This is a genomic window from Mesorhizobium sp. B2-3-11, assembly GCF_006442215.1.
In the GTDB taxonomy this organism is placed as follows: Bacteria; Pseudomonadota; Alphaproteobacteria; order Rhizobiales; family Rhizobiaceae; genus Mesorhizobium; species Mesorhizobium salmacidum.
In genome coordinates this window covers 1-42,731 of the sequence record NZ_VFVS01000032.1, presented here as the reverse complement: position 1 = coordinate 42,731, position 42,731 = coordinate 1, and the positions used below count along the sequence as shown (strand labels likewise).

51 protein-coding genes and 2 pseudogenes are annotated in these 42,731 nt (G+C 64.6%); 23 read left to right on the top strand and 30 right to left on the bottom strand.

What is annotated here, in order from left to right; translation table 11 throughout:
• Positions 1-103: 103 nt before the first annotated feature.
• The 4 genes from FJ960_RS28525 to FJ960_RS28510 all read right to left on the bottom strand — a co-directional run bounded on the left by FJ960_RS28525 (position 104) and on the right by FJ960_RS28510 (position 4,617).
• Positions 104-1,120, bottom strand: coding sequence for an ABC transporter permease (locus tag FJ960_RS28525; protein WP_140718462.1), 1,017 nt, complete (start codon positions 1,118-1,120; stop codon positions 104-106).
• A complete protein-coding gene (locus FJ960_RS28520; protein ID WP_140718461.1) occupies positions 1,117-2,718 on the bottom strand; it encodes a sugar ABC transporter ATP-binding protein in 1,602 nt (533 codons plus the stop codon). The genes FJ960_RS28525 and FJ960_RS28520 overlap by 4 nt, the downstream gene beginning before the upstream one ends.
• Before the next feature lie 129 nt (positions 2,719-2,847).
• On the bottom strand, positions 2,848-3,795 hold the full coding sequence (locus FJ960_RS28515) for a substrate-binding domain-containing protein (protein WP_140508520.1): 948 nt from the start codon (positions 3,793-3,795) through the stop codon (positions 2,848-2,850).
• A gap of 261 nt (positions 3,796-4,056) precedes the next feature.
• Positions 4,057-4,617 (bottom strand): dienelactone hydrolase family protein, encoded by a 561-nt coding sequence (locus FJ960_RS28510; protein WP_140718460.1) that lies wholly within the window; start codon positions 4,615-4,617, stop codon positions 4,057-4,059.
• 137 nt (positions 4,618-4,754) lie between these two features.
• Between FJ960_RS28510 and FJ960_RS28505 the strand changes: the two genes are divergently transcribed.
• On the top strand, positions 4,755-5,453 hold the full coding sequence (locus FJ960_RS28505) for a RibD family protein (protein ID WP_140718459.1): 699 nt from the start codon (positions 4,755-4,757) through the stop codon (positions 5,451-5,453).
• 18 nt (positions 5,454-5,471) lie between these two features.
• Here the strand turns inward: FJ960_RS28505 and FJ960_RS28500 are convergent, their stop codons facing one another.
• Positions 5,472-6,356, bottom strand: coding sequence for an SDR family oxidoreductase (locus FJ960_RS28500; protein WP_140718458.1), 885 nt, complete (start codon positions 6,354-6,356; stop codon positions 5,472-5,474).
• Positions 6,357-6,446: 90 nt separating this feature from the next.
• On the opposite strand from FJ960_RS28500, the gene FJ960_RS28495 reads away from it, so the two are divergent.
• Positions 6,447-7,292 (top strand): helix-turn-helix transcriptional regulator, encoded by an 846-nt coding sequence (locus tag FJ960_RS28495; RefSeq protein WP_140772427.1) that lies wholly within the window; start codon positions 6,447-6,449, stop codon positions 7,290-7,292.
• A gap of 113 nt (positions 7,293-7,405) precedes the next feature.
• On the opposite strand, the gene FJ960_RS28490 is transcribed toward FJ960_RS28495, so the two are convergent.
• Positions 7,406-7,702, bottom strand: coding sequence for a DUF1236 domain-containing protein (locus FJ960_RS28490; protein WP_140508514.1), 297 nt, complete (start codon positions 7,700-7,702; stop codon positions 7,406-7,408).
• An 896-nt stretch (positions 7,703-8,598) separates the two neighbouring features.
• Between FJ960_RS28490 and FJ960_RS28485 the strand changes: the two genes are divergently transcribed.
• Together FJ960_RS28485 and FJ960_RS28480 are read left to right on the top strand one after the other, a co-directional pair.
• Entirely contained in the window at positions 8,599-8,826 is a 228-nt protein-coding gene (locus tag FJ960_RS28485; RefSeq protein WP_140508513.1) for a polymerase, read from the top strand.
• Between the two features lie 113 nt (positions 8,827-8,939).
• Entirely contained in the window at positions 8,940-9,161 is a 222-nt protein-coding gene (locus FJ960_RS28480) for a hypothetical protein (RefSeq protein ID WP_027146292.1), read from the top strand.
• A gap of 18 nt (positions 9,162-9,179) precedes the next feature.
• Here the strand turns inward: FJ960_RS28480 and FJ960_RS30240 are convergent, their stop codons facing one another.
• From FJ960_RS30240 to FJ960_RS28470, 3 genes and pseudogenes are all read right to left on the bottom strand, one after another.
• Positions 9,180-9,623 (bottom strand): diguanylate cyclase, encoded by a 444-nt coding sequence (locus FJ960_RS30240; RefSeq protein ID WP_281406158.1) that lies wholly within the window; start codon positions 9,621-9,623, stop codon positions 9,180-9,182.
• Between the two features lie 105 nt (positions 9,624-9,728).
• Positions 9,729-10,069, bottom strand: a pseudogene (locus tag FJ960_RS30235) (PAS-domain containing protein); the annotation flags it as partial.
• 15 nt (positions 10,070-10,084) lie between these two features.
• Positions 10,085-10,990, bottom strand: coding sequence for a LysR family transcriptional regulator (locus FJ960_RS28470; RefSeq protein WP_140718456.1), 906 nt, complete (start codon positions 10,988-10,990; stop codon positions 10,085-10,087).
• A gap of 93 nt (positions 10,991-11,083) precedes the next feature.
• Between FJ960_RS28470 and FJ960_RS28465 the strand changes: the two genes are divergently transcribed.
• From FJ960_RS28465 to FJ960_RS28445, 5 genes are all read left to right on the top strand, one after another.
• The gene (locus FJ960_RS28465) at positions 11,084-11,965 is read left to right on the top strand and encodes an aldo/keto reductase family oxidoreductase (RefSeq protein ID WP_140718455.1); all 882 of its coding nucleotides are present in this window, start codon (positions 11,084-11,086) and stop codon (positions 11,963-11,965) included.
• Between the two features lie 261 nt (positions 11,966-12,226).
• On the top strand, positions 12,227-12,979 hold the full coding sequence (locus tag FJ960_RS28460) for a pseudouridine synthase (RefSeq protein WP_140718465.1): 753 nt from the start codon (positions 12,227-12,229) through the stop codon (positions 12,977-12,979).
• 147 nt (positions 12,980-13,126) lie between these two features.
• A complete protein-coding gene (locus FJ960_RS28455; RefSeq protein ID WP_140718454.1) occupies positions 13,127-13,873 on the top strand; it encodes an SDR family oxidoreductase in 747 nt (248 codons plus the stop codon).
• A gap of 37 nt (positions 13,874-13,910) precedes the next feature.
• On the top strand, positions 13,911-14,969 hold the full coding sequence (locus FJ960_RS28450; RefSeq protein ID WP_140718453.1) for an RNA polymerase subunit sigma-70: 1,059 nt from the start codon (positions 13,911-13,913) through the stop codon (positions 14,967-14,969).
• A gap of 76 nt (positions 14,970-15,045) precedes the next feature.
• Positions 15,046-15,447, top strand: coding sequence for a VOC family protein (locus tag FJ960_RS28445; RefSeq protein WP_140508505.1), 402 nt, complete (start codon positions 15,046-15,048; stop codon positions 15,445-15,447).
• A 285-nt stretch (positions 15,448-15,732) separates the two neighbouring features.
• Here the strand turns inward: FJ960_RS28445 and FJ960_RS28440 are convergent, their stop codons facing one another.
• The gene (locus tag FJ960_RS28440; protein WP_140718452.1) at positions 15,733-16,314 is read right to left on the bottom strand and encodes a histidine phosphatase family protein; all 582 of its coding nucleotides are present in this window, start codon (positions 16,312-16,314) and stop codon (positions 15,733-15,735) included.
• Positions 16,315-16,575: 261 nt separating this feature from the next.
• On the opposite strand from FJ960_RS28440, the gene FJ960_RS28435 reads away from it, so the two are divergent.
• A complete protein-coding gene (locus FJ960_RS28435; protein ID WP_027146284.1) occupies positions 16,576-17,025 on the top strand; it encodes a universal stress protein in 450 nt (149 codons plus the stop codon).
• Between the two features lie 37 nt (positions 17,026-17,062).
• Here the strand turns inward: FJ960_RS28435 and FJ960_RS28430 are convergent, their stop codons facing one another.
• The gene (locus FJ960_RS28430; protein WP_140718451.1) at positions 17,063-17,962 is read right to left on the bottom strand and encodes an AraC family transcriptional regulator; all 900 of its coding nucleotides are present in this window, start codon (positions 17,960-17,962) and stop codon (positions 17,063-17,065) included.
• 216 nt (positions 17,963-18,178) lie between these two features.
• On the opposite strand from FJ960_RS28430, the gene FJ960_RS28425 reads away from it, so the two are divergent.
• Positions 18,179-18,748 (top strand): DUF308 domain-containing protein, encoded by a 570-nt coding sequence (locus tag FJ960_RS28425; RefSeq protein ID WP_140718450.1) that lies wholly within the window; start codon positions 18,179-18,181, stop codon positions 18,746-18,748.
• 55 nt (positions 18,749-18,803) lie between these two features.
• Here FJ960_RS28425 and FJ960_RS28420 read toward each other — a convergent pair whose 3' ends face one another.
• The gene (locus FJ960_RS28420) at positions 18,804-19,556 is read right to left on the bottom strand and encodes a sulfite exporter TauE/SafE family protein (protein WP_140718449.1); all 753 of its coding nucleotides are present in this window, start codon (positions 19,554-19,556) and stop codon (positions 18,804-18,806) included.
• A 28-nt stretch (positions 19,557-19,584) separates the two neighbouring features.
• Positions 19,585-19,788 (bottom strand): hypothetical protein, encoded by a 204-nt coding sequence (locus tag FJ960_RS28415; protein ID WP_140718448.1) that lies wholly within the window; start codon positions 19,786-19,788, stop codon positions 19,585-19,587.
• A 124-nt stretch (positions 19,789-19,912) separates the two neighbouring features.
• Between FJ960_RS28415 and FJ960_RS28410 the strand changes: the two genes are divergently transcribed.
• On the top strand, positions 19,913-20,785 hold the full coding sequence (locus tag FJ960_RS28410; protein ID WP_140718447.1) for a LysR substrate-binding domain-containing protein: 873 nt from the start codon (positions 19,913-19,915) through the stop codon (positions 20,783-20,785).
• A gap of 21 nt (positions 20,786-20,806) precedes the next feature.
• Here the strand turns inward: FJ960_RS28410 and FJ960_RS28405 are convergent, their stop codons facing one another.
• The 5 genes and pseudogenes from FJ960_RS28405 to FJ960_RS28385 all read right to left on the bottom strand — a co-directional run bounded on the left by FJ960_RS28405 (position 20,807) and on the right by FJ960_RS28385 (position 24,472).
• Complete coding sequence (locus FJ960_RS28405) at positions 20,807-21,505, bottom strand: RES family NAD+ phosphorylase (protein ID WP_140508497.1); 699 nt, start codon at positions 21,503-21,505, stop codon at positions 20,807-20,809.
• Complete coding sequence (locus FJ960_RS28400) at positions 21,499-21,909, bottom strand: MbcA/ParS/Xre antitoxin family protein (RefSeq protein ID WP_140508495.1); 411 nt, start codon at positions 21,907-21,909, stop codon at positions 21,499-21,501. The genes FJ960_RS28405 and FJ960_RS28400 overlap by 7 nt, the downstream gene beginning before the upstream one ends.
• Positions 21,910-22,014: 105 nt before the next feature.
• Positions 22,015-23,447 (bottom strand): annotated as a pseudogene (locus tag FJ960_RS28395) (aldehyde dehydrogenase family protein).
• A 153-nt stretch (positions 23,448-23,600) separates the two neighbouring features.
• Positions 23,601-23,984: an ACT domain-containing protein gene (locus FJ960_RS28390; RefSeq protein WP_140718446.1), complete on the bottom strand. Its 384-nt coding sequence runs from the start codon at positions 23,982-23,984 to the stop codon at positions 23,601-23,603.
• 2 nt (positions 23,985-23,986) lie between these two features.
• The gene (locus FJ960_RS28385; RefSeq protein WP_140718445.1) at positions 23,987-24,472 is read right to left on the bottom strand and encodes a GNAT family N-acetyltransferase; all 486 of its coding nucleotides are present in this window, start codon (positions 24,470-24,472) and stop codon (positions 23,987-23,989) included.
• 350 nt (positions 24,473-24,822) lie between these two features.
• On the opposite strand from FJ960_RS28385, the gene FJ960_RS28380 reads away from it, so the two are divergent.
• The 4 genes from FJ960_RS28380 (at position 24,823) to FJ960_RS28365 (ending at position 28,806) form a co-directional block, all read left to right on the top strand.
• Positions 24,823-25,200, top strand: a complete 378-nt coding sequence (locus FJ960_RS28380) for an ester cyclase (RefSeq protein WP_181174349.1) — start codon at positions 24,823-24,825, stop codon at positions 25,198-25,200.
• A 151-nt stretch (positions 25,201-25,351) separates the two neighbouring features.
• Positions 25,352-26,413, top strand: coding sequence for a YeiH family protein (locus tag FJ960_RS28375; protein ID WP_140718444.1), 1,062 nt, complete (start codon positions 25,352-25,354; stop codon positions 26,411-26,413).
• A gap of 124 nt (positions 26,414-26,537) precedes the next feature.
• Positions 26,538-27,581, top strand: a complete 1,044-nt coding sequence (locus FJ960_RS28370) for an AraC family transcriptional regulator (protein ID WP_140718443.1) — start codon at positions 26,538-26,540, stop codon at positions 27,579-27,581.
• 175 nt (positions 27,582-27,756) lie between these two features.
• Positions 27,757-28,806 (top strand): alpha/beta fold hydrolase, encoded by a 1,050-nt coding sequence (locus tag FJ960_RS28365; protein WP_140718442.1) that lies wholly within the window; start codon positions 27,757-27,759, stop codon positions 28,804-28,806.
• A gap of 16 nt (positions 28,807-28,822) precedes the next feature.
• Here FJ960_RS28365 and FJ960_RS28360 read toward each other — a convergent pair whose 3' ends face one another.
• The 3 genes from FJ960_RS28360 to FJ960_RS28350 all read right to left on the bottom strand — a co-directional run bounded on the left by FJ960_RS28360 (position 28,823) and on the right by FJ960_RS28350 (position 31,536).
• Complete coding sequence (locus FJ960_RS28360; protein ID WP_140718441.1) at positions 28,823-29,320, bottom strand: GAF domain-containing protein; 498 nt, start codon at positions 29,318-29,320, stop codon at positions 28,823-28,825.
• A 226-nt stretch (positions 29,321-29,546) separates the two neighbouring features.
• Positions 29,547-31,163, bottom strand: coding sequence for a chaperonin GroEL (gene groL, locus FJ960_RS28355; protein ID WP_140718440.1), 1,617 nt, complete (start codon positions 31,161-31,163; stop codon positions 29,547-29,549).
• 58 nt (positions 31,164-31,221) lie between these two features.
• Positions 31,222-31,536, bottom strand: a complete 315-nt coding sequence (locus tag FJ960_RS28350; protein WP_140718439.1) for a co-chaperone GroES — start codon at positions 31,534-31,536, stop codon at positions 31,222-31,224.
• 246 nt (positions 31,537-31,782) lie between these two features.
• Here FJ960_RS28350 and FJ960_RS28345 point away from each other — a divergent pair, with 246 nt between their 5' ends.
• Positions 31,783-32,037: a hypothetical protein gene (locus tag FJ960_RS28345; RefSeq protein ID WP_140718438.1), complete on the top strand. Its 255-nt coding sequence runs from the start codon at positions 31,783-31,785 to the stop codon at positions 32,035-32,037.
• Positions 32,034-32,300, top strand: coding sequence for a DUF1488 domain-containing protein (locus FJ960_RS28340; protein ID WP_140718437.1), 267 nt, complete (start codon positions 32,034-32,036; stop codon positions 32,298-32,300). The genes FJ960_RS28345 and FJ960_RS28340 overlap by 4 nt, the downstream gene beginning before the upstream one ends.
• Here FJ960_RS28340 and FJ960_RS28335 read toward each other — a convergent pair whose 3' ends face one another.
• The 3 genes from FJ960_RS28335 to FJ960_RS28325 all read right to left on the bottom strand — a co-directional run bounded on the left by FJ960_RS28335 (position 32,301) and on the right by FJ960_RS28325 (position 32,986).
• Complete coding sequence (locus FJ960_RS28335) at positions 32,301-32,519, bottom strand: DUF6500 family protein (RefSeq protein ID WP_140718436.1); 219 nt, start codon at positions 32,517-32,519, stop codon at positions 32,301-32,303.
• Positions 32,520-32,592: 73 nt separating this feature from the next.
• The gene (locus FJ960_RS28330) at positions 32,593-32,784 is read right to left on the bottom strand and encodes a hypothetical protein (RefSeq protein WP_140718435.1); all 192 of its coding nucleotides are present in this window, start codon (positions 32,782-32,784) and stop codon (positions 32,593-32,595) included.
• 4 nt (positions 32,785-32,788) lie between these two features.
• Positions 32,789-32,986, bottom strand: a complete 198-nt coding sequence (locus FJ960_RS28325) for a hypothetical protein (protein WP_140718463.1) — start codon at positions 32,984-32,986, stop codon at positions 32,789-32,791.
• A gap of 363 nt (positions 32,987-33,349) precedes the next feature.
• On the opposite strand from FJ960_RS28325, the gene FJ960_RS28320 reads away from it, so the two are divergent.
• The 5 genes from FJ960_RS28320 to FJ960_RS28300 all read left to right on the top strand — a co-directional run bounded on the left by FJ960_RS28320 (position 33,350) and on the right by FJ960_RS28300 (position 39,878).
• Positions 33,350-34,405 carry a LacI family DNA-binding transcriptional regulator gene (locus FJ960_RS28320; RefSeq protein WP_140718434.1) on the top strand — a complete coding sequence of 352 codons (1,056 nt, stop codon included), beginning with the start codon at positions 33,350-33,352 and terminating at the stop codon, positions 34,403-34,405.
• Positions 34,406-34,467: 62 nt separating this feature from the next.
• Positions 34,468-35,715 carry a sugar ABC transporter substrate-binding protein gene (locus FJ960_RS28315; RefSeq protein WP_140718433.1) on the top strand — a complete coding sequence of 416 codons (1,248 nt, stop codon included), beginning with the start codon at positions 34,468-34,470 and terminating at the stop codon, positions 35,713-35,715.
• A 375-nt stretch (positions 35,716-36,090) separates the two neighbouring features.
• Positions 36,091-37,017 carry a sugar ABC transporter permease gene (locus FJ960_RS28310; RefSeq protein ID WP_140718432.1) on the top strand — a complete coding sequence of 309 codons (927 nt, stop codon included), beginning with the start codon at positions 36,091-36,093 and terminating at the stop codon, positions 37,015-37,017.
• Positions 37,017-37,874, top strand: a complete 858-nt coding sequence (locus FJ960_RS28305; RefSeq protein WP_140718431.1) for a carbohydrate ABC transporter permease — start codon at positions 37,017-37,019, stop codon at positions 37,872-37,874. The genes FJ960_RS28310 and FJ960_RS28305 overlap by 1 nt, the downstream gene beginning before the upstream one ends.
• A gap of 21 nt (positions 37,875-37,895) precedes the next feature.
• Entirely contained in the window at positions 37,896-39,878 is a 1,983-nt protein-coding gene (locus FJ960_RS28300) for a glycoside hydrolase family 127 protein (RefSeq protein WP_140718430.1), read from the top strand.
• A gap of 176 nt (positions 39,879-40,054) precedes the next feature.
• On the opposite strand, the gene FJ960_RS28295 is transcribed toward FJ960_RS28300, so the two are convergent.
• The 6 genes from FJ960_RS28295 to FJ960_RS28270 form a co-directional block, all read right to left on the bottom strand.
• Complete coding sequence (locus FJ960_RS28295) at positions 40,055-40,453, bottom strand: DUF1801 domain-containing protein (RefSeq protein ID WP_140718429.1); 399 nt, start codon at positions 40,451-40,453, stop codon at positions 40,055-40,057.
• 34 nt (positions 40,454-40,487) lie between these two features.
• Entirely contained in the window at positions 40,488-40,931 is a 444-nt protein-coding gene (locus FJ960_RS28290; protein ID WP_140718428.1) for a DUF1801 domain-containing protein, read from the bottom strand.
• A 12-nt stretch (positions 40,932-40,943) separates the two neighbouring features.
• Positions 40,944-41,165: a hypothetical protein gene (locus FJ960_RS28285; RefSeq protein ID WP_181174347.1), complete on the bottom strand. Its 222-nt coding sequence runs from the start codon at positions 41,163-41,165 to the stop codon at positions 40,944-40,946.
• A 38-nt stretch (positions 41,166-41,203) separates the two neighbouring features.
• A complete protein-coding gene (locus FJ960_RS28280) occupies positions 41,204-41,596 on the bottom strand; it encodes a VOC family protein (protein ID WP_140718426.1) in 393 nt (130 codons plus the stop codon).
• 78 nt (positions 41,597-41,674) lie between these two features.
• Positions 41,675-42,106 carry an SRPBCC domain-containing protein gene (locus tag FJ960_RS28275; RefSeq protein ID WP_140508446.1) on the bottom strand — a complete coding sequence of 144 codons (432 nt, stop codon included), beginning with the start codon at positions 42,104-42,106 and terminating at the stop codon, positions 41,675-41,677.
• On the bottom strand, positions 42,103-42,426 hold the full coding sequence (locus FJ960_RS28270; protein ID WP_027146469.1) for a metalloregulator ArsR/SmtB family transcription factor: 324 nt from the start codon (positions 42,424-42,426) through the stop codon (positions 42,103-42,105). The genes FJ960_RS28275 and FJ960_RS28270 overlap by 4 nt, the downstream gene beginning before the upstream one ends.
• Between the last annotated feature and the right edge of the window lie 305 nt (positions 42,427-42,731).

The window sequence follows — 42,731 nt, the reverse complement described above, 5'->3', positions numbered from 1 at the left end:
AAAAGCCTCCAAAGCAACGAAAATGGCCGCCCTCAATCCTCACAACAAGCCTCCCGCAATATTGCGCAACGGGCCCAACAAGGGGAGAAGGAAAAAACTCCCCTCACCGCCTCACCCGTGATTTCAGCCACCGGTCGAACGCCACCGCCAGGATCAGGATGAGCCCGATGACGATGCTTTGCGTGTAGGAAGAGACGTTGTTGAACTGCAGCCCGTTCTGCAGCACGCCGATCAGCGCCGCGCCCACCACCGTGCCACCGACCGAGCCGATGCCGCCGAACAGCGAGGTGCCGCCGATGACGACGGCGGAGATCACCGTCAGCTCGTAGCCGATGCCGGCGACCGCTTCGGAAGAATTCAGCCTCGCCGACAGCACGAAGGCGGCGAGCCCGGCGAAGAAGCCGACGATGACATAGACAGAGACCAGGATGCGGTCGACGCGCAGGCCCGACAGTCGTGCCGCTTCGGCATTGCCGCCGACGGCATAGACGGCACGGCCATAGCGGGTGTAGCGCAGCACGATGTGGCACAGGATGGCGGCGACGGCGAAGATCAGCGCCGGCACCGGCACCGGGCCGATCAGGCCGGTGCCGAACCAGCGCATCGAGGCGTCGAAGCCGGAGATCGGACCGCCATTGGAAATGGTCAGCGTCAGCCCGCGGAACACCGTCAGCCCGCCCAGCGTGACGACGAAGGGCGGCACTTTCAGCCTTGTGATCGCGACCCCCTGCACGCCGCCAGCGAGCGCACCGACCACGACGGCGGCCAGCAGCGCCGCGAACCAGCCATAGCCCTGCGTGCCTGACGTCGACAGCGACAGCGTGTTGGCGGTGCCGCCCTTGGCCACCACGGCCGCCACCATGCCGCAGAAGGCGAGCAGCGAGCCGACCGACAGATCGATGCCGGCGGTGAGGATGACGAAGGTCATGCCCAGCGCGATCAACCCGGTGATCGATATCTGCCTGGTGATGTTGAACAGGTTGATCGGGTCCATGAAGCTCGGCTTCAGCACGGTGAAGACGACGACCAGCGCCGCCAGGAACAGCAGCGGCCCGAAGCTCATCAAAAGCCGGGCGATCGTCACGCCGCCACGCTGGTTCTGTTCCTCGGCGATGCTCATCGTGCCTGCCCTTCCGCATCCTGTGCCGGCGCGTCCTGTCGCGGCGTATCCTGCCTGTCGAGCGCCATCAATTCCATCAGCTTTTCCTCGTTTGCCTCGACGCCCGGCATCTGCCCGGTGATGCGCCCCTTGCGCATGGTGACGATGCGGTCCGACACGGCCAGCACTTCGGGCAGTTCGGACGAGATCATCATCACCGCGATGCCGCGCGCCGCCAGTTGCACCAGGATCTGGTGCACTTCCGCCTTGGCGCCGACATCGACGCCGCGCGTCGGCTCGTCGACGATCAGCACTTTCGGGTCGCGCGCCAGCCAGCGCGCCAGGATCACCTTCTGCTGGTTGCCGCCCGACAGGCCTTCGATCGCCTGTTCGGCCGACGCCATGCGAATCGACAGCATCTTCCTGAACCCCGACAGCGCGTCGCGCTCGCGCCGCTCGGCCATGAAGCCGAAGCCGTTGCTGAAACGCCCAAGCGAGGCGACCGAGAAGTTCGGCAGGATACCAAGCGCGGCAAAGATCGCCTGGTGCTTGCGGTCCTCCGGCACCAGGCCGATGCCGAGCGCGATGGCGTCGGCCGGCGAAGCAGGCGCGATTTCCCTGCCGTCGAGCGTGATCGTTCCCGCAGCTATCCGGTCGGCGCCGAAAATGGCGCGTGCCAGCTCGGTGCGGCCTGAGCCGACGAGGCCGGCAACGCCGAGGATCTCGCCGGCCTTGAGGTCTATGTCGACGCCGTCGAGCACGATGGCATGCGGCGCCTCGGGGTCGCGCACGGTGCGCAAGCCGCGCACGGAAAGCACGACATCGCCGGCCACCGCGCGTTGCGCCGGCCGCGCGTAAAGCTCGGAGGCGGCGCGGCCGACCATCTTCTCGATGATGGCGGGCAGCTTGATCGGCCCGCCCTGACGGTCGAGATGCCCCGCCAGCCTGCCGTCGCGCAGCACGGTCATGCGATCGCAGATGGCGGATGCCTCTTCCAGCCGGTGGGTGACGAACATGATCGCGACATGGTCCTTGCGCAGCCGGTCCATGATCGACAGCAGGCGCTGCACCTCTGTCTCGGTCAGCGCCGAAGTCGGCTCGTCCATGATGATCAGGCGGCTTTTCAAAGACAATGCACGGGCGATCTCGACCAGCTGCTGTTCGGCCACTGACAGCGCCGACACCGGCGTCATCGGGTCGATGGAGAGACCGACGCGGGCAATGATGGCGCGGGAATCCTGCTCCATCTTGCGCCAGCTCACCAGTCCGAGCGGGCCGGTCGGCGCGCGGCCAATGAAAATGTTCTCCGCCACCGTCAGCGTCGGGATCAGGCTGAGCTCCTGGTAGATGGTGACGATGCCGTGCCGCTTGGCATCCTGCGGGCTCGCCGGCTGGTAGTCGGCGCCGTCGAAGGTGATGCGGCCGCCGGAAGGCGGCATGACACCGGACAGGATTTTCAAGAGCGTCGATTTTCCCGCGCCGTTCTCCCCAAGCAGGCCGAGGATTTCGCCACGGCGGACATCGAGCGAGACATCGCTCAGCGCGGTGACGCCGGCGAAATGCTTGGTGACGCCCTCGACGGCAAGCAGGACCGGGGATGCGGCCTCAACTAAAGGCAAAGACTTCTCCTTGTTGTCACCCCTAGATTAGCCAGGTTGCGCTTGAACGCCCCCCTCTGTCCCGCCGGACAGTCCGGCAGGACAGAGGGGGGCGCTGTCCCGCCGGCTTATCAATCGAAGCTGACTGCCCTACTTCGTCTCGTTCAGCCTCTCCGCCTTGTCGAGATTGTCCTTGCCGATGACGATGGGCGTCAGCAGCACCAGCTTCTCCTTCGGCTCAGTCTTGTCCTTGGCGTAGGCGACCGCGATCTGCACGGCGGTGCGCGACTGCTTGCCGGGGAACTGTTCGACCGTGCCGGCGAGCTTGCCGTCGCGGACGGCGACCAGCGCTTCCGGCAGCGCATCGAAGCCGTAGATCTTGACGTCGCTGAAGTTGCGCGCGGCACACGCTTCGAGCGCGCCCAGCGCCATATCGTCATTGGCGCAGATGATGGCGTCCGGCTTGCCGTTGGCGGCAAGGCCGGCTTCCGTCACCGTCAGCGCCTCGGCGCGGGCGAAGTTGGCGGTTTGCTCATAGATGATCTGGTACTTGTCCTTCAGCGGATCGAGCACATTGTGCACGCCCTTGTTGCGGTCGATCGCGGGACCCGCGCCCGGCTGGCCCTGCAGGTGGAACAGCTTGGCGCCATTGGGGAATGCCGCAACCACGGCCTGGGCTTCCGCCTCGCCGCCCTTGACGTTGTCGGCGCCGACATGGGCAAGGATGCCCTGGACACCGTCGACGCGGCGGTCGATCGTCACCACGGGAACCCCGGCCTTGACCGCTTCCTCGATGGCTGGCGCCAGCGCGTTGACGTCGAGCGGCGAGATGACGATCGCGTTGACCTTCTGCACCAGGGCCGCCTCGATGTCGGCGGTCTGCTTGGTGGCCGAGTTCTGGCCGTCGCTCTCGGTCAGGTTGACGCCTTGCGCCTGCGCTTCGGCCTTGATCTCGTTCAGCATGTGCACGAAGAACGGAAAGCCGAGACTGGGCACCGAGCCGAGAATGGTCAGTTTGTCCGCGGCGAAAGCCGAGCGTGCGGCCAGCATCATGGCGCCCGCGGCCACGGACGTCATCAGGAATTCGCGTCTGTTCATGGGTTCCTCCTCCACAGAAGCGCACGTCCCTAAAAACCGGGACCGGTTTCAGGAAGGATCACGCGCCGGTTAAAGTGTTGGAGCATCCTCCTTGCGCCAAGAACGCATGCCGCTCCAGCTGACCGCCTAAATTCCTCCGATCGGCGTCAACAAGAGGATGCTAACCCAGGGTCAACCGTTTGTGCAACATCGATATAACAGAGCCGGACAGCGACTTGTCGGAATTGTCGGAAACTTTGGACTCTTCGGTCCGAAGGCCTTCTACGTCAGGAACGCCAAGGAGCGGCTCCAGAGCTGCGCGGCCGCCGTTGCATCGTAGTCGGGCAGTGCCGGGTCGGAAAAATAATGTCCCGCGTTTGGATAGCGGAAAACCTGCACATCCGCTTTCGCTGCCTCCGCGCTTTCCTGCCAGGCGCTGACGTCGGGCTCAGGGAACAGTGGATCGGTGTCCGCGACATGCAGTTGGATCGGCAAGCCGGGTCGTGTGTTGGCAGGCACGGTCGCCAACCCATGCAACAGCAGAACACCCGCTGCCAGCGGCCGCGACGCCCAGAATTCTGCCACCACGCCGGCGCCCATCGAGATGCCCGCCAGCACCGCATCGCCCGGCGTCGAGGCCAGAGCCTCTCGCGCCTTCAGGCATATGGCATCCCAACCGATCCGCGCCTTGATCGCGAACCCTTCGTCGAGATCGTCCGTCGCCGCACCCTGATAAAGGTCTGGCAGTGCGACCGCATGGCCGCAGGCGCGAAGGCGTTCCGCAAGATGACGCTCGATCGGGCGAAGGCCAAGAACCGAGTGAAACAGGATCATGTTCGCCATGCGCCGGCCCATAGTCACGTAGATCCAGTCATTTTACCTGCCGGGGCTTGCAGCCTCAAGGCACACCGCATCGGCTTCCATTTTCCCGGTACGGCACTACCTTTGGGGCGGCCAAGCCGACGAAATGGAGACAGCATATGAAGCCGCGCATCATCTGCCATATGCTTGCCTCGCTCGATGGCAGCCTTCATCCGAGCCGCTATACCGAAAGCCCCGACGGCAGCCGGGCGGAGTGGTCGGGCCTCTATGAGCAGATCCACAACGACCTCGAAGGTGATGCCTGGATCGTCGGCCGCGTCACCATGGCCGAGATGAGCAAGGCCGCCGCGCATCCGCCCGCGCATGTGGGCAAGGTCGAGCGGCCGCATCATTTCGCGCGGCGCGAAGCGGGCAGCTTTGCCGTGGCGCTCGATGCCTCGGGCAAGCTGCACTTCGCCAAACCCGACATCGGCGGCGACCATGTCGTGGTGCTGCTCGGGCATGATGTCGAGGACAGCCATCTGGCCGAGCTCGCCGGCGACGGCGTGTCATATATCGTGTCGCGAACGCCCGGCATCGATCTCGCCGCCATGCTGGACGTGCTTGCCCGTGAGCTCGGCATTCGCCGCCTGCTGCTCGAAGGCGGCGCCGGCATCAACGGCTCCTTCCTGGCGGCGGGGCTGGTCGATGAGCTCAGCCTACTGATTGCCCCCGCGCTCGACGCGCGGGCGGCAAACCAGGGCTTTGTCGAGTTCGGTGAAAGCGGCCTTGCCGGCAAGATGCGGTTGTCGCTCACGGATTGCAAAGCCCTCGCGCATGGGCTCGTCCATTTGCGCTACGCCGTCACCCCTGGCTAAGGCCGCCTCTTACGCGCGTCAGTGTCGCATGGCGTCGAGATCGGCGATCAGCGTCGGCCCGGTCGGACGCCAGCCGAGTCGTGCCTGGGCCAGCGCGCTGGAGGCCGGCAGGTCCATGGGGGCGAACATCGCCATCCAGCCGAAATGCTCCGCCGCCTTTTCAGGCGCGATCGAAACGGCCGGCAGGTTCAGCCCCCGGCCAAGCGCCTCGGCGATCGCGCGGACCTCGACGCCTTCCTCGCCGACCGCGTGATAACGCGCGCCCGGCTGCCGCTTTTCCACTGCAAGACGGTAGAGGCGCGCCGCGTCGAGGAGATGGCCCGCCGCAAAGCGATTGCGGCCTTCACCGACATAGGCCGAGACGCCTTTCTGGCGCGCGATTTCGATGAGCGGCGAGATCAGCCCCTGCTTGACCGTGTTATGGACCTGCGGCAGCCGCATCACCGACACGTTGATGCCCGCCTCCAGCAGAGCATTCCCGGCGAGTTCGGAGGCGACGCGCGGATTGGGATGGCTGGGGTTGAAGACGTCCTCGACCGCCAACTGGCCATGGCCGGGGGCGCCCATTCCGGTGCCCGACGTGATCACCAGCGGCCGGTCGGAGCCGGCGAGTGCCTGGCCGAGTGCCGCGATGACGCGCCTGTCCTTTTCGCAATTCTCGGCGAACCTCGAAAAATCATGGTCGAAGGCCGTGTGGATCACCGCTTCCGCCTTCGCCGCGCCGTCGCGCAGGCCCTCGGGATCCTCGAGGGTTCCGCGATACACCTCCACGCCCGCGGCGGCCAACGCCTCGGCGCCGGCATCCGAACGAGTGACGCCGATTACCTGATGGCCGGCCTGAAGAAGTTCGGGGACAATCGCCGAACCGATGAAGCCGGTGGCGCCGGTAAGAAAGATACGCATGCAAAATCTCCCGCACAGTTGCCCGCGCAGTATCGCTGGTCTATTATTCCATTAAAGTAGTGACCTTATCATGGTATAATGACTAACAGGATGCCCAACAATTCCGCCGGTTCGCTCGCAGCTTTTCTGAAGGACCGGCGCACCCGGCTGGACCCCTCGTCGTTCGGCTTCTCGGGGCGCAGGCGCACGCCGGGACTGCGCAGGGAAGAGGTCGCCCAGCGCGCCAACATCAGCCCGACCTGGTACACATGGCTTGAACAGGGCCGCGGCGGCGCGCCTTCGGCGGACGTGCTGAACCGGATCGCCAAGGGACTGCTGCTGACCGAGGCCGAGCGCGAACATCTTTTCATGCTGGGGCTGGGCCGTCCGCCCGAGGTCCGCTACATCGGCGCCGACGGCGTCAGCCCCAGGCTGCAGCGCCTTATCGACACGCTCGAGGCAAGCCCGGCCTTGATCAAGACGGCGACCTGGGATGTCGTCGCCTGGAACCGCGCCGCGCAAATCGTGATGACCGACTACAGCACCTTGCCCCCGGGTCAGCGCAACATCCTGCGTTTCATGTTCCTGAGCCCCACTATCCGCGCCAAGCAGCACGATTGGGAGAACCTCGCCCGCTTCGTGGTCGGCGCGTTCCGGGCCGACGCGGCACGCGCCGGCGCGGTGTCCGAAGTCGCCCAGCTCGTGGACGAGCTTTGCAGCGCCAGTCCCGAGTTTGCCGCCCTGTGGCGGGAAAACGACGTGCTCAGCCATGGCGACGGGACAAAGCGCCTGAAGCATCCCGAGCTCGGCGACATCGAGCTCGAATATTCGGCCTTCGCGGTCGACGGCCGGCCGGATCTGAGCCTGACCGTCTACAACCCGGTGGACGGCAAGGTCGCCGACCGAATTCGCGCGCTGGCCCGGCGCCGCGAACTGCAGGAGGCGGACCCATCGTAATGATGCAGGATTAGCAGGCGCGAGATCGGCAACGACCCGCGCGAATTTTGATTGCTCGGGCAACGCATTTTGCGTAGCCGGCCCGCCACCAGCCGGGCGGCGGGCCGGCGCGGCTACTCGATGATCTTGACGATCTTGCGGGTGCCCGGATCCACGACCACCGTCCGGTTGTCAATCACGGTGTAGCGATATTTGACGTTGGGAACTTCGTGGAGTTCAACGGTATCTGGCAAGGCCGTGCCGACATTGAGTTCCACGCCGGGAACCTTGACCGAAGCCAGCGGCTGCTTCTTCACATATTCCTTGATCACAGTTTCCTGCTCGGGCTGGATGACGACGTCCTCGGCGGCGGCCGCGCCGACACCTGCGAGCAACAGAACCGCGGCTACGGCGGCAAGATTCTTTTTCATCAGTTCCTCCATATGAAATCCACGCAGCTACAACATTGTCACCGCGCTGCCGATCGAACTTCAGGCGGGATTGAATGTTCCAGGATTGGGCTTCGGTCCGGCCTGCCCCAGACTTAGGTCCCATCTCAAAACGCAATGGTCCTGCCGGAGCCGCCGCCGGGAACGACCATCCTTTCACGCTCGTTGTTCGCTGCAAGGTCACCGGCAGGTAGCCGGCGAAAGTCGGACTGCGACCGCGCGTGTTTTTCGAATTGGCGCAGCTAACGTCCCTTCCTGCGCCAATAGGGTTCGCCCGCTGCTTCCATGCGGTGGGCGAACCCTGAATTCCCCGGTTTCGGGCCGAGATGTGAGGAGATCCTGATGTTCAGCGACAAGGAAGCCCGACTTATGGAGGCGGCGCTGTTGATGGCGGTCCCGTTATCGGCCCTGATCGCCGTCCTGCTCGTCAGCTTTACCGTGAGCTGGTAGCGGCCCTTGTCGTTTTTCACTGGCAATCGTGGCGCCGAGTTGAGGCGATGGGACAGCGGATGCGTCCATACAATCCCTGTCTAACGGATCTCGGCGTGCTTTCCGTCACCCCGCGGATCGGGCTTAACCGTTGCCGAGGAATCAACGCTCGCCGCTGCCCGCGGAAATCGCGGTCCGTTCATGATGCTTCAGGAGAGGCAGCCCGGCCTGCCTTGGCGGAGGGCTCGGTACGTTGCAAGCAGGCCGGGCCATGCTCCGGCTGCCACCATTGGTGGGGGCTCGGCCGGTGCGCAGGCAGGTTGTGCCTTTATCGTTCGACCCGCAACTCGGACTGAAGTCCGAAGTATCAGGCGCATTGGTCCCACACGTTGAACCTAGTCCGCTGGTGCTCGTTGCCCATTGCAGGTGCGTGATTTGGAGGAGAGATAATGCAGCTTGGTGAGATCATCGCCAATACCTTGGCCATCCTCTTGCTGGTTTGTTTTCTCGCCAGCACGTTCTTCCTTTTCGGAAAGCCATTGTGGCCGGAGCAGCATGCCCGCATGGTCATCATCCCGGCGGTCGACAGGATGACGACAGCCTCGACTGCGCCCAATGGCACACCTGTCCTGCCGGACACTTTCGACACCAGCCTTGCCCATCCAAGGCCGTCCTGAAGGCCGTCAAGGGCGCGCGCGGCAGCGAATGCAGCTGCGCGCGAACAGCCGGAACCAAAACGACCGGCAACGGTTTCCCACCTGAAGGGACCGTAACCACGGAAACAGCAGTAATGGAACTTCTGACCTTGGAACTGGCCAGGGCAAGGCAGCGACTTAACCGAGCGGAACTCGCCCTCGAACGTGCAAACGCGATGCTGGACGAGGACTGTGGCGTTGGTATCAATCTGAGGCTTTGTGACAGGATACGATCGGCGCAACAACGCGTCGGCGAGGCGAAGGCTCGTCTTGTGAAGCTCGATCCCGCCAGCGCAGATTCAGTTCACAGCGGTTGAAGGTGCCTGGCCTGATCCTCATTCAGGCAATCGCCAGCTCAGCCTCGATCCAAACTCTACCGGCAACCCGGCCCCCAGGATTTGGGAAGGCTCAAGTCTTGCGCCGCGAACCGGTCGAGCGTTGGCCGCTGAGGTGCGGACGCCAGCCATGCACCCGGTCCCGCCCCGCGGCTTGGCGCCGTAGAGCGCCTCGTCGGCGCGGCTCAGAAGATCGGCGATCTCGATGGCGGCGGCGGCCTCGAAGGTGCTGACACCGATGCTGACGGTGACGATGCCTTTTTCGCTGCCGGCATGCCCGATAGCGAGGCCGCGCACCTTGCTCCTGAGGTTTTCGGCGATGACGAAGGCCCCATGCGCGTCGGTCTCGGGCAGGATGAGCCCGAACTCCTCGCCGCCATAGGGGGCGGCGGCGTCTGCCGGCCGGCGGGCTGCCGCCTCGATGCAGTGGCTGACGACGCGCACGCACTCGCCTGCCGGATGGCCGTAATGGTCGTTGAACCGCTTGAACAGTCAACGTCGATGATGAGCAGGCTGAGCGGCATTGCGTTGCGGCTGGCGCGGGCGAATTGGCGCGCCAGCGCTTCGTCGAAGGCGCGCCGCGTCAACAGTTCGGTCAGGCCGTCGCGGTGCGCCAGGAGGTTCAGCTTCTCATTGGCGGCCATCAGTTCGGCCTCGACCTGCTTGGCCTCGGCGATGTCGGAAAACATGCTGAGGCTTCCGCCATCGCCGGTCGGCCGGGTGCGCACATCGAGCCAGCGCCCGTCGGCAAGCCGGACCTGACGGTGACTGACAAGTTTCTGCGAGGCCATGATGCCGGCGATCCACTCCTCGAGAGCGTCCGGCGGCGTGACGCCTTCGCCGCGCGCCGCCGAAGCGCGCAAGATGTCGCGGTAGTCGGCACCCGGCACGATATCGGTCCGGGATCACCCCCACCGCATCCCACCGACAAAATCGATGAAAGCCCGCAGCGGCGCTGGCGTCAGGCGGCGGCCGGGATAGTAGAGGAACGGGCCTGAAAATTCCTGCCACCAGGGCTCCAGCACCGGCTCCAGCCGGCCGTCGTCGAAATAGGGGCGCAGCCAGTCCTCGAACAGCGAGACGATGCCGCCGCCGGCGACCGCCACCTCGAGCGCAAGCGCCATTGCCGTACCGGTGCTGACCAGCAGCGGGCCGGTTGGGTCGACGCTCACCACCTCACCGTCGCGTTCGAACTCCCAGGGCGGCGTGAAGCCGCTGGCGAAGCGACCGCGCAGGCAGGCATGATCGAGCAGGTCGCGTGGATGGCCGGGCCGGCCGTGCCGGTCGAGATAGGCCGTAGCGGCGGCGGCGGCGAAGCGCTGCCGGCGCGGGCCGATCGGCACGGCGATCATGTCCTGCTCCAGCCGCTCGCCATAGCGGATGCCGGCGTCGCAACCGCTCGCCAGTATGTCGACGAAACTGTCCTCGGCGGTCACTTCCAGCCGGATGTCGGGATAGGCGGCGAGGAAAGGCGGCAAAAGGCGCGGCAGCACCAGTTTCGCCGCGACGACCGGCACGTTGAGCCGCAGCGTGCCGGTCGGGCGGCCGCGAAAACCGTTGACCACGTCGAGCGCCGCATCGACTTCGCCGAGCGCGGGGCCGAGCCGCTCGAGCAGGCGCGCGCCGGCTTCGGTCGGCGCCACGCTGCGCGTGGTGCGGTTGAGGAGCCGCACGCCGAGCGCGCTCTCCAGCCGCCGCACCGTCTCGCTGAGGCTGGAGGCACTGACGCTGCCAACCCGGGCTGCCTCGCGGAAGCCGCCGGCGCGCGCCACCGCCATGAACGCCTGGAGGTCGCCCAGATCCGCCGCCATTGTTCGCCTTTCCGCACAGGCCGTGCTGATTGCACCATATTATCGTTCAAGTGCGCGTTGTCTATATCTGGCTGACCCAAAGGAGATGACACCATGACCGACATCAGCAAGGCCGGAACTTTCAAACTCGGCGACCGCACCGTGAAGCGCCTCGGCTACGGCGCCATGCAACTGGCCGGACCGGGCGTCTTCGGCCCGCCAAAGGACCGCGACGCCGCGCTCGCCGTGCTGCGCGAGGCCATTGCCAGCGGCGTCGACCACATCGACACCAGCGATTTCTACGGCCCGCACATCACCAACCAGATCATCCGCGAGGCGCTGCACCCCTACCCCGCCAACCTCACCATCGTGACCAAGATCAGTGCCAAGCGCGGGGCGGATGCATCGTGGATACCCGCAATGTCACCGCAGGAGCTGACGCAGGCCGTACACGACAATCTGCGCAATCTCGGGCTGGATGTGCTCGAGGTCGTCAACCTGCGCTCCATGCATGGGATACATGGACCCGCCGAAGGATCGCTCGAGCCGCAGCTCGACACGCTCGCGGAACTGCAGCGCCAGGGCCTTGTGCGCCATATCGGCCTGAGCAATGTCACGCGCAAACAGATCGCGCAGGGGCGCGGCATGGTCGACATCGTCTGCGTGCAGAACCAATACAACATCGCGCATCGTCAGGATGACGCGCTGATCGACGAGCTTGCCGCCGACGGCATCGCCTATGTGCCGTTCTTCCCGCTCGGCGGTTTCACGCCGCTGCAGTCGAGCACGCTTGCCAACGTCGCGCAAAAACTTGGCGCGACACCCATGCAGGTGGCGCTCGCCTGGCTGTTGCAGCGCTCCCCCAACATCCTGCTCATCCCGGGCACCTCGTCGGTCGGGCATCTCAGGGAGAATCTGGCGGCGGCCGAGCTGAAGCTGCCGGTCGATGTGATCCAGGTCTTGAACGGCATCGCGGCCGAGAAGGCAGCCGCCTGAGGCGGTCGCGGCAGAGAGAGCCGACATTCGAGCTTCCGATCTACCCCCTCGTGGGGGGAGGAGTGGTCCGCGAAGCGGACGGGAAGCCAATTGCTTGGCTTTCCGAACGACGAATGCCCGGAGCGATAGCGTAGGGTCGGGTCCGGCAGGACAGAGGGGGGCGCCGTGGAGCGCGGCGGTGCCGAAACCCACCTCGCCCGGCTTGCGAAGCCGGCGCCGCCCGTGCCATCAGTCGGCCTGAGCGACACCGGCATTACGGCCATGACACCAAGGCACACACACCACACCGGCAGGCCGGCGAGCGCTGGCGTCAGCCTGAACCGCGCACTGTCAAAACTCGGCCTGTGTTCGCGCACGCAGGCGCAGGTGCTGATCGCGGCCGGCCGCGTGCGCGTCGGCGGCAAGGTGGTGCGCGATGCCTCGCTGCGCGTCGACATGAGCCGCGACCGCATCGTCGTCGATGGCGATGCTGTCGTTGCCGAGCGCAAGGTCTATCTGATGCTGAACAAGCCGCGCGGAGTGGTCACCACCCGTGACGATCCACAACAGCGCGACACCGTCTATGCCTGTCTCGAAGGGCTCGATTTGCCTTATGTCTCGCCGGTCGGCCGCCTCGACAAGGCGAGCGAAGGCCTGCTGTTGATGACCAACGACACACGCTTCGCCAACCGGCTGATGGATCCGGCCTCGCATCTGCCCAAGACCTATCACGTGCAGGTCGCCACGGTGCCGGATGAAACGACGCTGGACGGGTTGAGCGCCGGCGTCACCGTCGACGGCGAGACGCTGGCGGCAAACTCGATCGAACTTTTGCGCAGCGGCGGCCGCACCGCCTGGCTGGAGATCGTGCTCGACGAAGGCAAGAACCGCCACATCCGCCGCCTGCTTGCTGCTCACGGCATCGAGGTCAAGCGCCTCATCCGTATCGCCATCGGCAGCCTGCCGCTCGGCAACCTCGCCAAGGGCACGGCGCGGCATTTGACGGCGGAGGAACTGGCGTTGCTGGGGGCGTGAGCGTTCCTTTGCGTTGCTGGCCTTTTCGGCGGGTGGCGGCCGGACAATGCCTCAAAAAATCCTCGCCACCACCGATGATTTCCACCCGCCTCCGCTGTCCTGATCATTAGGCGCCGGAATCCTCCGGGCCGGAAAGCGAGGTGATCCATGGGATCGTTGAAAGGTCAAAATGTCGTCGTGGTCGGAGGCAGCCGGGGCGTCGGCCGCTCCATCGTGGAAGCCGCGCTGAGCGAGGGAGCAACCGTGCTCGCCGTCGCCCGGGGCGCGGACGCTTTGAAGGAACTTTCCTGGGAGGCGTCGGGCGTAAGGACGCTGGCGGCGGACGCCACGCGGGAGGCCGCGCCAGAGGCAGTGTTCGCGGCGCTCGAACCGGACGTGCTGGTGATCTGCGCCGGTGCCTTCGCCCCGTCGGCACCGCTTCAGGACCAGAGCTGGGACGAGTTCTCGGCCAATTGGGAAATGGACGTCAAGGCGTCCTTCCTGTTCTGCCGGGCGGCGCTGCGCGGCGGGCTGAAGCCCGGCAGCCGCGTGGTGCTGATCTCCAGCGGCGCTGCATTCAGCGGCGGCCCACCGAATTCCGGTGGCTACTCCGGCGCCAAGCGCATGCAGTTGTTCCTCGCCGCCCATAGCCAGAAGGAAGCCGACCGGCTTGGCCTTGGCCTGCGCTTCATGGCGCTGGCGCCGATGCGCATCATGGCCGGCACCGGCGTCGGCCAGCGCGGCATATCGAGCGTTTCGGCCTATCTCGGCATCAGCCCGGCGGATTTCCTGGCCAGCATGACCGATATGCAGACGCCCGCCGATGTCGCCAGTGCCGTGGTCGCGCTCGCTGCCGGCAAGATGCAGGGCACCGCCTTCACGGTGAGCGGCAGCGGCCTTGCGGCGGTGGCGTGAGGCGCGCAGGATGGCCCGAAATCATGGCGAGCTCGAAATGACAGACGCTCCTGCCGGGCCATCGGGCCGGCCGGTCCTCGACCGGCCCGCTTTCGAGCGCCTGACCATCGCCCACCGCCGCGAACTCAAGCTGCACTGCTACCGCATGATGGGCTCGCTCCACGAGGCCGACGACCTCGTCCAGGACACTTTCCTGAAAGCATGGCGCGGCCGCTCGCAATTCGGCGGCCACGGCTCGCCGCGTGGCTGGCTCTACGCCATTGCCACCAACAGCTGCCTCAACGCGATCAAGGCAAGGTCGTCGACGCGCCGCATTCTCGAAGAGCCGGCACGGCCGCCGACCGAAGGCCGCGCCGCCGCTGGCCCAGCCGCCGAACTGACCTGGCTGGAGCCCTATCCCGACGCCGAGCTGCCGAATCTCGCCGACGGCGAACCGGGCCCCGAAGCGCGTTACGAAACCCGCGAGGCCGTCCGGCTTGCCTTCGTCGCGGCGATCCAGCTTCTGCCGCCCAGGCAGCGCGCCGCGCTCCTGCTTTGCGACGTGCTCGGCTGGTCGGCGCTGGAGGCGGCGCAATTGCTGGGCGGCTCTACGGCGTCGATCAACAGCGCCCTGCAGCGGGCGCGCGCCACACTCGGCGAACGCTTTCCCAAGGGGCGGCCACTGCAGCGCGCGCGGCCGAGCGCCGACGAGGACCTGCTGCTCGAACGATATATCAGGACCTGGGATGCCGCCAATCTCGACGGCTTCATCGAACTCCTGCGCGAGGATGCCACCTACCACATGCCGCCCTGGCACGACTGGTACCAGGGCCGCCAGGCGATCCACGGTTTCTTCGACACCGTGTGGAACAATTTCGCCGGTTACCGCGCGGTGGCGACAAGGGCCAATGGCCAGCCCGCTGTGGCGATCTATGCGCAGCGCCATCAGGATGCCGCGTGGCGCGCGCAATCGCTGCACGTCATCGAGCCGGCCGACGGCCAGATCGCCGCGCTGACGGTCTATGTCCGCCCGCTCGGACCCGATTTGTTCGCAGCCTTCGGCCTGCCGCCGGTCTGGTCCGAGCCGCAAGCGCGGCCATCGCAACCCATCTCCTGACAGAAAGCTGGCAGGAGACCTGGTCTATGGATCGGTCGGGAGCCGGTCGCGGCTTCGAGATCAAGGAGCCAATGCGATGAATTTCGTCTCTGTCCGCATCATCACATCAGATGTCCAGCGCCTCGTGCGCTTCTACGGCGAGATCACCGGCATGCCGGTGACGGTATACACGGAAGACTTCGCCGAACTGGCGACACCGGCCTGCACGCTGGCGATCGGCAGCACGCGCACTTTGATGCTGTTCGGCGGCGACATCGCCCGTCCCGCCGACAACCACACGGCCATCCTCGAATTCCGCGTCGGCGACGTCGATGCCGAATTCGCCCGGCTGTCGGACCTTATCAAGAACACGATCGTGCAGCAGCCCACCACCATGCCCTGGGGCAACCGCTCGCTGCTGTTCCGCGACCCAGACGGCAATCTGGTGAATTTCTTCCAGCCCGTCACCGCCGAGGCAATCAGGAAGTTCGAGAGGTAGAGAGCAGCCCAGCATCCGGAATTAGCCGAGGCTCTCCGCGTTCGTCATACCAGTGCGAAGCAGCCGCGAAGCGGCGTCGCGGAGACCCTGGTATCCATGCCGTGACAGCAATCGGGGGATGCAGCGGAACAGGATCGGCACCGTGGAGACGCCTTGAGTTCGCGGCATGGATCCCTTGGGCTGCGGAGCAGCTCCAGGGGTCTGCGCCGCGTCGCTACGCTCCTTGCTCCGCTCAGGATGACGAAGTGACGGGCGCTTCCGCGCTGAGCAGGCACCGCTGCACCCCTATTTCAGGTTCCATTTGCGCACGACCGGCTCGCCGAGGTCATGCTCGTAGCCGAGCACGCTGATGCTGGCCGTGTCGAGCACGAACAGCGCGCCGCCTTCCGGCGGCAGGCCGAGCCAGCGGGCGGCGAGCACGCGCAGGAAATGCGCGCTGGAAAAGATCAGTATGTCGGCGTTGGCCCTGCGCAGGCGCTCGATGATCCTGTCGGCACGGCCGCCGACATCGGCCGCCATCTCGCCTTGCGGGCAGCCATCGCGAAACACGTTCCAGCCCGGCCGCTCGGCCAGGATTTCTTTCGTCGTGCGCCCTTCATAGGCGCCGTAATCCCACTCCTGCAGGTCGTCCACCTTGACGCTTGTCGCGCCAAAGCCGGCAAGCACGCTGGTGTTGTAGGCGCGTTGCGAAGGGCTTGACCAAACCGCGGAAAACGACAAGCCTTTGAGCCGCTCCGCGACGCCGCGCGCGGCCGCCTCGCCGGCCGGCGTCAGCGGCATGTCGGTGCGCCCGGTATGCTGCCCCGAAAGGCTCCATGCCGTCTCGCCATGCCGGACCAGATGGATCTGCGGAAACGCGTTGCTCATGGGATGCCCTTCGATGTCGGCGGCACCTTAGAGGACGGTTTCGCAAAGGGGAATCCGGCCGGCGAAATTGTGCCATGCCTCTTCTCGATAGATTGGCGCTGAGGGGCGGCGCCGAGGCCGACGGTCGGCCGCTCCCGACGACAAGCACCGATATTGGGCCACATCCCTGGCCCGGATCCCCGCCGCATTGGCTCAATGAATGAGCGCGGGGGCATAACTATCTCTGTTGGATAGTCATCAGGCATCACAGGTCGGATCGTCATGTACAAACATCTGCTCATCGCCACCGACGGCTCGGAACTGGCCGACAAGGGCGTTGCCCATGGCCTCACGCTGGCCAAGGGCATCGGCGCCGCCGTCACCTTCATCACCGTTTCGGAACAATTCCCGATCTTCGCCTGGGGCGGCGCCATGGCCGGCTACGTCGCCGGCGATGAGCTGGCCGTCTACCAGGAAGAAGCGCGCCGCTACGGCAAGGAAGTGCTCGACAAGTGCAAGGCATCGGCCGACGCCGCCGGCGTGTCCGCCAAGCTGGTCCATGTCGAGGACAACCGACCCGCCGAAGCGATCCTGGACCTGTCCAAGGCGCAAGGTTGCGACCTGATCGTCATGGCCTCGCATGGCCGCCGCGGGCTGGGCAGGCTGCTTCTGGGCAGCCAGACGGCGGAAGTGCTGTCCTACACCGAGATCCCGGTGCTCGTGGTGCGGTAGCGGCCGCAACTCGATATCTTCAAAATGGCGCCGTCGGTCAGCGCTGCTTGGCGGGTTCATTCGCCAGGGCATATTCAACCCGTGGCGGATGCCCGAAAAGCTGTTTGTAGGCGCGACTGAAGGCGGCCTCGGACTCGTAGCCGATGCGCAAGCCGATCTCGCCCACGCGCGCGTCTCGCCTGGCCAGCAGGTCCCGGGCCAGGCCTAGGCGCCATTCATTCTGATAGCGCAGCGGCGAGCGCCCGACGAGCGCGGCGAAGCGCTCGCAGAAGCTCGAACGCGACATGCCGGCCTTGTCGGCCAGTTCATTGATGCTCCACCGCTGCAGCGGCCTTTCGTGGATGGCTTTCAGTGATCGGGCGATGCGTGCATCCGAAAGCCCGCCGAGCCAGCCCGTGGCATGTCCTTCATGGACCCAACTGCGCAAGGTGCGGATGACCATGAGGTCGATGATGCGGGAAATCATCAAGGCCGCGCCGGGCTGGGCGTCGCTGGTTTCGATCATCAGGAAGGGCAGCATTCCGTCTATCCATCCTGCCCCCTGGGCACGTCCGATATGGATGGATTGCGGCAAGGCAAAGATCATCCCCCGAAGACTATCCGGATCGAACCAGAAGCGGCAGGTGACGATCGCCACCTGCGCAAGCGACGCCACCAGCCGCGACCCACCGGGACCGCGAGGCAGGAGCACGAGGTCGCCGGCCTCGATGACGACAGGAGCCTGATCCTCGCTCTCCATGTGCAGCGCGCCGGCTGTCACCACGACGATATGGGCTTGCCCTTCGTCGAGATCGAGTTGTTCCGCCTTTGCCAGCGAACGCGAAAAAACCTGGTCCCCGGTAAGCCTGATCTGCGCCAGCACATGCGACAGGAGATCGCCGGTAACGTGGGATGCTCCATCCGGAAGAATGGTCAAATTTTCAGGCGATTCCGTCATGGATGCGGTCAGCCGGTTCCCCTACATTCCTAACGACGATAGCGCATTTCGTGCTGATTATGCGCTGTTTTTGCCTTGGATTAAAGCCATTCCCGCAAGCAAAGCCGCGAGCATGAGCTGTTCCAATCATCCACCTGAGGACATGATCCCAAGTCGATCAAGCGGGTCAACTCGCCGCCCCCGGGGCCATTCCAACCAGCAAGACAGGACGTTCCAATGAGCACTCAAACACTCCAGGCACCCGACGCCGCATCGCAATGGCTGAAGTCATATTATTTCCTGCGGGCAGGCTTTTCGGTGGCCTGGGTAGCGGCCGCCTTTACCCTTGGCAAAAGCGCGCCGCCGGTCGCGGCGGTACTGCTGGTCGCCTACCCCGCATGGGACGCGATCGCCAATAGTCTGGATGCGCAGCGCAGCGGTGGACTGAAGGCCAATTCCAGCCAGGCGCTCAACGCGGCGGCCAGCACGATCACGGCCATCGCGGTCTTCATCGCTCTTGGACAGGGCCCGCACGCGGTCCTGGCGGTGTTCGGGGCGTGGGCCGTTCTCTCCGGCCTGTTCCAGCTTGCGACCGGTGTGCGCCGTTGGCGGGCCGGCGCGCAATGGGCGATGGTGCTGAGCGGTGCGCAGTCGGCGCTTGCCGGCGGCTTCTTCATCAAACAGGCAATCGGCACCGCGACGCCGGACATCACCGATATCGCGCCCTATGCCGCGTTCGGCGCCTTCTATTTTCTCGTCTCGGCGATATGGCTGAGCGTCATGCAGGCACGCAAGCCCACCGCTTGATCCCGTGCTGGGCCTGGCCGAAACACTCGCAAGACCGTTTGCGGCCCGGCCCTTTTTAGCCCCGCAGCACAGCCTCCAGCGCGAGATAGGCACCCAGCACCAGCAAGCCGGCGAAGAACACCGTGCGAAAGGTCCCGACGCTCATCCTCTGGCGCAGCGCTTGGCCGATGAACATGCCGGCCAGCGCCGGTGCCAGGGCCAGGACCGACCCCGCCAGTTGCGCCGTCGGCGATACCAGTGCGCCGGTCGTGAATAGTCCGAAGCCAAGGGCCAAGGTCGATACGGTGAAGGACAGGCCGAGCCCCTGAATGAGGTCCTCTTTCTCCAGCCGCAACGATTGCAGATAAGGCACCGCGGGAATGACGAAGACGCCGGTGGCGCCGGTGACCAGTCCGGTCGCCACACCGACCAGCGGCGATATCCAAGCCTCATGGCGCGGCGGCGTGGTGAAGCCGGCCTTGGCCAGGCCGACCAGTGCATAGAGCACCAGCGCGGCGCCAAGCCCGGCCGAGGCCATCATCGTGTGCGCGCCGGTCAGCAGGCCGGCGCCGGTCACGGTGCCGATGACGACGCCGGCCATCATCATCCACAGGCGTTTGCACAAGCCGCCGAAGGACGGACCGGTGAACAACTGCCAGAGATTGGTGACCAGCGACGGGATCAACAGCAGAGCGGCGGCCTGCGCCGGCGGCATGGTCACCGCCAGCAGGCCCATCGCCATGGTCGGCAACCCCATGCCGACAACGCCCTTGACGAAGCCGGCAGCGAGGAAGACGGCGCCGATGAAGGCTATGGCCCCGCTCAGCATGGATGGACTTTGGGCACGCCGGGTTCCTTCAGTCGTGCAGCAACATGTCCGTCGCCTCGGCTTCCGGTTTTGCCGTTACGGCATCGCGGCTGACGGAAGCCGCTGTCACCGCGCATCCCCGCACGCCAGACTGCATTTGCGCAGTGGCAAGCGAGGCCACCGCGAGCGCCAGCACGATCGCCGCGCATTCAAGAATCCCGAGGCCTTGCCGGCCTGATGTTTTTTCACGCATCACACATCTCCACCGCAAATGATTTGACTGAGATGCACGCCGCCCACAATGTGGAAGTTGCGCTGCCAGCCTTCGGCCAGCACGAAGGCTGAAACGACGCGATACGATTTGCAGGAGCGAAAAAATGCGCTTCGACCTCACCGATCTCCGGCTGTTCCTGCTGGTGGCCGAACGCGGCAGCATCACGCGTGGCGCCGAACTCGCCGGCCTCGCCCTCGCCTCGGCCAGCGCGCGCATCAAGGGCATGGAGGAAAGCCTGGGCGCGCCGCTTCTGGAGCGGCGGCGCCGCGGCGTGGTGCCGACGGCGGCCGGACAGGCGCTGCTCCACCATGCGCGCGCGGTGCAGAACCAGATCGAGGCCATGGCCGGCGACCTCTGCGCTTATGCCACTGGCCTGCGCGCCCGCGTGCGGCTGATGGCCAATACGGCGGCGACCAGTGAACTGCTGCGCGACACACTGCCGGCCTTCCTGGCCGCGCATCCCCGGATCGACGTCGACCTCGACGAACGCCCCAGCCATGAGATCGCCGAGGCGGTGGCGAACGGTGCGGCCGATCTCGGCATCGCCGCCAGCTGGGCCGGCCTTTCGCATCTCGAGCAAAAACCGTTTTTCGTCGACCGGCTCGTGGTGATCATCGCGCGGACCCAGCCCAGCCTCGAAAGCCGTACCGCCGCCCTTGCCGACATTCTCGGTGAAGCCTTCGTCGGCTTGAGCGCCGGCCATCCCTTGCAGGAGCACATAGCCCGCCAGGCCGCCAGGCTCGGCGGCCACCTGCACTTCCGCATCCGCGTGCCAGGCCTCGACAATGTCTGCCGGCTGGTCTCGCAAGGCGCCGGCATCGCCATCGTGCCCGAAAGTGCCGCGCGCCGTGCCGCCCGCACGCTGCGCAGCCTGCGGCTCACCGATGACTGGGCCACGCGCCAGCTCAATCTGTGCGCCCGCAGCTTCGAAGCGCTGACGCCGCAGGCGAAGCTGCTGGCGGCGGCGCTGGTGTGAGGCCAAGCCGCACCGGCCTGGTCATACCACTTCCAACACCTTGCCCGTGTCGTGCTGGCGCACGAAATCGACGCGGGCGCCGTCCCAGTGATAACTGTAGTGGCGGCCCTGGACCGGGACACCGATGACGTCGGGCCAGAAGATGCCGATGCACTCTCCTTCCGCCATGCGCACGCTGTTCCACACCAGCCCATCGCTGCCGGCGGCCCGCAACGCCCGCCCTTCCGCCTGCGACGCGGCGTAGTCGTCCGGGTCGAGCACGCCGGGCACGGCGTTGACGTCGTCGAGGTCGCGGTCGACGCTGCCGATCAGCACGCGGAAATCGGCTGTCCAGCCGGGCGCCTCATTGGTGGCGCGCATGAATTTCTGGTGATGGTGGATGGTTTCGGCCAGCGCCACGTCCTCGCTGTCGCCGGCATAATAGATACCGTAGCTGCCGTCCGAGAAGCGGCCGGGCCGCAAGGTCGAACAATGCACGAAAGGCGCCATGACGAAACTGGCGCCGGGACCCGAAACACGCCTTGCGGCCGGCACCTTGCCGAGATCACCGAGCTCGAGCCGGATGCGCGGATTGGTCTTCTCCTCGACGGCGGCCAGCGCCTCCCAGTCGCGCGGGTCTGCGATGTCCTCGAACAGGTCGATCGGCGGATGGATGGAGCGGATGATGCGATAGGTCTGGGGCCAGTGGACGCGGCGCCGGACCGCAAGTCCACTCACCATGCACCACGCTCCGCGTCGAGCCATTCGCGCATCGCCGCGAGATCGGCGATGTCGCCGCGCATCATCAGGTCGAGCGCGGATTGCCCGCCGAAGGCGGCATTGGGCTTGCGAATCCAGGCATAGCCGCGTGCCGGCTCGGTGAAGAGATAACGCAGCCCCTTATGGATGCCCATCAGATGGGCCATGCGGGTGCGCAGGTCGCGGTCGATCCGGCCGATGCCGCCTTCCTTCCACCGTGCCCAGGTGCGCGCCGAGATGCCGCCAAGCAGGACGCAGGCCTCGAAATCGGTGAGATTCCAGGCCTTGAACAGATTGATCGTGGTCCGCGCCAAGGCGCCCGCCTCTTCATCCGAAATTGCGCTGCCAACCGTGGCCGGTGTGGTGACGATGGACTGAAGCTGCATGTTTAGACCTCGCTAATGGCAGATATATAGCACGTATCTGCCAATTGGCAAGGACTTCGGTTCCTCCCCATGAAATGGGGGAGAGCGACTGTCTGGCGCAGTGCCTTACTCCGCCGCCTCATACCCCGCGATGCCCTTGATCTCGAGGAAATCCTCCAGCCCGTATTCGGCGTATTCGCGGCCTTACCGGACTGCTTGTAGCCCCCGAAGGGCAGGCCGGCATCCCATTGGGGATAGTTGATGTAGACGTTGCCCGAGCGCATGCGCGCGGCCACGTCACGGGCCTTCTGCAGGTCCTTGGCCTGGATGTAGGAGGCAAGGCCATAGACCGTGTCGTTGGCCTGTTCGACTGCCTGTTCGACCGTGTCGTAGGGCAGGATCGCCAGCACCGGCCCAAAAACCTCTTCGCGCGCGATGCGCATGTCGTGGGTGACGTCGGCGAAAACGGTCGGCCTGACATAGTAGCCGCGGTTGAGTTCGGCAGGGCGTCCGGGGCCGCCGGCGACCAGCGTCGCACCCTCGTCGATGCCGCTCTGGATCAGGTCCTGGATCTTGTCGAACTGGACCTGGCTGACGACAGGGCCGAGCTTGGTGTTGGCGCCATCGGCCGGGCCGACGGTGAACTTTTCAGCCGCCACCCTGGCATATCCGGCGGCCTCGTCGTGGCGGTCGCGCGGCACGAACATGCGCGTCGGCGCGTTGCAGGACTGGCCGCTGTTGCTGAAGCAGCCGGCGACGCCCTTGCTGACGGCGGTGGCGAGATCGACATCCGGGAACAGGATGTTGGCCGACTTGCCGCCAAGCTCCTGATGCACGCGCTTGACCGTGTCGGCCGCGGCCTTGGCCACCAATATGCCAGCCCGCGTCGAACCGGTGAACGACATCATGTCGATGTCGGGGTGGCTGGACAGCGCCTGGCCGACGCCGGGGCCATCGCCATTGACGAGGTTGAACACGCCCTTCGGCACGCCGGCCTCGTCGATGATCTCGGCGAAGATGATCGCGTTGAGCGGCGCGATTTCAGACGGCTTCAGCACCATGGTGCAGCCGGCCGCGAGTGCCGGACCGACCTTGCAGGTGATCTGGTTCAGCGGCCAGTTCCAGGGCGTGATCAGGCCGACGACGCCGATCGGCTCCTTGACCACGAGGTGGTTGCCCTTGACGTGGCGGAATTGGAAATTCTTCAGCGTCTCGGTCATCTTGGTCAGATGCGCCAGGCCGATGCCGACCTGGCTGTCGAGCGCCATCTGGCGCGGCGCGCCCATCTCGCGCGACACGGCCAGCGCCAGGTCCTTGCTGCGCTTCTTGTAGACCTCGATGACGCGGCTGAGGACGTCGAGGCGCTCCTCGACCGAGGTGAAGCCATAAGTGTCGAAGGCGCGCTTGGCAGCGGCCACCGCCTTGTCGACATCGGCCTTGGAGCCGAGCGAGATCTGCGCGAAGACATCCTCATTCGACGGATCGACGACGTCGAGCGTGTTAGGCACGACGGGATCGACCCATGCGCCATCGATATAGAACTGCAGATTGTGTGACATGGGTTTCTCCTGGAGTGTGCCGCATAGCCGGGCGGGCCGTCATATCGGGCGCGAAATAACGATGCACAAACGGCGCTGTCAAACGCAACCCCCGAAGTGGTTGAGCCAGCGCGCCACTGGTTGAGCCAGAGGGCTGGACCAGCGATGAGCGGACTATAGCAGCGTATGCCCGGCTTCGCGCAGAAAGCCTCTCGCCGCGGGCTCGTCCGCCGCTTTCACCAGCAGGTGGTCGCCATCGAATGTCGATACCAGGAAGATGCCCAAACCGTTTTCCGACAGCGGCTTTATGACCGACAGCACGATGCCGGTTTCGTCGAACGCAAACGGCCCCTGCAATTTGAAGGCGACCCAGTCGCGATCATGCTTGACGGCATCCGGCACGCGATCCTGGAGGCAGGTGATCGAGAGCTCGTCATCGGTTCTGGTGATGCTGACGAAGCCCGGTCCGTCCGCCCAGGCGGGAATGCCGTCATCGGCTTGAAGCCGCGAAATCGCATGGAGGCCAGTGAGTTGCTTAAGCTTGATCCTGGCAGTCATCCTCACGCTCCGATTGGCGGGCATCCAACTGGCCGCTTGCTCATATAGACCGTCGTTCCGTTCATAAACGGCTCCTCCCGATCGATCGTATAGCCAAGCTTGCGATAGAGCGACACATTGGCTTCGAAGGCACCGTTGGTTAACAGGCGGAGCTCCGGGCGTCCGGCCTCGCGTGCCTTGGTTTCCGCACGCTCCAGCAGCAGCCGGCCGATGCCCCTGCCCTGCGCCTCCGGCGCGACGCAGACATTCTCGATCCACAGGTGATCGTCGGCCAGCATGGTCTCGACCATGCCGACAATGCGGTCCTCCGCGACGGCGAGCTCGAACTGGTGTTCGGCAATGGCCTTGTCGTAATCGGCACGCATCGGCAGCGGCTCGCGGCCGATCACCGGCACCCATCTGGCATAGGCGGCGCGCACGATGTCGCGGATCGTGGCGGCGTCGGCAGGCTCGGCTGGACGAAACCGGATGGAAGAATTGGCAATCATCACAAGGCTCCAGGCATGAAAAAGCCCGCCGGCGTTTTTCGCGGGCGGGCTGTGGGAAACGAAGCGGATCTATAAAGCCGGTCTTCCTCGTCGCGCAATCAGCGTGCCCTTCCGCACGGTGCGGGGGCGGCGTCGCTTGGTGTCGGCGGGAGCGAGAACGAACATGGCGGCAAGCTGGAGCAGCAACCGTGATGCGTCAAGGCACCGTCTGGCCCGGTCGTTGTGCCAGCCGCCGCCGGGCGTCGCCGGCTTTCCCGCCGCGGGTCGATGCCTTCGCGGGTAAAGCGCTGGATTGTATCCGTGGCCGTTCTATCTTCCCGATCGGGCGTTCTAGCAATGGAGCCATCGCCGTGAGCGAAACCGATCTCTATCGAGGCTATATCGACTGTCTCAACAACCAGGATTGGCAAAGGCTGCATCGCTTCGTCCATGACGAGGTGCATTACAATGGCGACCGGGTTGGACTGTCAGGCTACCGCGACATGCTGGAGCGGGATTTTCGCGAAATCCCGGACCTCTTTTTCGACGTCCAGCTGTTGATCTCCGACCCGCCATTCATAGCCAGCCGCCTCCAGTTCAACTGCACGCCCAAGGGAACTTTCCTCGGCCTGCCCATCAACGGCAGGAAAATCTCCTTCAGCGAGAACGTCTTCTATGAATTCCTGAACGACAGGATCAGGAACGTCTGGTCGGTAATCGACAAGGTGGCGATCGAAGCGCAACTGTAGTCTCGGCCTCTTCGCTGCTCGATCCGGGTGCGGCAGCCTTTCGGCACAAGCAAAATCGTTCGGAAAACTCGATCATTCTAACGAAAATAATTCGTTGGAATGATTGGTCCTGAAATGGCATTTCTCCGTTGTAGTCGCTTGGAGAATTGCATTGCCCTCCCTGACCCGCGTCGCGAATGATATTCCGAAAAGCACGATCTCCGCCGATCTGGCGCAGGGTCGCAAGCGCCTCGATTCCCTGGCGAACGGCATCATTCCCGGCATCGTGCTGGTGGCGATGATCACGGCCGTCGCCTTCTCGGCCCGCAATGTCTCCGGTTTCGCCCTGTTCAGCCCGATGATCCTGGCCGTCGTCGCCGGCATGGTCTATTCCAACGTGCTCGGCACACCGGCGCACGCCAAGGCCGGCATCGCCTTCTCGCAAAAGCGCCTTTTGCGCTTCGCCATCGTGCTGCTCGGTTTCCAGCTGACGCTCGGCCAGGTCGCCTCGATCGGCGCCGGCGGCGTCGGCATCGTGGCGCTGACCCTTGGCGCCACCTTCGTCTTCACCATCACGCTCGGCCGGCTGATCGGCGTCGATGCCAGGCTGGCGCAGCTGATCGCCGCCGGCACCTCGATCTGCGGCGCCTCGGCGATCGTCGCCACCAACATCGTCACCGACGCGCGCGACGAGGACGTCACCTACGCCGTCGCCTCGATCACCTTGTTCGGCACCGTCGCCATGCTCGGCTTTCCCCTGCTGGCGCCGCTGCTCGGTCTCGACCAGCATGCTTTCGGCCTGTGGGCGGGCGCCTCGATCCATGAGGTGGCGCAGGTCATCGGCGCCGGTTTCCAGAACGGCACCCAGTCCGGCGAGATCGCCACCGTGGCCAAGCTGACCCGCGTCGCCATGCTGGCGCCGATGGTCATCGCGCTCGGCTTGATGGCGCGCCGCGGGAGCAGCGACCACTCGGCGGCGCGACCGCCCATGCCATGGTTCGTCGCCGCCTTCGTCGCCGCCGTGGCATTGAACAGCCTGGTTACGATACCAGCCGAAGTGAAGCAGGCGGTAGTGCTGGCCACCACCATCATGCTGACCATGGGCCTTGCCGCCATGGGCCTGCAGGCCGACATTTCGCAACTGCGCTCGCGCGGCCTGCGCCCGCTGGCGCTCGCCTTCTGCGCCTTCCTGTTCATCGGCTGCTTCAGCCTGATGCTGGTGAAATTGGTCTGAGACGGGCTCAGCCCTATCGCTGGAGTAGTTCCAGAAAAAGTGCGGACCGGTTTTCGAACGGCTCTAATTGGGAATCGAGACCACTTCGGCTAGGGTCCGTCTGTCAGCACAGAGCCCCCGACCCATGCCGTTCGTCCCCCTGCCCTTCGTCGTCGCGCTGTTGCTGTTCATCCTGCTCTGGGTCGTCGCCAGGCGCGAGGATGACGCCGCGCCCAACCTGCCGCTTCTTAGCCTGATCCTGCTTGCCGCGTTGCAATCCGTATTGACCGGCCTGCGCTGGGGCTATGACCTCCGCGCGGTCGGCTACATCGCTCCCGTCTCCGCCGCCATCATGCCCTCGCTGCTCTACGCCGGTGTCTCGAGGCTGGTCCGCACCGGACACCGCCGGTGGCCGGCCTTGCTGATGCTCCACGCGGCGCCGGCGGCAATCGTCATGCTGCTGGTCATCGTGCGGCGCGACGCGGTTGACGTGGCGCTCGTCGCAATCGACTTCATCTACGCCGCGGCCATCCTCTGGCTGTTGCGGTCCGGCGCGGATGGGCTTCGGCTGGCGCCTTTCGACGGCGCGGTGCCTGCCTATAGGGCCATCATCGCGGCGGCATCGGCACTGTGCCTGTCGGCCCTGGTCGACATGCTGGTATCCTTCGAGCTGGCATCCGGCCATGACGACCGTGCCGCGACGATCATCGGCATCGCCAATCTGTTTATCCTCGTCATTGTCGGCGTAGCGGCGGCGGCGGCCAGCCAAAGCCATATTCCCGGCACCCTCGCCGATCCGATAGGCCAATTATCGCCGCCCGATGACGGCGAAGACGCCGACACGATCGCCAGGGTGAACGAGCTGATGCAGGAGAAGAAGCTCTATCGCGACGCCAACCTCAACCTTAACCGGCTTGCCAGGCGGGCCGGAATTCCGGCGCGGCAGATCTCGGCGGCCATCAATCGGGCGATGGCCAGGAACGTCTCGCAATATGTCAACGAACACCGCATCGCCGAGGCCTGTCGGCTGCTCGGCGAAACCGGGCAGTCCGTCACCGAAATCATGTTCGCCGCCGGCTTCCAGACCAAATCGAACTTCAACCGTGAGTTCCGCCGCGTGACCGGCACGACCCCGCTCGCCTGGCGCGAGAAGAACACGCGGGCGCCATCGAGCCCCGTGAGCAGCTGAGCACACCGTTCCGCGGCGGCCGTACCAGATCGCGATTGTGGACGTCCTCGATCGCAATCGAGGTCGCGGGCGCCCCCAGACCCGGCGATACCGCGTCATCGAGACTGCGACCGAAGCTGCTGCCCGGAGACTTCGGGAGTTGCGGCGATGGCGCTGTCGGAAAACGGAGACTTCAATGAGATTTCGAACCATGCTTTGCGCCATCATCATTTCCACGCTTGCGCTGCAACACCAGGCCAATGCCGGCGATGCCGTCGGTGTTCGCCATGTTGCCGCCCGATCGCTGGAGCGCGGCAGCGATCTCGACGTCACCGTCTGGTATCCGGCAGAACCGGGCGGCGTGGCTGTCATGCTCGGCGACAGCGAGTTCTTCACCGGAACGTCGGCCGAGCGTGATGCGCCGGTATCTCCCGGCAAATTCCCTCTCATCCTGCTCTCGCATGGCGCCGGCCTGGCCGGCACCCCGCAAGCCCTGAGCTGGATAGCGGCGCCTCTGGCGAGGCAAGGCTTCATCGTCGCCGCGCCCACCCATCCGGGAAACGGCGGGAAAAATAGGTCCGCCGCCGAGACGATGAAACTGTGGTTGCGACCCACCGATCTCACGGCAACCCTGGACGCGATGGAAAACGAGGCCTCCTTCCGGGACCACATCGAGCAAGGCAAAGTGGGCGCCCTGGGCCTGTCTATGGGCGGAGGCACGGCGCTCGCCATTGCCGGCGCACGCGTCGACCCGAAGCTGCTGGCGGCCTATTGCGACACCGACCTGCTCAACGCATCGCTTTGCGGCTGGGTGAGGCAAAGCGGCGTCGACCTCCACGCCATGGATATGCGGCTCGCCGGCCGCGACAACAGTGACCGGCGCGTCCGCTTCGTCATGGCGGTCGACCCCGCGCCATCGGATGTCTTTGACGCCGGGAGCATTTCCGGCATCAAAATCCCGGTCGATATCGTCAATCTTGGCCAGCCGGGAAAAATCCCCGCGACCACCGATGCGTCGGGCATCGCCAACGCGATTCCCAATGCCAGCTACGCAACGATCGGAGATGCCAGCCACTACAGCATGTTCGGCGAGTGCAAACCCGGCGCGTCGGCGCTCATCATATCTCAAGAGATCGGCGACCCCGTATGCGACGACGGCGCGGGCCGGTCACGCGCGCAAATCCATGCGCAACTGATCGACATGGCGACCACGGCCTTCAGGCGCGCGCTGAAGGCAGCGCCTTGATTGCGCTGCCGGAAGGTCAGTCCTGGAACGAGCTCGCCGCGACATAGATCGCGGCCAGCGCCTCGATGCCGGCCTGGTCGGCACTGTCGAAACGGCCGGGCGTCGGGCTGTCGAGATCGAGCACGCCGAAGACGCCCTCCTCGTCTTCCAAAAGCACCACCAGCTCGGAGCGCGAGGCGGCGTCGCAGGCGATGTGGCCGGGGAAATCATGCACGTCCTTGATCAGCATCGAGGTGCCGAGCTCGACCGCCGTTCCGCATACGCCCTTGCCCACCGCGATGCGCACGCAGGCCGGCTTGCCCTGGAAGGGGCCGAGCACCAGTTCTTCGTCCGATGCCAGAAAGTAGAAGCCGGCCCAGTTGAGGTCGGGCACCATCTGGAAGATCAGCGCCGAGGTGTTGGCGGCGTTGGCGATCGAATCGTGCTCCCCCTCGAGCAGCGCCTTCAATTGCTTGGCGAGGTCACGATAGAACGCGGCCTTGTCTGAGGTATCGATGGCCTGGGCCGCAAACATGACTTGTCTCCGAACTGAGGATCGCGGTTCCGTTCGATCGGTTGCCAAATCGGGCAAAGCCGAAATCGGCCAAAGCTTTGCACCAACGGCCCACGGAAATAGTCTAGCGTGAATCCCAACTCCGGCGAAAGCCTCAAGATGAGGATAGCCGCCGCCGTCCTAGCTCAACAGGTCGGGCCTGAAAAGGTGGCCTCCATGAACCACCTTTCGCAGTCCGGGCTGGATCTTAGTAGCCGCCGCCGCCCGCCGGTGCCGCATCCTTCGGCGGGACGTCGGTGATCATCGCTTCGGCGGTGATCAGCAAGGCCGCGATCGAGCCGGCGTCCTGCAATGCCGTGCGCACCACCTTCGCCGGGTCGACGATCCCGGCCTTGATCATGTCGACATAGACCTCGTTCTGGGCGTCGAAGCCCTGATCGTGATCCTTGCTGTCGGCGAGCTTGCCGACAACGATCGAGCCCTCGACGCCGGAATTCTCGGCGATCTGGCGGATCGGCGCCTCAAGCGCGCGAAGCACGATGGAGATGCCGGCGGTGACATCGGCATTGGCGCCATTCAGGCCTGATAGCGCCGACCGGGCGCGAAGCAGGGCGACGCCGCCGCCTGGCACGATGCCTTCTTCCACGGCCGCGCGCGTGGCGTTCAGCGCGTCGTCGATACGGTCTTTCTTTTCCTTCACTTCCGATTCGGTGGCGCCGCCGACGCGGATGACGGCAACGCCCCCTGACAGCTTTGCCAGCCGCTCCTGCAGCTTTTCCTTGTCGTAGTCCGACGTTGTCTCCTCGATCTGGCCCTTGATCTGGGCGACGCGCGCCTGGATGGTCGCGTTGGTGCCGGCGCCGTCGATGATCGTGGTGGTGTCCTTGTCGATCAGCACGCGCTTGGCGCGGCCGAGCATCTCGATGGTGACGTTTTCAAGCTTGATGCCGAGATCCTCGGAAATCATCTGGCCCGATGTGAGCACCGCGATGTCTTCCAGCATCGCCTTGCGACGGTCGCCGAAGCCCGGCGCCTTGACGGCCGCGACCTTGAGGCCGCCGCGCAGCTTGTTCACGACCAGGGTGGCGAGGGCCTCGCCTTCGACATCCTCGGAAATGATCAGCAGCGGCCTGCCGCCCTGCACCACCGCTTCGAGGATGGGCAGCATCGCCTGCAGATTGCCGAGTTTTTTCTCATGAATGAGGATATAGGGGTCCTCAAGCTCGGCGCGCATCTTGTCGGCATTGGTGACGAAGTAGGGGCTGAGATAGCCGCGGTCGAACTGCATGCCTTCGACGACGTCGAGTTCGGTCTCGGCGGTCTTGGCTTCCTCGACGGTGATGACGCCGTCATTGCCGACCTTGTTCATCGCCTTGGCGATTATTTCGCCGACGCTGGCGTCGCCATTGGCGGCAATGGTGCCGACCTGCGCGATCTCGGCCGACGACTTGACCTTCTTGGCCTTCGCCTTGATTTCCCCGACGACGGCGGCGACGGCCTGGTCGATGCCGCGTTTCAAATCCATCGGGTTCATGCCGGCGGCGACCAGCTTGGCGCCTTCGCGCAGGATCGAAGCGGCCAGCAGCGTGGCTGTCGTGGTGCCGTCACCGGCGAGGTCGTTGGTCTTCGAGGCCACTTCGCGCACCATCTGCGCGCCCATGTTCTCGAACTTGTCGGCAAGCTCGATTTCCTTGGCGACGGTGACGCCGTCCTTGGTGATGCGCGGGGCGCCGTAAGCCTTGTCGATGATGACGTTGCGGCCCTTGGGGCCCAGCGTCACCTTCACCGCATCGGTGAGAATTTCGACGCCGCGCAGCATGCGGTCACGCGCATCGGTGGAGAATTTGATTTCCTTGGCGGACATGATTTTTTCCGTTCGAGTTTGAGGGGCCAGTCGCCGCGCCGAACGCGCGGCGCTCCAGTCAGGCGGCCTTCTTGGCTTCGGCAGCCTTTTCGATGACGCCCATAATGTCGGCTTCCTTCATGATCAGCAGGTCTTCGCCGTCGATCTTGACCTCCGTCCCCGACCATTTGCCGAACAGGATCAAGTCGCCGGTCTTGACGTCGAGCGGAACGAGCGCGCCCTTTTCGTCGCGCGCGCCCGGACCGACGGCAATGACTTCGCCTTCCTGCGGCTTTTCCTTGGCATTGTCGGGAATGATGATGCCGCCCCTGGATTTTGTATCGCCTTCGGCGCGCCGGATGACGACGCGGTCGTGGAGTGGACGGAACTTCATGAGAACTTCTTTCTGGGGCCGGCATAGGCGGCCGCGCCCTCTCTATAGGCGATTTGGCACTCGATAGATAGGAGTGCCAAAATTTATCGTGGGACGGAATTAGATATTGGAAGTATTATTTTCGCACCCGGTTTCCTGATATCCGAAACCAGCCAAATATTTCAAAAAGTTGAATTTTGCCGGTCGAGCGCCTATTTATCCGACAAGTTCGTTTTCACGATTTCATGCGCAAAGGAGATTTCTTCGATGGCCGACGGCAATCAGACGATCATGGAAAAAGCTGAAGCCCGCTTTGTCGACAAGCAGAAGAAGAACGCGGAGCGCAACAAGGCAACCGCCGAATACATGTCCGAGGCGAAAGCCAGGGCGATCAAGACGGCAAGGCTGAGGGAGTTGCGGCTGGCCAAGGAAGAAGCCGACCGCGTGGCGGAAGCGCTGAATCCGACGCCTAAGACGAAACGGGTGGCCAAGAAGGCCGCCGCAACGGGGGTCAAGACATGAGCCTGACCTTTCCCAATCGCAGCCGCAGCTATGATGTGGCCGGCCAACGCATTCGTTTCGTCGGCCATGACGGCATGCTCCAGATTTCCTTCTCGGTGGCCGCCGACGCCATGACCAGGATACAGCCGGACACCGCCGCCGACGAGGCCGGCTATCTTGCCGCCTTCGACAGGTCGAGTTCCACTATCCACGACGTCGCCGCCAAGGCCTACGGCCGCACCCACAAGAGCCTGTATGTGCTGACATCGGATGATTTCCGCTGATCAGCCGAGGTCCGCGACCATCGTGCGTATCTTCGCAGCCTTTTCAAAATGGTCGAGGCGGTGGGTTCTGATCCACCATTCGGCGACTTCCATCAGCAACTCGGGGTCGTCGTTCCTGTTGGCGAAGAACGCATAGAACGACACGCCGACGCTGGGCCCTTTTTCGGAAATCCTGCGGTCACAGACCCTCAGTATCTTCTGCTTCAGGCTGGCTCTCACGGGAATCCTCTGATTTGCGGTGCGGCGGGATCTTGCCCGCGCCAAGTGCCGCCCTGGGCAAACGTTGGACAGGTCAGGATTTACGTTCGGCCCTCTCCCTCCGCTTGACGTCGCGGATATTCATCTGATCGACCAGCGCGTTGGCATCCTGCGGGCTCATGCCGACCATCACCCTTTGCCTGACCACCGCGGGCTGGCCGGTAAAGACATCGATGATGGCCCAGCTTTGGGGCAAGTCCATGCGCAGTGCATAACGGTCGGCCATGCGGCTACCCTCGCGCGAAGAGAAATGCGGCGCCGAGGATAGCGACCGTCCAGACGACGACCGACAGTTGCAACGCCGTGGCGCCGTAAGAGGCGAGGGCCCGCCGCAATCGCGCCGCAAGACCTGCCGGCCGGACCGGCATAGGAATGACGGTGACCGGTGCCTTGGCGCCAAGTTTTCCAAAGACGGGCAAGAGCGGCACGAAACTGACCTCGAATGTCGCGGGATGGGCTCCCGGCAAAGGGATGCCCAGCCCTCCATAGCACCCTTTTCGCGAACTCCTTGCATACCAAATCGGCGCCACCTGCCGATCGGTCCGGGAGATGTCGGATCCTTTCAGCTGGCGCACGCGGCCAACAGTGATCCCCGCTCCGATTGGCGGCACCCGTCGCGAAATCCGGTCGCGAGCGACTGCAACTTTTCCCCTTGATCAGTCCTTCGATCTGGCCTAGCCTTGAGTTGAGAAAAGGTTTTTCCAGATGTCCCCGATCGGGCTCGGTCATTGGCCGGGCCTTGTTCCGGCCGGTAAGGGAAAACCTTTTCCCAACTAAGGATTCTTGCCGCGATGGCATCGGACGACCCGCCAGTTCCGGTCTTTCCCAAGCCCGTCACCTTGCGTGACGTGGCCGCGCAGGCCGGCGTCAGCGTCGCCACCGCCTCGAAGGCGCTCAACGACCAGGGGCGCATGACGGCCGAGACCCGCGAGCGCATCCGTGAGACGGCGCGCAGCCTGGGTTTCCGGCCCAACAGCCTGGCGCAGAGCCTGCTCAGACGCCGCTCCTTCACCGTCGGCCTGCTCACCAACGATACCTATGGCCGTTTCTCGCTGCCGCTGATGTCGGGCATATCGGACGCGCTGGTCGATGCCGGCGTTTCGGTGTTCCTATGCAATGTCGAGGAGGATCCGCGCCTCGGCCAGCTCCATGTCGAGGCCATGCTCGACAAGCGCGTCGACGGCATCATCGCCACCGGCAAACGCATCGACCGCCATTTGCCGGTCGACCTCTCCAATCTGCGCGTCCCGGTGATCTACGCCTTCACCCAGCCCGATCCCGACGCCGTCGCCTTCGTCTCCGACGACGGCGACGGCGCGCGGCTCGCGATCGAGCATTTCTGCCGGCTCGGCCGCAAGCGCATCGCCCATGTCAGCGGGCCGGCGAGCTTTGCCGTGGTGCACGAACGGGCGCAGGCTTACCGCGCCGTGCTGACGGAAAACGGCCTGCCGGTGATCGAGCCGCTGCTCGGCTCCTGGTCGGAAGCCTGGGGACATGATGCCGTGGCAAAACTGTTCGACACCAAAGGCGAAAAACCGGACGCCGTCTTCTGTGGCAACGATCAGATCGCGCGCGGCGTCATCGACGCGTTGCGCGAACGAGGCCTCGGCGTGCCTAATGATGTCGGCGTCATCGGCTTCGACAATTGGGAGATCGTGGCGGAGGCGATCCGCCCGCCGCTGACCTCGGTCGACATGAACCTGGCAGCACTCGGCCGCGAGGCCGGGCTGACCTTGCTTTCCCTGGTCGGCGGCAAACCCGCCACGCCAGGTATCAGAAAACTGCCGTGCCGGCTGGTGGTGCGGCAGTCCTGCGGCCGCCTGCCGGATAGTGAGAAAGACGGCTGAAGAACGAAGCGCCGCAATCGGCGGCAAGCCGCGCATCGCGGCCAAATGTGGAGGAGGAGAACATGAGGACTTTGATTGCCAAACTGGGCCTTACGGCCGCCGTTCTGGGCTGCGGCCTGCAATTTGCCGCCGCCGATACCGCCAACATCTGGGTACGCGCCGACGGCTCGAACTTCATGCCAAGGATCGTCGACGCCTTCAACAAGGCGAACAAGGACCAGGTCAAGCTCGACATCATCCCCAATGCCGAGATCATCCCGAAATATGGCGCGGCGGCCGCCGGCGGTACGGCGCCCGACGCGCTGTCGCTCGACCTGATCTACACGCCCTCCTTCGCCGCCGCCGGCCAGCTGGAGGACATCACCGACTGGGCGAAGTCCCTGCCCTATTTTTCCAGCCTGTCGCCGGCGCATGTGAAGACCGGCACTTACAAGGACCATATTTACGGCTTGCCCTTCTCGGCCGACGCCTCGGTGCTGATCTGGAACAAGAAGCTGTTCAAGCAGGCAGGCCTCGACCCCGAGAAAGGTCCCGCCAACTGGGCCGAGATCGAAGCCGACGCCGAGAAGGTCAATGCGCTTGGCGGCAACATCAAGGGCTTTTACTTCTCCGGCAATTGCGGCGGCTGCAACATCTTCACCTTCACGCCGCTGATCTGGGCCTCGGGCGGCGACATCCTGTCGGAGGACGGCTCGAAGGCGACGCTGGACAGCCCGCAGCTGCGCGGCGCCATCGATCTCTACCGCTCCATGGTCAAGAAGGACCTGGTGCCGGCGGGCGCGCAGACCGACACCGGCGCCAATTTCTTTGCCGCCTTCGCCGCCGGCAATATCGGCATCTCGCCGTCCGGCGCCTTCGCCATCGGCGCGCTCAACACGCAATATCCCAATGTCGACTACGGCGTCACCTTCCTGCCGGGTAAGGATGGCAACTGGTCGTCCTTTGCCGGCGGCGACAATTTCGTCGTCACCAAGGGCACCAAGAAACTAGCCGTGGTGAAAGAGTTCCTGGACTTCGCCTATTCGCTCGAAGGCCAGACGATCCTCGCCAAATACGGCAGCCTGCCGGTGCGCGGCGACATCGCCAAGGACGCGCTGAAGGATCTCGATCCGCGCTATCAGATCGCCGCCGAGGCGATGGCCAAGGGCAAGACGCCCTATTCGGTGGTCTTCAACGACCTGATCAACTCCGCCAACGGCCCGTGGACGCAGATGATCAACGAGGTCTTCTTCGGCGACGACGTCGACGGCGCGATCGCCAACGCCCAGGAGACCATGCAGTCGATCATCGACCAGGCGCCGCAGAAGTAGGCGGACGCCTGCCGGCCGCCCGCCTGTCTCCCTGGGCGGGCGGCCGGAAATTGTTCCATTCAAATAGCAGGCTATCGCGTTGAAAGAATTCATGTCCATCACGAGTTCGGGGCGTATCAAGCTTCGCTCCCCCTTCTCCCCTTGTGGGGTGAGAAGCGGTCCGCACAGCGGGCGAAAAGCCAACTGCTTGGCTTTTCGAGCTTTCAACGCCCTGAGCCTGCGAAGGGCCGGGGGGTGGCCGATCCACCCTGCCGGGTCCCCGCTGCTTCGCAGCGTCCCGGCGTTCGCTGGCCTTTCATCGTGGCACTGGCACGATGAATTCGCCTTCGGCGAACCGGCCGCTCACCTCACAAGGGGAGAAGGAAAGGGCAACCCATGACCGCCATCGCCACAACCACCGCCCCGCCTCGCGCCCGAAAACTCGTCGGTGCCGGGCGCCGGCAATGGATCGGCCTGCTTTATGTCGCGCCGGCGGTGGCGCTGGTCATGCTGTTCTTCGTCATCCCGCTCGGCATGACGGCCTGGATGTCGCTGCACAACTGGCCGCTGATGGGCGAGCACTCCTTCATCGGCCTCGGCAATTACTGGGCGATCCTGCGCGACACCAGGTTCTGGAACGCGCTGAGATTCACCGGCTACTACACGCTGGTCGTCACCATTGCGATCTTCGCCGTCGCCTTTCCGCTGGCGATCTTCATCGAGCGGCCGCGCCCGTTCACCAACCTCTACCGCACCATGTTCTTCATGCCGGCGGTGGTCGGCTTTGCCTCGGCGAGCCTGCTCTGGTCATGGCTCCTCAACGTCGATTCCGGCCTGTTCAGCCCGGCCGCCTACGACCTCGGCCTGATCGACAGAAAATTCAACCTGCTCGCCACCTTCCAGCCGGCCTTCTGGTCGATCATCGCCATGGTGGTGTGGAAGGTCGCCGGCTTTACCATGATCATCCTGATGACCGGCCTGCAATCGATCCCGCAGGACCTGCAGGAGGCAGCCGTTATCGACGGCGCCGGACCGTTCGCACGGTTCCGGGCGATCACCCTGCCGCTGATGCGCCGCACGCTGGCGCTAGCTCTGATCCTGTCGGTGGCCGGTTCGATCCTTGCCTTCGACCAGTTCTACATCATCCTGCGCGGCGGCCCGCGCAACCAGACGCTGACGGCGGTGTACTGGATCTTCAACCAGTCCTTCGTCTCGTTCAAGCTCGGCTATGGCGCCGCACTTTCCATGGTGCTGCTGGTCATCCTTGTGGCGCTCAGCCTCGTCCAGCTCTGGTTGCTGCGCAAGCCCGAGGGGCTCGACTGATGGCGCAGGCGATGTCAGGCAGAGGCAAGCTCGCCGCGCGCTTGGCCAGGCACTCCACCGGCATCGTCGCCTCGGCGCTGTTCGTGGCGCCGATCGTGTGGACGGTGCTGTCGGCCTTCAAGCCGGCGCAGGAGGCCCGCCTGCCGCCGCTGCCGCCCTGGCCGACGTCCGGCTTCTCGCTCGAGAACTATCAAACACTGAACAGTTTCGGCGATGGCCTGTGGGCCTCGGCGCAGAACAGCATCTATGTCTCGGTGATGACGGTCATATTGTCGGTCATCGTCAGCGTGCTCGCCGGCTACGGTTTTTCGCGGTTTCGGTTTCCCCTGAAGGATCTGTTCTTCGTCCTCATCCTGTCGACGATCATGATCCCGTTCCAGTCGATCCTGACGCCGATCTTCCTGGTGCTGACCAAGCTTGGCCTGCACAATACGCTGACCGGGCTGGTCGGCGTCTATGTGACGCTGCAGCTGCCGTTCTCGATCTTCATGATGCGCAACGCCTTCGACGCGGTGCCGCGCGAGATCGAGGAGGCCGCGCGCATGGATGGCGCCGGCAACGCCACCATGCTCATAAAGGTGATGCTGCCGCTGGTCTGGCCGGGCGTCGTGACCATCGCGCTGTTTGCCTTCCTCGGCGCCTGGAACGAGTTCCTCGCCGCCCTGGTGCTGATGACCGACCAATCCAAATTCACGCTGCCCGTGATGATGACCGCGCTTCAATCGGGCCGCTTCGGCGCCATCGACTGGGGCGCCGTGCAGGCGGGCGTCACCGTGATGATGGTGCCGTGCCTGATCCTGTTCCTCGCTTTGCAGCGCTTCTACATCCGCGGCCTGATGGCCGGAGCCGTCAAATAATCGATCGAATGGAGTGAGTTCATGACCGCATCGCAAACCGCCAAAATGGCTAAGACGGGCAAGCCGAAGCTCGCCTTCCGCCCGCTGCCGGTGCCGCAGGTCGATGTGCGCGGCTTCTGGGGCGACCGCGCCGAGGCGGTCGCCACGCGCACCGCCGACATCCTCTACGACCGCTGCGTGGAGGCGCGCATGCTGGAGCAGATCGACCCCGACCGCCCCTCGCCCGGAATTGTCATCCCCTTCCACTCGCCGTCTCCCGACGAGGCCGCCTCCCCCGGCTTCACCGGTTCGACGGTGACCACGCAGATGTTCTGGGATTCCGATCTCGGCAAGACGATCGAGACCGCGGCCTATTCGCTCTACCGGCGCAAGAACCCCGAACTGGAGAGGAAGATCGACGCCGTCATCGACATGTACGGCAGGCTGCAGCAGGAGGACGGCTATCTCTCCAGCTGGTATCAGCGCATCCAGCCCGGCAAGCGCTGGACCAATCTGCGCGATTGCCACGAGCTCTATTGTGCCGGCCACCTGATCGAGGGTGCGGTCGCCTACTACCAGGCGACGGGCAAGCGCAAGCTGCTCGACATCATGTGCCGCTACGCCGACCACATCGCTTCGGTGCTCGGGCCCGAGCCCGGCAAGAAGAAGGGCTACTGCGGCCATGAAGAGATCGAGCTGGCGCTGGTCAAGCTGGCGCGGGTGACGGGCGAACAAAAGTACATGGTGCTGGCCAAATACTTCATCGACCAGCGTGGCCAGCAGCCGCATTATTTCGACGAGGAGGCGCGCGCCCGAGGCGCCGACCCGAAGGCCTATCACTTCAAGACCTACGAATACAGCCAGTCGCACATCCCGGTGCGCGAGCAGGACAAGGTCGTCGGCCATGCGGTGCGGGCCATGTATCTCTATTCGGGCATGGCCGACATCGCCACCGAATATGGCGACGACACGCTGCGGGTGGCGCTCGACCGCCTGTGGGACGACCTCACCACCAAGAACCTCTACATCACCGGCGGGCTCGGTCCGTCGGCGCACAATGAGGGGTTCACCAGCGACTACGACCTGCCCAACGAAACCGCTTATGCCGAGACCTGCGCCTCGGTCGGGCTGGTGTTCTGGGCGAGCCGCATGCTCGGCATGGGGCCGAACGCCCGCTACGCCGACATGATGGAGCGCGCGCTCTACAATGGTTCGATCTCCGGCCTGTCGCTCGACGGCTCGCTGTTCTTCTACGAGAACCCGCTGGAAAGCCGGGGCAAGCACAACAGATGGAAATGGCACCGCTGCCCCTGCTGCCCACCCAATGTCGGGCGCATGGTGGCCTCCATCGGCAGCTATTTCTACAGCCTGGCCGACGACGCCCTTGCGGTTCACCTCTACGGCGACTCCACCGCCCGCTTCGACATATCGGGCGTGCCGGTCACGCTGGCGCAAGCGAGCCGCTATCCCTGGGATGGCGCGGTCGAGATCACGGTCGAGCCGCAGGCGCCGGTGGCGTTCACGCTGCATTTGCGGGTGCCGGGCTGGAGTCCCAGTGCCAAGCTGGAAATCAACGGTGAAGCGGTCGACCTCGAGGAACTGACCAGCGACGGCTACGCCGCCATCCGGCGCAACTGGACAAAGGGCGACCGTGTCCGGCTCGATCTCGAAATGCCGATCGAGCGGCTCTACGCCAATCCCGAGGTCCGGCAGGATGCCGGCCGCGTCGCGCTGTCACGCGGGCCGCTGATCTACTGCGTCGAGGCGACCGACAATGACACCAGCCTGCATCGCCTGACCCTGCCGCGTACGGCCGGCATAGAGGCGCATGACGAGCCGGACCTGCTCGGCGGTGTGGTGACGCTTTCAGCCACGGCGCAAGCCGATGCCGGCGACGGCTGGCGGGACGGGCTCTATCGCTCCGAACCGCCGGCTAAGGTCGAGACGCGCCTGACCGCCATCCCCTATTTCGCCTGGGACAACCGCGAGCCCGGCGAGATGCTGGTCTGGCTGCGGGACGGCTGACCGCAGACGCCTTGGCCGCTCGAACAGGAACATGCCGAAGCCGATGCGCCGGACGATGAAAGAGAACGACCGGGCGCCGGCGTTGCGGCCAGCCCATCTCGCCCCGTTTACGGGGAGAGATGTCCGGCAGGACAGTGAGGGGCAGCGCCGACGGCGGCCTTTGTCGACAGACGCAGTTACCTTCGCGCCTTCGATTTGTTCAAAGCCACCGCCGCGCGTACCAGCGCCTTAAAGGCCTCCTCGTCGACCTCTTCGCCTTTCTGGAAATCGATGGCGCGGCGCGTATTGCCTTCGAGGCTGGAGTTGAACAGGCGCGCGGGATCGGGCAGCGCAGCCCCTTTGGCGAAGGTCAGCTTGACGACGGCCTTGTAGGTCTCGCCCGTGCAGATCATGCCGGCATCCTCCCACACCGGCACGCCGCGCCATTTCCACGTCTCGACCACGTCGGGATCGGCTTGATGGATCAGCGCGCGGAGCCGCCCCAGCATCTCGCCGCGCCAGTCGCCGAGTTCCCTGATCCTGCCGTCGATCAGCTCGGAGGGGGATTTGCTGTCCTGCAGTCCGGTGGTCGTCATGCCGTTTCTCCTTCAAACGCTGGAAATAGCGCGCTCACATACGCTCGCCAGGCAATTGGCTGGCCTGCTTCACCCAGGCGCTGAACTGCGCCTCGTCGAAGGCCTCGTCCTCGTGGATGTGGAAATAACGCGTATCGCTGCTCTTGGATTCGCCCGGCGGCACCGGATCCAGCGACATGCCGCGAAAGAAGGCCACCTTGATGTATCTGGTGAAGCAATGGAAGCTGAGGAACCAGCCTTCGCCCTCGACGCCGTAGAAAGGCGAGTTCCATTTGACCGCCTTGTGGACACTGGGCACGGCACGCTCGATGAGCGCGTCGAGGCGTTGGCCGACCTCGCGCTTCCAGCCCGGCATGGCCGCGATATAGGCCTGTACCGGCGCGTCGCCGTAGCCTTTGGCGATCTGCGGGTTGCCGCCGGAAAGCAGCTTCGGCTCAGCCTTGGCGGGCCTGGTCGATTTCTGCTCGATCTTGGCCATGCCGCTCTCTTCCTATCCGTTGGCCCGCTGCACGCTGCGTCCCCTGGAAATATAGGGCAGCATGAACATATAGAGGCCGCTGAACAGCAAAAGAAAGAGCGGCAGGAGTGGCGAATAGATCACCCAGGCGGGCGGCTGCCCGAACGCCATGGTGATAAAGTTGGCGGCGACGGTTGCCGTAAAGATGATCGACAGCCAGCGATGCGTTTGCCTGATCCATTTGCTCCAGTCCAATGCTACCTCCTCTTGCATGCGTTGAAAACCGGCGCCCCTTACCAGCGCGCCAGCTCCGTGATCTGGATGAGATTGCCGCAGCCATCATTCACCTGGGCGATGGTCGAGCCGGTCACCGCGGTCGGCGCCATGGCGAAGGCACCGCCATTCGCCTTGATGCGTTCATGATCGCCCTTGATGTCGTCGGTGAACAGCATCAGTGCCGGCTGTCCCTGCTTGAAGATCGCCTGCTGGTAGGCCTTGGCCGCCGGGTTGTCGTTCAGCGCCAGCTGCAATTCGGTCCCGTCGGGCTCTTCGGCCGAGACAACCGTCAGCCAGCGGAACGGCCCGTTGCTGAAATCCGCTTTTTTGGTGAAGCCCAGCACATCGGTATAGAAGGCAAGCGCCTTTTCCTGATCGTCGACATAGATGCTGGTCAGTTTGAGTTTCATCGCTTTTTCTCCATGGGTTTTGCTGGCGGAGAACCGCCCTTTAACAGTGCTGTGTGACTTTCGGCCTGGCCGGAGACCTCAGTCCGTCCGCGCCAGAAGCTCTTCCAGCTTCTCCAGGAATTGCGGCCACCCCACCTTGGCGCCGCCATAGGCCCGTCTCTGGTCGGGCCGGAAACCGGCCTGCTCCATGCGCAGATGGGTTCCCGTTGACGTCGGGGTGAGCGTGAAAGTCACCACGCTCCTGAGATCGAAGGCCGGATCCTGGTGCGCCAGGTTCCAGGTGTAGGACAGCGTCTTGTGCGGCTCGACGGCAAGCACCTCGCAGTCCAGCACGCCGCCCCAGTCGGCGCTGATGTTGAAGCGATGGCCCACGACCGGATTGAAATCGTTCTTCATCAGCCACTCCTCGATCAGATGCGGGTGCGTCAGCGCGCGCCAGAGTTTCTCCGGCGGATGGGAGATTTCCCGCTCGACGACGACAGTGCGGGTCTCCTGGGCACTATCGTTCACTGGTCCATCCTCTTGAGCAAATCCTCGAGGTCGTCGAACCGGCTTTCCCAGAACCCCGCCATATGGCGTGTCCAGTCCATCAGCGGCGCCAGCGCGGCGAGCTGCGCGCTGTAATGCGTCTGGCGGCCTTCATGGCGGTCGCGCACCAGCCCGGCCTGCTTCAGCAAGCCGAGATGCTTCGACACCGCCGGCTGCGAGACGCCGGACTGGATTGTCAGAGCGCCCACGGTCTGCTCCCCCTGGCGGCATAATCGTTCGAAGATGGCGCGCCGCGTCGGGTCGGCAAGTGTCCTGAACAGCGCATCGTGAGCATCGGTCATGTGCAATCAATAACCCGTTGGCTATTGGTTTACGTATAACCGACGGGATATATATGTCAAGCCGGAACATGGAGCGACAGGAACATCGGTGAGATGGACGGCAACATAGTTGCTTCGGCGCTGGACGCGATCGCCTTCACCCCTGGACGCGATCGCCTTCACCCCTGGACGCGATCACCTTCACCCGTTGACAGCGGCTTCGTCCCAACCGGACGAACAGACTGTTCATCTTGGCCGAATCAGCTATTATAGGTGAGGGCCTGCCGCAACGTAGTTTGCTCAATCCATGGCCCCTTCCGCTCAGG

Excerpts from the sequence above, each read along its gene's own strand:
- FJ960_RS28525 (WP_140718462.1), bottom strand. The coding sequence starts at position 1,120 with ATGAGCATCGCCGAGGAACAGAACCAGCGTGGCGGCGTGACGATCGCC.
- FJ960_RS28515 (WP_140508520.1), bottom strand. The coding sequence starts at position 3,795 with ATGAACAGACGCGAATTCCTGATGACGTCCGTGGCCGCGGGCGCCATG.
- FJ960_RS28510 (WP_140718460.1), bottom strand. The coding sequence starts at position 4,617 with ATGGCGAACATGATCCTGTTTCACTCGGTTCTTGGCCTTCGCCCGATC.
- FJ960_RS28505 (WP_140718459.1), top strand. The coding sequence starts at position 4,755 with ATGAAGCCGCGCATCATCTGCCATATGCTTGCCTCGCTCGATGGCAGC.
- FJ960_RS28500 (WP_140718458.1), bottom strand. The coding sequence starts at position 6,356 with ATGCGTATCTTTCTTACCGGCGCCACCGGCTTCATCGGTTCGGCGATT.
- FJ960_RS28495 (WP_140772427.1), top strand. The coding sequence starts at position 6,447 with ATGCCCAACAATTCCGCCGGTTCGCTCGCAGCTTTTCTGAAGGACCGG.
- FJ960_RS28490 (WP_140508514.1), bottom strand. The coding sequence starts at position 7,702 with ATGAAAAAGAATCTTGCCGCCGTAGCCGCGGTTCTGTTGCTCGCAGGT.
- FJ960_RS28485 (WP_140508513.1), top strand. The coding sequence starts at position 8,599 with ATGCAGCTTGGTGAGATCATCGCCAATACCTTGGCCATCCTCTTGCTG.
- FJ960_RS28480 (WP_027146292.1), top strand. The coding sequence starts at position 8,940 with ATGGAACTTCTGACCTTGGAACTGGCCAGGGCAAGGCAGCGACTTAAC.
- FJ960_RS28470 (WP_140718456.1), bottom strand. The coding sequence starts at position 10,990 with ATGGCGGCGGATCTGGGCGACCTCCAGGCGTTCATGGCGGTGGCGCGC.
- FJ960_RS28465 (WP_140718455.1), top strand. The coding sequence starts at position 11,084 with ATGACCGACATCAGCAAGGCCGGAACTTTCAAACTCGGCGACCGCACC.
- FJ960_RS28460 (WP_140718465.1), top strand. The coding sequence starts at position 12,227 with ATGACACCAAGGCACACACACCACACCGGCAGGCCGGCGAGCGCTGGC.
- FJ960_RS28455 (WP_140718454.1), top strand. The coding sequence starts at position 13,127 with ATGGGATCGTTGAAAGGTCAAAATGTCGTCGTGGTCGGAGGCAGCCGG.
- FJ960_RS28450 (WP_140718453.1), top strand. The coding sequence starts at position 13,911 with ATGACAGACGCTCCTGCCGGGCCATCGGGCCGGCCGGTCCTCGACCGG.
- FJ960_RS28445 (WP_140508505.1), top strand. The coding sequence starts at position 15,046 with ATGAATTTCGTCTCTGTCCGCATCATCACATCAGATGTCCAGCGCCTC.
- FJ960_RS28440 (WP_140718452.1), bottom strand. The coding sequence starts at position 16,314 with ATGAGCAACGCGTTTCCGCAGATCCATCTGGTCCGGCATGGCGAGACG.
- FJ960_RS28435 (WP_027146284.1), top strand. The coding sequence starts at position 16,576 with ATGTACAAACATCTGCTCATCGCCACCGACGGCTCGGAACTGGCCGAC.
- FJ960_RS28430 (WP_140718451.1), bottom strand. The coding sequence starts at position 17,962 with ATGACGGAATCGCCTGAAAATTTGACCATTCTTCCGGATGGAGCATCC.
- FJ960_RS28425 (WP_140718450.1), top strand. The coding sequence starts at position 18,179 with ATGAGCACTCAAACACTCCAGGCACCCGACGCCGCATCGCAATGGCTG.
- FJ960_RS28420 (WP_140718449.1), bottom strand. The coding sequence starts at position 19,556 with ATGCTGAGCGGGGCCATAGCCTTCATCGGCGCCGTCTTCCTCGCTGCC.
- FJ960_RS28415 (WP_140718448.1), bottom strand. The coding sequence starts at position 19,788 with ATGCGTGAAAAAACATCAGGCCGGCAAGGCCTCGGGATTCTTGAATGC.
- FJ960_RS28410 (WP_140718447.1), top strand. The coding sequence starts at position 19,913 with ATGCGCTTCGACCTCACCGATCTCCGGCTGTTCCTGCTGGTGGCCGAA.
- FJ960_RS28405 (WP_140508497.1), bottom strand. The coding sequence starts at position 21,505 with ATGGTGAGTGGACTTGCGGTCCGGCGCCGCGTCCACTGGCCCCAGACC.
- FJ960_RS28400 (WP_140508495.1), bottom strand. The coding sequence starts at position 21,909 with ATGCAGCTTCAGTCCATCGTCACCACACCGGCCACGGTTGGCAGCGCA.
- FJ960_RS28390 (WP_140718446.1), bottom strand. The coding sequence starts at position 23,984 with ATGACTGCCAGGATCAAGCTTAAGCAACTCACTGGCCTCCATGCGATT.
- FJ960_RS28385 (WP_140718445.1), bottom strand. The coding sequence starts at position 24,472 with ATGATTGCCAATTCTTCCATCCGGTTTCGTCCAGCCGAGCCTGCCGAC.
- FJ960_RS28370 (WP_140718443.1), top strand. The coding sequence starts at position 26,538 with ATGCCGTTCGTCCCCCTGCCCTTCGTCGTCGCGCTGTTGCTGTTCATC.
- FJ960_RS28365 (WP_140718442.1), top strand. The coding sequence starts at position 27,757 with ATGAGATTTCGAACCATGCTTTGCGCCATCATCATTTCCACGCTTGCG.
- FJ960_RS28360 (WP_140718441.1), bottom strand. The coding sequence starts at position 29,320 with ATGTTTGCGGCCCAGGCCATCGATACCTCAGACAAGGCCGCGTTCTAT.
- groL (WP_140718440.1), bottom strand. The coding sequence starts at position 31,163 with ATGTCCGCCAAGGAAATCAAATTCTCCACCGATGCGCGTGACCGCATG.
- FJ960_RS28350 (WP_140718439.1), bottom strand. The coding sequence starts at position 31,536 with ATGAAGTTCCGTCCACTCCACGACCGCGTCGTCATCCGGCGCGCCGAA.
- FJ960_RS28345 (WP_140718438.1), top strand. The coding sequence starts at position 31,783 with ATGGCCGACGGCAATCAGACGATCATGGAAAAAGCTGAAGCCCGCTTT.
- FJ960_RS28340 (WP_140718437.1), top strand. The coding sequence starts at position 32,034 with ATGAGCCTGACCTTTCCCAATCGCAGCCGCAGCTATGATGTGGCCGGC.
- FJ960_RS28330 (WP_140718435.1), bottom strand. The coding sequence starts at position 32,784 with ATGGCCGACCGTTATGCACTGCGCATGGACTTGCCCCAAAGCTGGGCC.
- FJ960_RS28320 (WP_140718434.1), top strand. The coding sequence starts at position 33,350 with ATGGCATCGGACGACCCGCCAGTTCCGGTCTTTCCCAAGCCCGTCACC.
- FJ960_RS28315 (WP_140718433.1), top strand. The coding sequence starts at position 34,468 with ATGAGGACTTTGATTGCCAAACTGGGCCTTACGGCCGCCGTTCTGGGC.
- FJ960_RS28310 (WP_140718432.1), top strand. The coding sequence starts at position 36,091 with ATGACCGCCATCGCCACAACCACCGCCCCGCCTCGCGCCCGAAAACTC.
- FJ960_RS28305 (WP_140718431.1), top strand. The coding sequence starts at position 37,017 with ATGGCGCAGGCGATGTCAGGCAGAGGCAAGCTCGCCGCGCGCTTGGCC.
- FJ960_RS28300 (WP_140718430.1), top strand. The coding sequence starts at position 37,896 with ATGACCGCATCGCAAACCGCCAAAATGGCTAAGACGGGCAAGCCGAAG.
- FJ960_RS28295 (WP_140718429.1), bottom strand. The coding sequence starts at position 40,453 with ATGACGACCACCGGACTGCAGGACAGCAAATCCCCCTCCGAGCTGATC.
- FJ960_RS28290 (WP_140718428.1), bottom strand. The coding sequence starts at position 40,931 with ATGGCCAAGATCGAGCAGAAATCGACCAGGCCCGCCAAGGCTGAGCCG.
- FJ960_RS28280 (WP_140718426.1), bottom strand. The coding sequence starts at position 41,596 with ATGAAACTCAAACTGACCAGCATCTATGTCGACGATCAGGAAAAGGCG.
- FJ960_RS28270 (WP_027146469.1), bottom strand. The coding sequence starts at position 42,426 with ATGACCGATGCTCACGATGCGCTGTTCAGGACACTTGCCGACCCGACG.